At 63.8% G+C, this 56,484-nt stretch carries 50 protein-coding genes, 3 tRNA genes and 1 other RNA gene (1 of these 54 only partly in view); 33 read left to right on the top strand and 21 right to left on the bottom strand.

Annotated elements, in window-relative coordinates; all coding sequences use genetic code 11:
- Nucleotides 1-1,012 carry the 3' portion of a GTP 3',8-cyclase MoaA gene (gene moaA / locus EPN31_RS00560; protein WP_291768071.1) on the top strand. Its footprint begins 71 nt before the window's first position, so 1,012 of the gene's 1,083 nt are visible here — the last part of the coding sequence; its start codon lies off the left edge, out of view; it ends in the stop codon at nucleotides 1,010-1,012.
- A gap of 42 nt (nucleotides 1,013-1,054) precedes the next feature.
- Here moaA and glp read toward each other — a convergent pair whose 3' ends face one another.
- The 4 genes from glp to moaC are packed head-to-tail and all read right to left on the bottom strand — an operon-like array spanning nucleotide 1,055 to nucleotide 3,503.
- Nucleotides 1,055-2,260, bottom strand: a complete 1,206-nt coding sequence (glp, locus tag EPN31_RS00555) for a gephyrin-like molybdotransferase Glp (RefSeq protein ID WP_291768070.1) — start codon at nucleotides 2,258-2,260, stop codon at nucleotides 1,055-1,057.
- A gap of 9 nt (nucleotides 2,261-2,269) precedes the next feature.
- Nucleotides 2,270-2,767 (bottom strand): molybdenum cofactor biosynthesis protein MoaE, encoded by a 498-nt coding sequence (locus EPN31_RS00550; RefSeq protein WP_291768069.1) that lies wholly within the window; start codon nucleotides 2,765-2,767, stop codon nucleotides 2,270-2,272.
- Between the two features lie 6 nt (nucleotides 2,768-2,773).
- Nucleotides 2,774-3,031 carry a molybdopterin converting factor subunit 1 gene (gene moaD, locus EPN31_RS00545; RefSeq protein ID WP_291768068.1) on the bottom strand — a complete coding sequence of 86 codons (258 nt, stop codon included), beginning with the start codon at nucleotides 3,029-3,031 and terminating at the stop codon, nucleotides 2,774-2,776.
- Nucleotides 3,006-3,503, bottom strand: coding sequence for a cyclic pyranopterin monophosphate synthase MoaC (gene moaC, locus EPN31_RS00540; RefSeq protein WP_291768067.1), 498 nt, complete (start codon nucleotides 3,501-3,503; stop codon nucleotides 3,006-3,008). The genes moaD and moaC overlap by 26 nt, the downstream gene beginning before the upstream one ends.
- Nucleotides 3,504-3,576: 73 nt before the next feature.
- Between moaC and EPN31_RS00535 the strand changes: the two genes are divergently transcribed.
- Nucleotides 3,577-4,884 carry an MFS transporter gene (locus tag EPN31_RS00535; protein WP_291768066.1) on the top strand — a complete coding sequence of 436 codons (1,308 nt, stop codon included), beginning with the start codon at nucleotides 3,577-3,579 and terminating at the stop codon, nucleotides 4,882-4,884.
- Here the strand turns inward: EPN31_RS00535 and EPN31_RS00530 are convergent.
- Nucleotides 4,867-5,808, bottom strand: coding sequence for an EamA/RhaT family transporter (locus tag EPN31_RS00530; protein WP_291768065.1), 942 nt, complete (start codon nucleotides 5,806-5,808; stop codon nucleotides 4,867-4,869). The two genes, EPN31_RS00535 and EPN31_RS00530, sit on opposite strands and share 18 nt — an antisense overlap.
- A 169-nt stretch (nucleotides 5,809-5,977) precedes the next feature.
- Between EPN31_RS00530 and EPN31_RS00525 the strand changes: the two genes are divergently transcribed.
- From EPN31_RS00525 to EPN31_RS00510, 4 genes are all read left to right on the top strand, one after another.
- Nucleotides 5,978-6,053: transfer RNA gene (locus tag EPN31_RS00525), tRNA-Ala, on the top strand.
- 22 nt (nucleotides 6,054-6,075) lie between these two features.
- Nucleotides 6,076-6,151, top strand: a tRNA-Glu gene (locus EPN31_RS00520).
- A gap of 19 nt (nucleotides 6,152-6,170) precedes the next feature.
- Nucleotides 6,171-6,247, top strand: a tRNA-Asp gene (locus EPN31_RS00515).
- Nucleotides 6,248-6,469: 222 nt separating this feature from the next.
- Nucleotides 6,470-9,355 carry an EAL domain-containing protein gene (locus EPN31_RS00510; RefSeq protein ID WP_291768064.1) on the top strand — a complete coding sequence of 962 codons (2,886 nt, stop codon included), beginning with the start codon at nucleotides 6,470-6,472 and terminating at the stop codon, nucleotides 9,353-9,355.
- Here EPN31_RS00510 and lnt read toward each other — a convergent pair.
- From lnt to queA, 10 genes are all read right to left on the bottom strand, one after another.
- Entirely contained in the window at nucleotides 9,343-10,974 is a 1,632-nt protein-coding gene (lnt, locus tag EPN31_RS00505) for an apolipoprotein N-acyltransferase (protein WP_291768063.1), read from the bottom strand. The two genes, EPN31_RS00510 and lnt, sit on opposite strands and share 13 nt — an antisense overlap.
- Nucleotides 10,964-11,857, bottom strand: a complete 894-nt coding sequence (locus EPN31_RS00500) for an HlyC/CorC family transporter (RefSeq protein WP_291768062.1) — start codon at nucleotides 11,855-11,857, stop codon at nucleotides 10,964-10,966. The genes lnt and EPN31_RS00500 overlap by 11 nt, the downstream gene beginning before the upstream one ends.
- Nucleotides 11,858-11,922: 65 nt before the next feature.
- Nucleotides 11,923-12,408: an rRNA maturation RNase YbeY gene (ybeY, locus tag EPN31_RS00495; RefSeq protein WP_291768061.1), complete on the bottom strand. Its 486-nt coding sequence runs from the start codon at nucleotides 12,406-12,408 to the stop codon at nucleotides 11,923-11,925.
- Nucleotides 12,398-13,423 (bottom strand): PhoH family protein, encoded by a 1,026-nt coding sequence (locus EPN31_RS00490; RefSeq protein ID WP_291768060.1) that lies wholly within the window; start codon nucleotides 13,421-13,423, stop codon nucleotides 12,398-12,400. The genes ybeY and EPN31_RS00490 overlap by 11 nt, the downstream gene beginning before the upstream one ends.
- Nucleotides 13,420-14,889, bottom strand: a complete 1,470-nt coding sequence (gene miaB, locus EPN31_RS00485; protein WP_291768059.1) for a tRNA (N6-isopentenyl adenosine(37)-C2)-methylthiotransferase MiaB — start codon at nucleotides 14,887-14,889, stop codon at nucleotides 13,420-13,422. Before miaB ends, EPN31_RS00490 begins: the two co-directional genes overlap by 4 nt.
- A 721-nt stretch (nucleotides 14,890-15,610) precedes the next feature.
- Nucleotides 15,611-16,546: a protein translocase subunit SecF gene (secF, locus tag EPN31_RS00480; protein ID WP_291768058.1), complete on the bottom strand. Its 936-nt coding sequence runs from the start codon at nucleotides 16,544-16,546 to the stop codon at nucleotides 15,611-15,613.
- 12 nt (nucleotides 16,547-16,558) lie between these two features.
- Nucleotides 16,559-18,436 carry a protein translocase subunit SecD gene (gene secD, locus EPN31_RS00475; protein WP_291768057.1) on the bottom strand — a complete coding sequence of 626 codons (1,878 nt, stop codon included), beginning with the start codon at nucleotides 18,434-18,436 and terminating at the stop codon, nucleotides 16,559-16,561.
- A gap of 55 nt (nucleotides 18,437-18,491) precedes the next feature.
- A complete protein-coding gene (yajC, locus tag EPN31_RS00470; protein ID WP_291768056.1) occupies nucleotides 18,492-18,836 on the bottom strand; it encodes a preprotein translocase subunit YajC in 345 nt (114 codons plus the stop codon).
- A gap of 78 nt (nucleotides 18,837-18,914) precedes the next feature.
- Entirely contained in the window at nucleotides 18,915-20,051 is a 1,137-nt protein-coding gene (gene tgt, locus EPN31_RS00465; RefSeq protein ID WP_291768055.1) for a tRNA guanosine(34) transglycosylase Tgt, read from the bottom strand.
- Entirely contained in the window at nucleotides 20,048-21,094 is a 1,047-nt protein-coding gene (queA, locus tag EPN31_RS00460) for a tRNA preQ1(34) S-adenosylmethionine ribosyltransferase-isomerase QueA (RefSeq protein ID WP_291768140.1), read from the bottom strand. Before queA ends, tgt begins: the two co-directional genes overlap by 4 nt.
- 217 nt (nucleotides 21,095-21,311) lie before the next feature.
- Here queA and dacB point away from each other — a divergent pair, with 217 nt between their 5' ends.
- From dacB to EPN31_RS00435, 5 genes are all read left to right on the top strand, one after another.
- Nucleotides 21,312-22,736 (top strand): D-alanyl-D-alanine carboxypeptidase/D-alanyl-D-alanine-endopeptidase, encoded by a 1,425-nt coding sequence (gene dacB / locus EPN31_RS00455; protein ID WP_291768138.1) that lies wholly within the window; start codon nucleotides 21,312-21,314, stop codon nucleotides 22,734-22,736.
- A 134-nt stretch (nucleotides 22,737-22,870) separates the two neighbouring features.
- Nucleotides 22,871-23,509, top strand: coding sequence for a uracil phosphoribosyltransferase (upp, locus tag EPN31_RS00450; protein WP_291768054.1), 639 nt, complete (start codon nucleotides 22,871-22,873; stop codon nucleotides 23,507-23,509).
- Between the two features lie 110 nt (nucleotides 23,510-23,619).
- Complete coding sequence (locus tag EPN31_RS00445; RefSeq protein ID WP_291768053.1) at nucleotides 23,620-23,943, top strand: YqjD family protein; 324 nt, start codon at nucleotides 23,620-23,622, stop codon at nucleotides 23,941-23,943.
- 5 nt (nucleotides 23,944-23,948) lie between these two features.
- The gene (locus tag EPN31_RS00440) at nucleotides 23,949-24,401 is read left to right on the top strand and encodes a phage holin family protein (RefSeq protein WP_291768052.1); all 453 of its coding nucleotides are present in this window, start codon (nucleotides 23,949-23,951) and stop codon (nucleotides 24,399-24,401) included.
- Entirely contained in the window at nucleotides 24,398-24,763 is a 366-nt protein-coding gene (locus EPN31_RS00435; RefSeq protein WP_291768051.1) for a hypothetical protein, read from the top strand. Before EPN31_RS00440 ends, EPN31_RS00435 begins: the two co-directional genes overlap by 4 nt.
- A 35-nt stretch (nucleotides 24,764-24,798) precedes the next feature.
- Here EPN31_RS00435 and ubiD read toward each other — a convergent pair whose 3' ends face one another.
- Nucleotides 24,799-26,343: a 4-hydroxy-3-polyprenylbenzoate decarboxylase gene (gene ubiD, locus EPN31_RS00430; protein WP_291768050.1), complete on the bottom strand. Its 1,545-nt coding sequence runs from the start codon at nucleotides 26,341-26,343 to the stop codon at nucleotides 24,799-24,801.
- Nucleotides 26,344-26,423: 80 nt separating this feature from the next.
- Here ubiD and EPN31_RS00425 point away from each other — a divergent pair, with 80 nt between their 5' ends.
- Nucleotides 26,424-27,344, top strand: a complete 921-nt coding sequence (locus tag EPN31_RS00425; RefSeq protein WP_291768049.1) for a lytic transglycosylase domain-containing protein — start codon at nucleotides 26,424-26,426, stop codon at nucleotides 27,342-27,344.
- Between the two features lie 15 nt (nucleotides 27,345-27,359).
- On the opposite strand, the gene EPN31_RS00420 is transcribed toward EPN31_RS00425, so the two are convergent.
- The gene (locus tag EPN31_RS00420) at nucleotides 27,360-28,556 is read right to left on the bottom strand and encodes a pyridoxal phosphate-dependent aminotransferase (RefSeq protein WP_291768048.1); all 1,197 of its coding nucleotides are present in this window, start codon (nucleotides 28,554-28,556) and stop codon (nucleotides 27,360-27,362) included.
- 60 nt (nucleotides 28,557-28,616) lie between these two features.
- Between EPN31_RS00420 and EPN31_RS00415 the strand changes: the two genes are divergently transcribed.
- The 4 genes from EPN31_RS00415 (at nucleotide 28,617) to EPN31_RS00400 (ending at nucleotide 33,552) form a co-directional block, all read left to right on the top strand.
- The gene (locus EPN31_RS00415) at nucleotides 28,617-29,525 is read left to right on the top strand and encodes a hypothetical protein (RefSeq protein ID WP_291768047.1); all 909 of its coding nucleotides are present in this window, start codon (nucleotides 28,617-28,619) and stop codon (nucleotides 29,523-29,525) included.
- Nucleotides 29,526-29,613: 88 nt separating this feature from the next.
- Nucleotides 29,614-31,908: an NADP-dependent malic enzyme gene (locus EPN31_RS00410; RefSeq protein WP_291768046.1), complete on the top strand. Its 2,295-nt coding sequence runs from the start codon at nucleotides 29,614-29,616 to the stop codon at nucleotides 31,906-31,908.
- Complete coding sequence (locus EPN31_RS00405; RefSeq protein WP_291768045.1) at nucleotides 31,883-33,094, top strand: patatin-like phospholipase family protein; 1,212 nt, start codon at nucleotides 31,883-31,885, stop codon at nucleotides 33,092-33,094. Before EPN31_RS00410 ends, EPN31_RS00405 begins: the two co-directional genes overlap by 26 nt.
- A complete protein-coding gene (locus tag EPN31_RS00400) occupies nucleotides 33,091-33,552 on the top strand; it encodes a barstar family protein (RefSeq protein WP_291768044.1) in 462 nt (153 codons plus the stop codon). Before EPN31_RS00405 ends, EPN31_RS00400 begins: the two co-directional genes overlap by 4 nt.
- 4 nt (nucleotides 33,553-33,556) lie before the next feature.
- Here EPN31_RS00400 and EPN31_RS00395 read toward each other — a convergent pair whose 3' ends face one another.
- The gene (locus EPN31_RS00395) at nucleotides 33,557-34,279 is read right to left on the bottom strand and encodes a 16S rRNA (uracil(1498)-N(3))-methyltransferase (RefSeq protein WP_291768043.1); all 723 of its coding nucleotides are present in this window, start codon (nucleotides 34,277-34,279) and stop codon (nucleotides 33,557-33,559) included.
- Between the two features lie 94 nt (nucleotides 34,280-34,373).
- Between EPN31_RS00395 and tkt the strand changes: the two genes are divergently transcribed.
- Genes tkt through EPN31_RS00380 form a run of 3 tightly spaced genes read left to right on the top strand, consistent with a single transcriptional unit; the run spans nucleotide 34,374 to nucleotide 38,640 of the window.
- Nucleotides 34,374-36,419 (top strand): transketolase, encoded by a 2,046-nt coding sequence (gene tkt, locus EPN31_RS00390; protein ID WP_291768042.1) that lies wholly within the window; start codon nucleotides 34,374-34,376, stop codon nucleotides 36,417-36,419.
- A gap of 14 nt (nucleotides 36,420-36,433) precedes the next feature.
- Nucleotides 36,434-37,444 (top strand): type I glyceraldehyde-3-phosphate dehydrogenase, encoded by a 1,011-nt coding sequence (gene gap / locus EPN31_RS00385; protein WP_291768041.1) that lies wholly within the window; start codon nucleotides 36,434-36,436, stop codon nucleotides 37,442-37,444.
- Nucleotides 37,445-37,452: 8 nt separating this feature from the next.
- Nucleotides 37,453-38,640: a phosphoglycerate kinase gene (locus EPN31_RS00380; protein WP_291768040.1), complete on the top strand. Its 1,188-nt coding sequence runs from the start codon at nucleotides 37,453-37,455 to the stop codon at nucleotides 38,638-38,640.
- Between the two features lie 48 nt (nucleotides 38,641-38,688).
- On the opposite strand, the gene EPN31_RS00375 is transcribed toward EPN31_RS00380, so the two are convergent.
- Entirely contained in the window at nucleotides 38,689-40,236 is a 1,548-nt protein-coding gene (locus EPN31_RS00375; RefSeq protein WP_291768039.1) for an MDR family MFS transporter, read from the bottom strand.
- Between the two features lie 117 nt (nucleotides 40,237-40,353).
- On the opposite strand from EPN31_RS00375, the gene ffs reads away from it, so the two are divergent.
- From ffs to EPN31_RS00340, 7 genes are all read left to right on the top strand, one after another.
- Nucleotides 40,354-40,451: signal recognition particle sRNA small type (gene ffs / locus EPN31_RS00370), an RNA gene on the top strand.
- Between the two features lie 27 nt (nucleotides 40,452-40,478).
- Nucleotides 40,479-42,284, top strand: a complete 1,806-nt coding sequence (dnaX, locus tag EPN31_RS00365; RefSeq protein ID WP_291768038.1) for a DNA polymerase III subunit gamma/tau — start codon at nucleotides 40,479-40,481, stop codon at nucleotides 42,282-42,284.
- Between the two features lie 73 nt (nucleotides 42,285-42,357).
- Nucleotides 42,358-42,684 (top strand): YbaB/EbfC family nucleoid-associated protein, encoded by a 327-nt coding sequence (locus tag EPN31_RS00360; RefSeq protein WP_291768037.1) that lies wholly within the window; start codon nucleotides 42,358-42,360, stop codon nucleotides 42,682-42,684.
- 5 nt (nucleotides 42,685-42,689) lie between these two features.
- A complete protein-coding gene (recR, locus tag EPN31_RS00355; RefSeq protein WP_291768036.1) occupies nucleotides 42,690-43,298 on the top strand; it encodes a recombination mediator RecR in 609 nt (202 codons plus the stop codon).
- 46 nt (nucleotides 43,299-43,344) lie between these two features.
- The gene (locus EPN31_RS00350) at nucleotides 43,345-44,391 is read left to right on the top strand and encodes an ABC transporter substrate-binding protein (RefSeq protein WP_291768035.1); all 1,047 of its coding nucleotides are present in this window, start codon (nucleotides 43,345-43,347) and stop codon (nucleotides 44,389-44,391) included.
- Entirely contained in the window at nucleotides 44,384-45,193 is an 810-nt protein-coding gene (locus tag EPN31_RS00345) for an ABC transporter ATP-binding protein (RefSeq protein ID WP_291768034.1), read from the top strand. The genes EPN31_RS00350 and EPN31_RS00345 overlap by 8 nt, the downstream gene beginning before the upstream one ends.
- Nucleotides 45,190-45,978 (top strand): ABC transporter permease, encoded by a 789-nt coding sequence (locus tag EPN31_RS00340; protein WP_291768033.1) that lies wholly within the window; start codon nucleotides 45,190-45,192, stop codon nucleotides 45,976-45,978. Before EPN31_RS00345 ends, EPN31_RS00340 begins: the two co-directional genes overlap by 4 nt.
- Nucleotides 45,979-45,985: 7 nt before the next feature.
- On the opposite strand, the gene tal is transcribed toward EPN31_RS00340, so the two are convergent.
- On the bottom strand, nucleotides 45,986-46,939 hold the full coding sequence (gene tal, locus EPN31_RS00335) for a transaldolase (protein ID WP_291768032.1): 954 nt from the start codon (nucleotides 46,937-46,939) through the stop codon (nucleotides 45,986-45,988).
- A 231-nt stretch (nucleotides 46,940-47,170) separates the two neighbouring features.
- Here tal and carA point away from each other — a divergent pair, with 231 nt between their 5' ends.
- The 5 genes from carA (at nucleotide 47,171) to greA (ending at nucleotide 54,604) form a co-directional block, all read left to right on the top strand.
- Nucleotides 47,171-48,337, top strand: a complete 1,167-nt coding sequence (gene carA / locus EPN31_RS00330; RefSeq protein WP_367188283.1) for a glutamine-hydrolyzing carbamoyl-phosphate synthase small subunit — start codon at nucleotides 47,171-47,173, stop codon at nucleotides 48,335-48,337.
- A 16-nt stretch (nucleotides 48,338-48,353) separates the two neighbouring features.
- Nucleotides 48,354-51,596, top strand: a complete 3,243-nt coding sequence (gene carB / locus EPN31_RS00325) for a carbamoyl-phosphate synthase large subunit (RefSeq protein ID WP_291768030.1) — start codon at nucleotides 48,354-48,356, stop codon at nucleotides 51,594-51,596.
- A gap of 48 nt (nucleotides 51,597-51,644) precedes the next feature.
- Nucleotides 51,645-52,448 (top strand): SDR family oxidoreductase, encoded by an 804-nt coding sequence (locus tag EPN31_RS00320; protein ID WP_291768029.1) that lies wholly within the window; start codon nucleotides 51,645-51,647, stop codon nucleotides 52,446-52,448.
- Between the two features lie 65 nt (nucleotides 52,449-52,513).
- Nucleotides 52,514-53,848, top strand: a complete 1,335-nt coding sequence (locus EPN31_RS00315) for a solute carrier family 23 protein (RefSeq protein ID WP_291768028.1) — start codon at nucleotides 52,514-52,516, stop codon at nucleotides 53,846-53,848.
- 279 nt (nucleotides 53,849-54,127) lie between these two features.
- The gene (gene greA, locus EPN31_RS00310) at nucleotides 54,128-54,604 is read left to right on the top strand and encodes a transcription elongation factor GreA (RefSeq protein WP_291768027.1); all 477 of its coding nucleotides are present in this window, start codon (nucleotides 54,128-54,130) and stop codon (nucleotides 54,602-54,604) included.
- Here the strand turns inward: greA and EPN31_RS00305 are convergent.
- Nucleotides 54,591-55,202 (bottom strand): YhbY family RNA-binding protein, encoded by a 612-nt coding sequence (locus EPN31_RS00305; RefSeq protein WP_291768026.1) that lies wholly within the window; start codon nucleotides 55,200-55,202, stop codon nucleotides 54,591-54,593. The genes greA and EPN31_RS00305 overlap by 14 nt on opposite strands.
- A 17-nt stretch (nucleotides 55,203-55,219) precedes the next feature.
- Here EPN31_RS00305 and EPN31_RS00300 point away from each other — a divergent pair, with 17 nt between their 5' ends.
- The gene (locus tag EPN31_RS00300; protein WP_291768025.1) at nucleotides 55,220-55,918 is read left to right on the top strand and encodes an RlmE family RNA methyltransferase; all 699 of its coding nucleotides are present in this window, start codon (nucleotides 55,220-55,222) and stop codon (nucleotides 55,916-55,918) included.
- A 76-nt stretch (nucleotides 55,919-55,994) separates the two neighbouring features.
- A partial coding sequence (locus tag EPN31_RS00295; protein ID WP_291768024.1) for an ATP-dependent metallopeptidase FtsH/Yme1/Tma family protein occupies nucleotides 55,995-56,484 on the top strand: 490 nt, incomplete at its 3' end.

Below are 56,484 nucleotides of genomic sequence, written 5' to 3'. Positions count from 1 at the left end.
CGTCCAGGACGCCTACGGGCGCCCGCTGCGGGATCTGCGGATTTCCGTCACTGATCGCTGTAATTTCCGCTGCCGCTATTGCATGCCGCGCGAGGTCTATGGCGCCGATCATGTGTTCCTGCCACGCAGCGCGCTGCTCACCTTCGAGGAAATCACCCGCGTGGCGCGTATTGCGTTGACACTGGGTGTGCGCAAGATCCGCCTGACCGGGGGGGAACCCCTGATGCGCAAGCAGCTCGATGTCCTGGTCGGAATGCTGGCCGAGCTGCGAACGCCCGATGGGGCCGCGCCCGAACTGACGCTGACCACCAACGGCGCGTTGCTGGCACGTCAGGCGGCGGCATTGGCGCGGGCTGGTCTGAATCGTGTGACGGTGAGCCTGGATGCCATGGATGATGCCGTCTTCCAGCGCATGAGCGACGGCGGTGTCCCCGTGGCCGACATTCTGGCGGCCATGGATGCGGCCGTACAGGCCGGGCTTCAGCCCGTGAAGGTCAACATGGTCGTGCGGCGCGGCATGAACGACGATCAGATCCTGCCCATGGCGCGGCATTTTCGTCACAGCGACAAGGTATTGCGCTTCATCGAATACATGGACGTGGGCCACAGCAATGGCTGGCGCATGGACGAGGTCGTGACGGGGGCGGAAATCATCCGGCTGATCAGTGCGGAGTTTCCATTGGTGCCCGTGCAGGCGCAGTATCGCGGCGAGGTCGCCAGCCGCTGGTGTTACGCCGATGGGGCCGGCGAGATCGGCCTGATCACCAGCGTTTCCCAACCGTTTTGTGGCGACTGTACCCGTTTGCGCCTGTCGCCGGAAGGCAAGCTCTTCACTTGCCTGTTCGCTGACCATGGGCACGATCTGCGCGAACTGATCCGCACGGGGGCGGACGATGCAGTGCTGGCCGCCCATCTGTCGGGGGTGTGGCTGACCCGGAAAGACCGCTATTCCGAGCAGCGGGGCCAGGCGCACCGCGATAACAAGATCGAGATGAGCTACATCGGCGGCTGACGCCCTGTTTTGATCGTTCCAATCCGGCGCTGTGAGCGTGCGCTAACCCAGCCAGTCGGCCAGTGCATACCAGGCAATTTCTGCCCCTGGCCGCGTCTGGAACCCCGCCGGAATGCGTGCCAGCGCGTCTGCCCAGCTCAGGCTGCTGATGGCGCCGGAGCTCTGTTGGTGATAGGGGGTGAGCCGCGTCACTGCCGCCGACAAATCGGCCCGCACCCGCAGGAATTCTTCGCGGTCGCCGCCCTTGACGTGGTCATCGGTCAGGACGCCGCGCCGCACAGGGGGAAACAGCGTCTGCCGCCCCTGCAGGCCTCGGATCAACGGGCTCACCAGCAGCGCGAACACCACGAATGACGACACCGGGTTTCCTGGCAGACAGACGAGTGGCCGGCCGTGCAGCTCGGCCAGCGCGACTGGCTTGCCCGGCTTCATGCGCACGCGCCATAGGTCCAGCGTGCCGCCCAGTGCCTCGATTGCGGGCTTCACCAGGTCCTTTTCCCCGACGGATGCGCCCCCCACGCTGAGCACCAGGTTGCATTGGGAGGCCAGCTCGGTCAGTGCCTGCTCGATGGCATCGGCCTCGTCCCGGGCATGGCGGACGACGGGTTTTGCGGTGCCCAGCCCGAGGCAGAGGCTGGCCAGCATGGGTGCGTTGGAGTCATAGATGGCGGCTGGGCGCAGGGGTTGCCCGGGCATCATGAGTTCGTCCCCCGTGGTCAGGATTCCCACTGAGAGGCGCGGGAAGACTGGCGCTTCGGCGAATCCCTGGGCCGCCAGAACAGCGATCTGGGGCGCTCCCAGCACGGTGCCTTTTTGCAGTACGGTCTGGCCGCGCGCCATGTCTTCGCCCCTGACGCGGACGTATTGTCCGGCCTTCGGGACCCGCCCGAGGGTGACCTGGTTGTCGGTCTCCTGACAATCTTCCTGCATGAGCACTGCGTCGGCGCCTTGGGGCATGACGCTGCCCGTGAACAGGCGGATGGCCTGGTTCTGGCGCAAGGGCTTGGGGGTCTGGCCCGCAAAGCAGCGCTGCTGGATGGGTAGCGTCGTACCGGCGGCCGTCACCTCGGCGGTACGTACTGCATAGCCGTCCATCGCGCTGTTGTCAGCGGGCGGCAGGTCCAGCCGTGCCTCGATGTCTGTGGCGAGCACCCGGCCGTTCAGCGCTTCGAGGCGGATGGTCTCCTGTGACTGGGGCGAAGTGGCGCGTGCGGCCAGATGCGCTTGTGCGGTGTCGAAATCGATCATGGGGTGAAATCAGCGGGTTTGAGAGATATCTGGCGCGTGCGCCTGTGCCTGTGGTGAATCCCACTCGGCTGCCTTCGTGGCGTCGGCTGCTTGTTGCTGTACCCAGAATGTCCGTCCGCTGGACAGCGTTTCCCGCTTCCAGAACGGCGCGCGTGTCTTCAGCGCATCGATCAGGAATTCGCAGGCGCGGAAGGCCTGGGTACGATGGGCGCTGGCCACGCCCACGAACACGATCGGATCGCCCAGCGGCAATTCGCCGACTCGGTGGACGACCAGCGTGTCCAGAATGTCCCAGCGTTGCTTTGCCTGTGTGCACAGCGACTGGATTTCGCGCTCGCACATGCCTGGGTAGTGTTCCAGGTACAGGCTGTGCGATCCGGCATCCGGGCTGAAGTCGCGTACGGTACCGATGAAGTGCACGTAGGCGCCGGCCCGGCCAGCACAGCCCGCCTGGAGCTGGGCCGTCAACTGGGCGATATCGAAGCGATCGGTCTGGATGATGACCATATGGGGTCAGCCCCCCGTGACCGGTTCGAACAGCGCGACCTCGTCCCCCGGCCGGATGAGGCTGGCGCGGGTGGCGTATTCCTGGTTGATGGCGATCTTGAGTCTGTCGATGGGTTCCAGTGCCGGGTGACGCTGCGCGAGCTCGGCCAGCCAGGCACCGGCGCGGATGGGGTCCGTCAGTGCCTGGGTTTCCTGACGCATGCCGGCTTGTTCGGCGATGCGTGCAAAGTACAGGACCTCAATGGTCCCGTTGCCATTCGCCACTTTTTCCTCCGGATTTGTATACGAGCCGGACCTGATCGATCAGGATGCCTTTGTCGGCGGCCTTGCACATGTCGTAGACGGTGAGTGCCGCGACCGTGCAGGCCATCATGGCTTCCATTTCCACGCCGGTCTGGTGATGCGTGTGGCAGGTGCTGCGGATGGTGAGCACATGGTGCGATTCGTCGGCTGTAAAATCCACGCCCACAAACGAAAGCGGCAAGCTGTGGCACAGCGGAATCAGCTCTGCGCAGCGCTTGGCCGCCAGGATCCCGGCCACGCGGGCGGTGTTCAGGACCTCGCCCTTGGCGTTGGCCTGGGCCGACAGCAGCTTCCAGGCGTGTGCGCTCAGGTGGACTTCGCCTTCCGCGATGGCCGTGCGTTCGGTGGCGGCCTTGTGGCCCACATCCACCATGCGCACTCGTCCCTCTGCGTCCAGGTGAGTCAGGACTGGTGAAATATCGGTTTCGCTCATCGTTCTATGATATACAAAAATGGCGCTTTGCCGCAGTGCGACCCACGCGCTTTCGCCCCTTCCGAGACCTGACATGGCCAAGACGATCGGCGCATTCTTTTCCCTGTATCTGGCGACGCTGATTCTGTTGCTGAGTTCCGGGCTCTTCAATACCTACCTGGGGTTGCGGCTGACCGGACTGTCGGTGTCCGAGGTCTGGGTGGGTGCCATGATTGCGTCTTATTACCTGGGGCTGGTGCTGGGTGCGCGTTACGCGCACCGGCTGATCATCCGGGTCGGGCACATCCGGACCTACGCGGCCTGTGCAGCTGCGGTGACGGTGACCGTCCTGGTCATGATCCTGATGAATGACCTATGGGTCTGGCTGGGGCTGCGATTCATCGCCGGCATGGCGATGGTGAGCTTGTTCGTTGCGATCGAAAGCTGGCTCAACGAACAGACGGAAAACGCCTCGCGCGGCACCGTATTTGCGTTCTACATGGTGGCCACCGGCCTGGGCACCGTGCTGGGGCAGTTGGTGCTGGGGCTCTTTCCTCGTCTTGATGATGGGCCGCTGGTCTTCGTCGCCATCTGTAGCGTACTCAGCCTGATGCCCATCGCGCTCACCCGACGCGTGCACCCGGCCCTGCAGGTTCCTGCGCCGCTGGCCTGGCGCTACTACTTGTCGCGAGTGCCGCTGTCGCTGACGGTTCTGTTTATCGCTGGCATGCTGAACGGCGCCTTCTATGGTCTGGCGCCGGTGTATGGCCTGCAGCAGGGCATGGACAATCAGCAAGTCGGTGTCTTCATTGCAGTCTCCATCGCAGCCGGTCTGGTGTGCCAGTGGCCCCTGGGCTGGCTGGCCGACCGCGTCAGTCGCGTGCGTCTGATCCGCTTTGGTGCGATGTTGCTGTGCCTGTTGGGGATCCCGCTGTGGGGCTGGCTGCATTTTCCGTATCCTATCCTGATCCTGTTTGCGGCAGTTCAGGGAATCGTGCAGTTCACGCTCTACCCCATGGGGGCCGCCTTTGCGAACGATAACGTCGCGCGGGAACGGCGGGTGGGCCTGAGCTCGCTGCTATACATGGTTTACGGCGTAGGGGCCTGCATTGGGCCGTTGCTGGCTGGTGTGCTGATGCGTGGGTGGGGCAGCAGCCTGTATTTCGTCTTCATTTCGGGGTGTTCCGCCGTGCTGGTGGTGTTCATTCGCAAGCAGCGCGTCACTGGCGGGCACCTGAGCGAAGACGCCCCCACGCAGTTCGTACCCATGGCGGACACGCTGCAGAATTCGCATGTGATGGCCGTGCTGGACCCCCGTGTGGACATCGAGCGGGACATCTCCCACGACCCTGTGGGGGCGGATGCCCTGACCCCCGAAGCCGCCTCAGCGGGGAAACAGTGACACGATGGCTGCCAGGGCGAGCGCGATGCCGGCTGCCTGAATCCAGGTAATGCGTTCGCGGAAAGCTCCAGCGCCGACCAGCGTCCCGATGGAAATCACGCCGATGTTCATGGCGGCGAACACCAGCGTAGGGTTGTCGGGAAAGGTCTGGTGAGCGCGGATGTAGAAGTAGATATTGCCGAAATTCAGCGCGCCCAGCAGCAGTCCCGAGGCCAGGCTGCGACCGTTCCAGGCAGTACGCCTGAAGGCGGTCAGCCACAGGAATATCAATAGGGTCGCCAGGACGAAACTGAGCAGGAGGCTGCTGGTGAAGCCCGCGCCCAAGCGTGCCATCTGCTTGAACAGAATGTCGATCGCTCCGTATCCCACCCAGACGCCCAGCAGCGTGATCCAGGCGAAGCGGGCTGGCCTCGCGGCCGCGCGTGGTGTTGCGAAGGCCAGGGGTGATCCCGGTGTGCCTGCCGTTGCCAGAGCACTGCTCCGGGGCTTGGCGATCAGACACCCCAGTGCGCACAGCGCCAGTGCGATCCCCAGCGCCTTGCGCCCGGACAGCGCCTCGTGGAACACCAGGAAGGCAGCCAGGATGGGTAGAACAAGGGACAATCGCTGGGCTGTGTCGCTGAGCACGATCCCGGTCTGTCGTACCGCCGCCGCCATCACGAGGAATACGGCCGGCAGCAACACACCCAGCAGCCCCAGGATCACCCATGCGGGGGTCGTGATCGACCGCACTGCAGCCAGGGGTGGGTGGAAGAGCCAGAGACACAGGACGGAGGCCGTGACGTAATTCACGGCGATGGCCTGTTCGACCTGGATCCGGTAGCGGCGGGCCAGCTTCAGGAAGATCGAGACGGTGACACTGAAGGCAATGCTGATGATGAGCGTGTGCATGGACGGCCTGGACTGATTCGGATCAGCCGGCATGGTAGGCCCGCAAGATTCCTTCCGGCAAGCCGATCTTGCGGCAACGGACCGGACATTTCTACTTTGTGCAGAGGGCATTCTCACGTTGCGCCAACAGCCTGGGAGCGAACTTGCGTGTGAAAAAGAATTCATGCATAATTTCGCTTCTTCAGTGATGGAGAAGCTGTCTGGGGGTATAGCTCAGCTGGGAGAGCGCTTGCATGGCATGCAAGAGGTCAGCGGTTCGATCCCGCTTACCTCCACCAAATTTCCATCATTGAATGTCCGGTCCCCTTCGTCTAGAGGCCTAGGACATCACCCTTTCACGGTGAGTACAGGGGTTCGAATCCCCTAGGGGACGCCAGGGAGACCTGGACCGCTGCGGAGCGGTAGTTCAGTTGGTTAGAATACCGGCCTGTCACGCCGGGGGTCGCGGGTTCGAGCCCCGTCCGCTCCGCCAAATTCCGATTCAAAACGCCTTGCCGATCATCTGATGGCAGGGTTTTTTGTTTTTGGGCCAGTTCCACGTACCCCCGCCGATTTTCAAAAGCCCGATCTCCGACCCTGAAATCCGGCTTTTGTAAGTGTGGGTTCGCCGGGTGATCCGCTAATATAAGCTCCGGCGCGTCGTGCTGCGTGCAAAGGCACGGGGGTCGCCGTTGTTTCCACTGACAGGCGCAGCATGAACTCACAATCTTTGCGGGCATCCTGGTCTGCACTGCGTGATGCGTTCGGGCTGGGGGTCATGTCTGCCGTGTTCTTCCTGGCGATGCTGGTCTTCGTATTGGGCAACGCGGTGGTCGTGTATTCTCTGATGTCGGGGTACGAGGCCTCCATTCGGCAGATCTCGACGCTCGACGACGTCCGCACGCTGAGCCAGCGACTGGCCGTTCAGGCCATGCGACTGGCCGACGGGTCCTACATCCAGACAGCCACGCTCAGCCAGGACATCGACATCGTGGAGAACGCCCTGCAGGCCCTGGATCAGGGCGGCGTGGTGGCGGGCCAAGAGGTCCCGCCGATCTCGCAGCCACAGGCGCGGGATTTCCTGCCTCAGATCCGGCGCAACTGGAAGATCATGCGGGGCCGCCTCCAGGCAGTGATCCTGGGCTCCTATACACAGGAGAGCAGCGCGAATGACCCGATGGATGCGCCCCAGGTCCTCCAGCGCCAATGGATGGCGGATGATGCGAAAAACCTGCTTAATATCCTGAACGCATGTTCAGACGTGCTGGTCCCCCAGTTGCTGGACACCAAGGAGCGCGCGGTCAGCCTCGGGCTGGGGCTTGCGGTGGCCGATCTGGCCTTGCTGCTGTTTCTATTCCTGTGGCTGCAGCGCTATCTGGTGCACCCATTGCGTGAGCTGTGCGAGGCCAGCGCCGGCTGGGTTCAGGGGAACTATGACGCCCGTGTGCGCGTCATGGGTGCCGGTGAACTCGGCCTGGTGGCGCGTGCCTTCAATGCGGGCTCTGAACAGTTGCGCAGCCTGTCGGACAAGATCCGCGAGGATCAGGCGGGCCTGGAGCGCTCCGGCATCATTTTCCGAGGGCTGGCGCTGAATTCGTTGGTGGGGATCTTCCTGGTCGAAGGAGAGCACTTCAGTTTCGTCAGCCAGAAAATGGCTGAAATCTTTGGCTATGAGGTCACGGAGATGGCGGGGTCCATGCCGCTCCTGAGCATTATCGTGCCTCGGGAGCGTTATCTGGTTGCCGAGGCGATCAAGGCCAGCCAGTCGCGCCAGGACGGGACCCTGCGCTTCGAGCACCATGGGCGGCGCAAGGACGGCACCGTGGTCGATATCGAAGTGTTCGGCACAGCCATCGCGGTCGATGGCAAGGTGTCCATCATCGGTCTGGTCCAGGACGTGACTGAGCGCAAGCAGGCGGAAGCCTCGGCCCAACTGGCGGCGATTGCTTACGAAAACAGCAGTGAGGCCATTGCAATCACGGACGCGAGCGGCGTCATCATCGACGTCAATCCGGCCTATTCACGCATGAGCGGGTACTGGTCGGATGAAGTGGCCGGCGAGATGCTCCCGCTGTTGCGGTCGGGGCGGCACAACCGCGAGTTCTATGACGAGATGTGGCACGCCATCAACACCAAGGGGCGCTGGGAAGGCGAATACTGGGGGCAGCGGAAATCGGGCGAGGAATATGCCGAGCGCGTGGTCATGGACACTGCCTGGAATCATGATGGGTCCATCAATTGCCGGGTGGCCATGCTCAGCGACGTGACGCAGAAGAAGCAGGTCGAGGCGCAGATCTGGAACCAGGCGCATCACGATCCGCTGACGGGCCTTCCCAACCGGCAGTATTTCAACGAGCGCCTGCAGACGTCCGTCGAGGCTTCCGATAGCACACATCAGCCGCTGGCGCTGCTGTTTCTGGACCTGGATCTGTTCAAGGAGATCAACGACTCCATGGGGCACGCGGTGGGCGATCAGTTACTGGTCGAAGTCGCCCAGCGTCTGCGTGCCAGCGCGACCGGAGACGCCTGTTTCGTGGCGCGGCTGGGTGGCGACGAGTTCGTCGTCCTCGTGCGCGATGCGCCTGACCGTGTGCAGATCGATGCGCTGTGCGAAGATATCCTGGCGCGTATCACCCAACCATATTTGCTCGGTGGCAAGACCCTGCACATCTCGGCCAGCCTGGGAGTGGCGCTGTACCCGCGCGATGCCGATAGTGCCGAGATGCTGTTGCGCCACGTGGATATGGCCATGTATGTGGCCAAGGAGTCGGGCCGCAATGGGTATCGTTATTTTGACGTGAGCATGCGCGAGCGGGTGCGCATGCAGCGCGACCTGCTGTATGCGCTGCCGCAGGCCATCGCTGCGGGCCAGTTCTTCCTGCTCTATCAGCCCATCTATTCCTTCCACACCCGTCACATCGTCCGCGCCGAGATCCTGCTGCGCTGGCGCCACCCCGAATTCGGCATCATCAGTCCGCTTGATTTCATTCCCTATGCCGAGGAGCGTCACCTGATCCGGCCGCTCAGTGACTGGGTGTTCGCGCAAGCCGCCCGCCAGCTCGCCGAATGGCGTGCGCTGTCGCCGGAGCTTCGACTGACCATGAATGTGTCTCCCGGACAGTTGTCCGAGGACAAGATCGATCTTCAGGTCATGCTGGACCTCCTGCATTCGCACGGTTTGCCCCCCGATTGTCTGTCGCTGGAATGCAGTGAACACCTGTTCCTGAATATGGATGCGGAAGTTCGTGCGCGCCTGCAGCGCATGAGTGCCGCAGGCATACGTTTCAGCGTCGGTGCGGTGTCACTGGGGATGTCCGCGCTCCTGGCGATGCCGCAGCAACCTTTCGAGACGCTCAAGCTCGAGCGTGAGGCGACCGAACAGTTGCTGGCCGGCGGCCACGCGCCCGTGGTTTTCGAATCCATCATCGAATTGGCCCATCGACTGGGGCTGTCGGTCGTCGCAGAGGGGGTCACCGTGCGCGAGCAGTACGAGTTCCTGCTGGGTGCTGGGTGCGATGCGGGCCAGGGTTACTGGTTCGATGAGCCGCTGGACCAGGACGTTTTCGAACAGCGCCTGCGTGATTCGGTTCAGCGCCCCTGAGGACGATGGCTGGTCCGCCATCCAATCCCGATGGCCAGCCACAAGGCCAGCCAGATCAATATGGGGGCGTTGCGCCAGCGCACATAGGGGGTCAGTCCCTGGGTTCCCAGGACCTCGACGTCCAGTACTCCCGGTGTTCCGGCGTCCAGCATGCCGCGCACCTGACCGTACGGGTCCAGGGCGGCCGTCATGCCGGTGTTGGTGGCCGCCACCAGCGGGCGTGCCGTTTCCAGCGCACGCATGCGGGCCATCCACAGATGCTGGCGCAGTGCCCAGGAGTCGCCGAACCAGGCCAGATTGCTGATGTTCACCAGGATGCTGGCGCCTGCAGTCCCGTCCGGGCCTGGAGCCACATGTGCCGCAATCTGCTCGCCGAAGGTGTCCTCATAGCAGATGTCCACCGCGAGGGCCTGTCCGGCCAGTCGAAGCGGCGGTTGGACCAGCGAGCCTCGGTTGAAGTCGCCCAACGGAATCTGCATTGCATGGACGAACCAGCGGAATCCGGGTGGGATGAATTCGCCGAATGGAACCAGATGGTGCTTGTCGTAGTGCCAGGGTGCGGGTGTGCCCGGGAATGAAGCGTTGCCAGGGGGCAGGGCGATGGCGCCGTTCGTGTACCGGTCGCCCACGGACGATCGACTATGCAGCGGGATGCCCATGAGCAGTGTGGCTTGCTGGTGTTGCGCCACTGCCTGCCAGCGTGACCATATCTCGGGCGGGATTTCGTCCTGGAAGATCGGCATCACGGTTTCAGGGAAGACGATCAGCGCTGGATGGTCCGCCTTGTCCTTCGCTGGCAGGTCAGCCAGGCGCAGCGTACGGGTGATGGCCGCTTCGAATTGCCGTGGATCGAATTTTTCCGACTGGGGCGTGGCAGGTTGCACCAGACGCACCATCAGCGGTGACCCCAGCGGGCTGGACCACTGGATATGCTGGCCGGCGATGCCGGCCAGACCGCAGACCAGCGCCAGTGCGACGACTGCGGCCGCGCTGCGGTCGTAGGGGGCGCTGTCCTTGGCCCGTGCCATGAGCGCCACAGCGGCGGCCGAGAATGCCGCCAGCCAGCTCAGACCGTAGACGCCGACCACCGGGGCCCAGGCAGCGAACATGCCTTCGGCGTGCGCATAGCCGGCGTCCAGCCAGGTGAAGCCGGTGAACAGAGTGCCGCGCAGCCATTCGAACAGTGTCCAGGACGAGGCCCAGACCAGCGCATTCAGGATCTGCCGGCGGGCGTACTGGTGTGGGGACCGCCAGGCGGCGCACAGCCAGGCGCTGAGGGCACAGGCTGCAGCGGAATAGAGGGCGATGGCGGCCGCAAACAGCAGCAGGGCTGCCACGGCAAGCGGAAGGGCCAGTCCGCCGAACGTGTGCATGCTGATCGTGAGCCAGTAGACGCCGACGGTAAACTGGGCCAGACCGAACAGCCAGCCATCCAGTGCGGCTGCCCGGACGCGTTCCGCACCCCAGGTGCAAGCAGCCAGGACCGCCAGGGAGCCGATCTGAACGAACGGCAGGCTCCATTCGGGCAAAGGCCCGGGCGCAAAGCACAGCGCCTGGATGCCACCGGCCAGCAGGATGACCAGCCAGTGACGCCAGCCCCTCCGGTGGTCAGGCGGCATCGTCTTGTGCAGGAGGGGTGGTGGGCGATGGGGATTCCAGCCGCTGGACGTGCAACCAGCGTGCCCGCTTGCCGTCGGCGCCCACGACGGTGAAGGCCAGTCCCTGGGATTCCAGGCGTTCGCCGCGGCGCGGGATGTGGCCGATTTCCGCCGCCAGCCAACCGTTCAGCGTGTCACAGTCCTGGTCCGGAAGGTGCACCCCGAAGGTCTCGTTGAAGTCGTCGATCTCGGTGGTGCCCATGGCACGCCAGCTGTTCTCGCCGGTGCGGAAGATCGTCTTTTCGTCCGTGTCGTCGAATTCATCCTCGATGTCGCCGACGATCTGCTCCAGCACGTCTTCCATGGTCACCAGGCCGCTGATGCCGCCGTGCTCGTCCACGACGATGGCGAGGTGGTTGCGGCTCATGCGGAAGTCGTGCAGCAGTTCGTTCAGTCGTTTCGTCTCGGGGATGAAGACGGCCGGCCGGATCAGGGTGCGGATGTTCAGCGCATGGTCCGACAGGGCGAGCAGCAGGTCTTTGGTAAGCAGCACCCCGACGATGTTGTCCCGATCGCCTTCGTAGACGGGAAACCGGGAGTGTCCGGTGTCGGTGATCTCTGGCATCAGGTCGGCCAGCGGTCGCGAGATGTCCAGCATGTCCATGCGCGAACGCGAGACCATGATGTCGGCGACGGTCTTGTCGGCGACGGTCAATGCCCCGGAGATCATCGCGTACGATTCTCCGTCCAGGATGGAGTGATCGTGTGCGGCCTCGAGTACTGCCCTGATTTCTGCGCGGCCGGTGGGTGGGTTGGGCCGCAGGAGGGACTTCAGTCTGGAGAACAGGGATTTGGGCGCCGGCGGTTCAGGTCGGGGCTCAGTGTCGGAATGGGGGTCTGGCATTGTCCGATGGACGAGTGTCTGGATTTCTTAGCATAACCGATAACGCCGGAGAATCTGTGGCGGCGTCAGGTCTGGGACCCCACCCGGTAAGGGTCGGGGATGTGTTGTGCGGCGAGAATGCGGGTCTCCAGCGCTTCCATGCGCTCGGCTTCGTCAGGCACGATGTGGTCCCACCCCAGGGCGTGCAGCACGCCGTGGGTGACCAGGTGGGCTGCGTGGTGCGGCAGTGGTTTGTGCTGCTCGGCGGCCTCGCGTACCAGCACGGGGAGGCACAGCACGATGTCGCCGCTGATCAGGCCGTCCGGGGTTTCGCCATATTCGAATGTCAAGACGTTGGTCGCGTAATCGCGCTGCCGGTAGCTTGCGTTCAGCGCGCGGCCCTCGTCGGCGTCCACGATGCGCAACGTCAGTGCCACAGGCTGGCCGGCGCGGGGATCGGGTGTCACCAGGGCCTGCTCCAGCGCCTGCCCAACCCAGCGGCGCAGGCGCCAGCGGGGGAGGTCGGGCGCGGCGACGGCGTACTGAACGGATAGCGAAAAGTCAGGATACATGGTCGCCGGCCTTTTCATAGGCATCCACGATGCGGGCTACCAGTGGATGGCGCACCACGTCGCGGCTGGTGAATCGCGTCTGGGCGATTCCGGGTACCCCGTCCAGTACATCCAGCGCATGCAGCAGCCCGCTTTGTTGGCTCTTGGGCAGATCCACCTGAGATGGGTCGCCGTTGATCACCGCCTTGCTGCCAAAGCCGATTCGGGTCAGGAACATCTTCATCTGCTCGGGCGTCGTGTTTTGCGCCTCGTCCAGGATGATGAACGCCTGGTTGAGCGTGCGGCCGCGCATGTAGGCCAGCGGTGCGATCTCGATGGTCTGCTTCTCGAAGAGGTGCTGCGTGCGCTCGAACCCCATCAGGTCGTACAGGGCGTCATACAGCGGCCGCAGGTAGGGGTCCACCTTCTGGACCAGGTCACCGGGTAGGAAACCCAGGCGTTCGCCCGCTTCCACTGCCGGACGAGTGAGCACCAGACGGGAGACCGTTTCGCGCTCCAGTGCGTCGATGGCGCAGGCGACGGCCAGCCACGTCTTGCCCGTGCCGGCCGGCCCGACGCCAAAGGTGACGTCGTGTTTCAGGATGGCGTTCAGGTAGTCGCGCTGGCGGGGCGTACGGGGCCGCAGATCAGGCTTGCGGGTGTGCAGGTGCAGGCTCGCGTCGTCCACTGGCGGTGGATCGGGCAGATCGGATCTGGCACGAACGGCTGCGTCCGGCTGAGCCCCCAGTTCGACCAGGCCAAGCTGCAGGGTTTCCAGTGACAAGGGTGTGTTGGCGGCCCGATCATGGAACCAGCGCAGCGCGTCGGCTGTGCGGCGGGCCTGCGGCCCCCGAATGCTGACGTGGCTGCCTCGACGGCTGATTCCCGTGCCGTAGGCCTGGCCGATCTGTCGCAGGTTTTCGTCCAGAGGACCGCACAGGTTGGCCAGCTGCGTGTTGCTGCCGGCAAGCTGCAATGTGACGGGCCGGGTATGTGCGGCTGCCGTGCGCGGTTTTTCCCGAGAATCGCCGTTCATGCTGGAATCTGCACGGAGTCGCGCGTCAGTACCTCGCCGCGCAGCGTGTTGGTGAGCGCCGCAGTGATACGCACGTCCACCATTTGTCCGATCAGACGCGGTTCACCTGCAAAGTTCACGATGCGGTTGTTTTCGGTGCGGCCTTTCATATCGTGTGGATCCTTTTTCGACGGGCCTTCCACCAGCAGCCGCTGCACGCTGCCCACCATGGCTTGGCTGATCGCGCCGGCCTGGTCATTGATCAGCGATTGCAGCCGGTGCAGCCGGTCCAGCTTGACTTCCTGGGGCGTGTAGTCCACCAGCAGAGCGGCCGGCGTACCCGGACGCGGCGAATAAACGAAGGAAAATGACTGGTCGAAACCCACGTCGCGCACCAGATCCATCGTCTTCTGGAAGTCGGGCTCGGTCTCGACAGGGAAGCCCACGATGAAGTCCGACGAAAACGTCATGTCCGGCCGAGTGGCGCGCAGCCGGCGAATGATGGATTTATATTCCAGCACCGTGTACCCGCGCTTCATGGCACCCAGCACGCGGTCGCTGCCAGCCTGGACTGGCAGATGCAGGAAGGGCACTAGCTTGGGCAGCCGGCCGTGGGCCTCGATCAGGCGCGCCGTCATTTCCTTGGGGTGCGAAGTGGTGTAGCGGATGCGCTCGATACCCGGGATGTCGTGCACGTAATCCAGCAGCATGGCGAAGTCGGCAACTTCGCCTGAATCCCCGGTGGCTCCCCGGTAGGCATTGACGTTCTGTCCCAGCAGAGTGACCTCGCGCACGCCCTGGTCAGCCAGATCGGCGACTTCGGTCAGTACGTCGTCGAAGGGCCGGGAGACCTCCGGGCCGCGGGTGTAGGGCACCACGCAGAAGCTGCAGTATTTGCTGCAGCCTTCCATGATGGAGACAAAGGCCGTGGGTCCGTTGACGTGGGCCGGCGGCAGCGCGTCGAACTTTTCGATGGCCGGGAACGAGACGTCGATCTGCGACTGACCCGTCTGTCGGCGGCGGTCGATGAGCTCCGGCAGCCGGTGCAGGGTCTGCGGGCCGAACACCACGTCCACGTAAGGGGCGCGTCGCACGATGGCTTCGCCTTCCTGGCTGGCTACGCAGCCACCGACGCCGATCAGCAGGTCGGGGTTGCTGTCCTTCAGGTGCTGCACACGCCCGAGATCCGAGAACACCTTTTCCTGAGCCTTTTCGCGCACGGAACAGGTGTTGAAGAGGATGATGTCGGCGTCCTCCGGCGTCTGGGTGAGTTCTACGCCTTCGGTGGCCTGCAGGATATCGGCCATCTTTTCCGAGTCGTACTCGTTCATCTGGCAGCCGAAGGTGCGGATGAAGAGTTTCTTGTGCTCACCGGGTTCAGTGGGCTGCAGGGCTTTGGCGATAGCCGCGATTTCGGATTCCGGAGTAAGCGCGGCGACGGGTGCGTGGTGGATGACGCCGGGGCGGTGCGCGGTGGTTTCTTGCATGGGGAGTGCCGGTGACGGGTTTATATCCCGGGGGCGGTGTGGGCTTTATGGGAACTGGTTATTGTACTGGGTTCGTTGGGAGGACTCTATCTTCGGTTGAGGGGCCGGGGTTTGAGTTCTTGAGACGCGGGATGGTGGATGGGTTGCCGGTTCTCCCTACTCGGCGGTCCTCCCTGCGGTCGGACTTTCCGGTCCTTCCTCGTCCGCGCGGGCGTCGCCATCCGAGCAGGGTCGGATGGCGACGAATTCCCCGCACTCCCTTCGGAAGCCACCGGCGCCTCCACGGTCGACCCGGCACCCCATCCACCACCCCACTGCGTCCCTCGAGATTTCCAAGATGCGGTGGCAAGGGTAAAGGATGTTCTGTGGCGCTAACAGCTAAGCATAAGTTCGCACCCAACACCGGGGAACAAGGCATAGACAGATGCAGGGGCGGGGGCGGGATCTTTCCGACTCGATACCACAGTGATTTTGCTGACCCACCCTACAAGAAGAGGGCCGGGGTACAAATGGGGATGCAACCGTGGAGGCGCCGGTGGCTTCCGAAGGGAAGCCGGGGAATTCGTTCACATCCGACCCTGCTCGGATGTGAACGCCCGGCTGTACGAGGAAGGACCGGGAAGTCTGACCGAAGGGAAGACCGCCGGGTAGGGCGCATCCCCATTTGTACCCCGGCCCGATCTCACATAAGAAAGAGCTGTGCTCCAGTGAATGAAGCCGATCAGCCGAGCTCGACTTCCGGCCCGTCCTTCTTCACGTGCTTCACCAGATCTTCCCGTTTGATCCCCATCCACATCGACAGCGCGGCCGCCACGAACACCGACGAGTAGATCCCGAACCAGATCCCGATCGTCAGCGCCAGCGAAAAGTTGTGCAGCGTCGGCCCGCCGAAGAAGAACATCGACAGCACCATCATCTGGGTCGAACCGTGGGTGATGATCGTCCGCGAAATGTTCTGCGTGATGGCCGCGTCGATGATGTCGCGCACTGGCGCCTTGCGCTGCTTGCGGAAGTTTTCACGGATCCGGTCCATCACCACCACGGATTCATTCACCGAGTAGCCCAGCACGGCCAGTACCCCCGCCAGCACCGACAGCGAGAACTCCCACTGGAAGAAGGAGAAGAATCCCAGGATGATCACCACGTCGTGCAGGTTCGCGATGGCGCATGATGCGGCGAGCTTCCATTCGAATCGCACGGCCAGATAGAGCAGAATGCCGATCACGCAGAACGCAAGCGCCTTCAGGGCGTTGTGCAGCAGTTCCTGTCCGACCTGCGGGCCCACGAACTCCACCCGCTGCAGCTTCACCTGGGGATGCGCCTTCTGCAGTTCCTTCAGGACGGTCTGGCTTTGAGCGGCCGTGTCTTGGCCGGCTCGTACCGGCAGACGGATCATCACGTCCTTGGATGTGCCGAAGTTCTGGACCTGGAAGTCCTTGTAGCCCAGCGCGTCCACGGCGGAGCGGATGTCGTCGACTGGCGCCGCCTGCTCGTAGTGCATTTCCATCACCGTGCCGCCGGTGAATTCGATTGACAGTTGAAAGCCGCGTGTGGCGATGAAGAATACGGCCAGCAGGAACGTGATCAGACTGATGATGTTCAGCACCAGCGCCGGGCGCATGAACGGGATGGTCTTGTGGATGCGGAAGAATTCCATGATGCGTCCTGCTCAATTCTGCTGCTTGTTGGGGTGCCACACCGTACCGATGGAGATCGCCTTGAGCTTGCGCTTGCGCCCGTAGTACAGGTTAGCCAGGGCACGCACGCCCACGACCGAGGTGAACATCGAGGTCAGCAGGCCGATCACGTGGACGACGGCGAAGCCCCGCACCGGCCCGGTCCCAAAGGCGAGCAGGGCGACCCCGACGATCAAGCTGGTCAGGTTGGAATCGAAAATCGTCACCCAGGCACGTTCAAATCCCAAGTGGATGGCCTGTTGCGGCGAGTAGCCTTCCCGCAGCTCTTCACGGATGCGTTCATTGATCAGCACGTTGGCGTCGATCGCCATGCCCAAGGTCAGCGCCATGGCCGCGATGCCAGGCAGGGTCAGCGTGGCCTGCAGCATGGAGAGGATGGCAACCACCAGCAGCACGTTGAACGACAGGCCCAGCGTGGAGAACACCCCGAACAGGTGATAGTAGAGAATGATGAAGACAGCGATGGCCATGAAGCCATACAGCGTCGACTCAAACCCCTGTCTGATATTGGCGGCTCCCAGGCTGGGGCCGATGGTCCGTTCCTCGATGATGTGCATCGGAGCGGCGAGCGCCCCGGCGCGCAGCAGCAGCGAAACGTCGGCGGCTTCCTGGGCCGTCATGCTGCCTGAAATTTGCACATGGCCGCCGGGGATTTCGGAGCGGATCACCGGAGCGGTCACGACCTGGCCCTTGCCGTTTTCAATCAGCACGATGGCCATGCGCTTGCCAATGTTGTCGCGTGTGACGTCGCGAAAGATCCGCGCGCCCTTGGAGTCCAACGTCAGGTTGACGGTGGGTTCCTGCGTCTGCTGATCGCGTCCTGGCTGGGCATCCTGCAGGTTTTCGCCCGTCAGAATGACTTGGCGGCGCAGCAGCAGGGGCTGGCCGTTGGTGTCTTTGTATTGGACCAGGCCGAACGGGACCTTGCCCTGAGCCAGGGAGGCCATGGCGGCGGGCGAGTCGTCCACCATATGAATTTCCAGCGTCGCCGTGCGGCCCAGGATTTCCTTGGCCTTTGCGATGTCCTGCACGCCGGGCAGCTCGACCACGATGCGGTCCGCTCCTTGTTGCTGGATCACCGGCTCGGCCACCCCCAGTTCATTGATGCGGTTGTGCAGGGTCTGGATGTTCTGTTTCAGTGCGTTGCCTTCGACCTGTGTGATGGCCGAATCGCTGAGTTTGCCGTCCAGCAGCCACTGATCGCCCGCCCGGCCCGGCGTAAAGACCAGCTCGGGGATGGCACGGCGCAGTGCGTCGGTCGCCGCGCCGCGGGCCTCTTCGGTGGCGAATGTTGCGCGCACCGACATCTGGCTGCGCTCCACGTCGTCGAACTTGACCTTCGCGTCGCGCAAGGCGGTGCGTGCTTCGCCCGCCATGGAGTCATACCGGCCCGTCAGGGCTCCGTTCATATCGACCTGAAGCAGGAAGTGCACCCCGCCGCGCAGGTCCAGCCCCAGATACATGGGATTGGCGCCCAGCGCAGTCAGCCAATTGGGAGAGGCCGACATGAGGTTGAGCGCGACCGTGTAGTCAGGGTTCTTCGGATCGGCGTTCAGCGCCTTTTCCAGCTCGTCTTTCGCCTTGAGCTGCGTGTCCGTGGAGTCGAAGCGGAACCGCACGGTGCCGACCGGGCCGTTCATTTCCATCGAACTGGCGGTAGATGGAATATGGGCCTGATTGAGGATCTGCTCGGCGCGTACCAGCGTGTCCTGATCGACCTTCACGGTCGCCTTGGCGCCCGCGACCTGGACGGCGGGAGATTCGCCAAACAGATTGGGCAGCGCGTACAGCGCGCCAATCAGCAGGGCAGCCAGGACGATGAGGTATTTCCAGATGGGATAGCGGTTCATGGTCGACCAGGGACGGACAAGTGAGAGCGCGGCGCCTGGGGGCGCCCGCGCCGGATCAGAGCGACTTGATGGTGCCCTTGGGAAGTACGGAGGTCACCGCGCTGCGCTGCACGATGGTTTCGATGGGCTTGTCGCCCGCCTGCGCGATCTCCAGGGTGACGTAGTTGTCGCTCACCTTGCTGATCTTGCCGAGGATTCCGCCCGACAGGATGACCTCGTCGCCTTTGGACAGGGTCTCCACCATCTTCTTGTGGTCCTTCTGCCGCTTCATCTGTGGGCGGATCATCAGGAAGTACAGGATGACGAACATGAGGATGATGGGCAGCATGCTCATCAGCGCATTGGGTTCGCCACCAGCCGCCTGGGCTGGCATCAGGGTTAGGGTGTCGAGCACGGACATGAAGGCTCCTGAAGAAAATCGATCATGAAATGGTGGGAAGTTAACTTTTAATTGTAGCGAGATATTGGCGAATGCGCGTCAACTGATGCCGCTGGCGCGATCCACCTGAAATTGTGCGCGCCAGGTCTCGAACCGGTCGTTCTCGATGGCCGTGCGCATCTCTGTCATCAGGTTCAGGTAGAAGTGCAGGTTGTGCAGCGTATTCAGGCGCGCGCCGGTGATCTCGCCGACCCGTTGCAGGTGGTGCAGGTAGGCGCGCGAGAAATGCCGGCAGGTATGGCAGGCGCAGGAGGGATCCAGCGGACGGGTGTCGTTCCGGTAACGGGCATTGCGGATCTTGATGTCGCCGTGCCGGGTGAACAGCCAGCCGTTGCGGGCATTGCGCGTTGGCATGACGCAGTCGAACATATCCACGCCCGTGCGCACGCCTTCGACCAGATCCTCGGGCGTGCCCACTCCCATCAGGTAGCGTGGGGCCTGCGCTGGCATGCGTGGCGTGACGTGGGCCAGCATGCGCATCATGTCTTCCTTCGGTTCGCCCACGGACAGGCCGCCGATGGCGTAGCCCTCGAAGCCGATGTCCGTCAGGCCGGCGAGGGATTCGTCGCGCAAGTCTTCATACATGCCCCCCTGGATGATGCCGAACAGCGCGTTGGGGTTCTGCCGCTCCTGGAACGCGGTGCGGGAACGGCGCGCCCACCGCAGTGACATGCGCATGGAGGTGGCCGCCTCCTCATGCGTGGCCGGGCGTCCGCTGATCTGATAGGGGGTGCATTCGTCCAGCACCATGGCGATGTCGGAGTTCAGGCTGTGCTGGATGCGCATGGACTCCTCGGGTGAGAGAAACAGGCGCGAACCGTCTATGGGTGAGGCGAATTTCACGCCTTCCTCGGTGATCTTGCGCATGCCGTTCAGGCTGAACACCTGGAATCCGCCCGAGTCGGTCAAAATCGGGCGCGGCCATTGCATGAAGCCGTGCAGTCCGCCGTGTGCGTCCAGCACCTCTGTACCAGGGCGCAGCCACAGGTGGAAGGTGTTGCCCAGCACGATTTGCGCGCCGATGGATTCGAGTTCGTCGGGCAGCATGGCTTTCACACTGCCGTAGGTCCCCACCGGCATGAAGATCGGAGTCTGGATCGTGCCGTGGTTCAGCGTCAGGCAGCCACGTCGCGCGGCCCCGTCGGTGTGCAGCAGTTCGAAGTGCAGTCCGGTCATGAAGTTGGGCTCGAGGCGGCCTTGGCGGCCTCGATGAACATGGCGTCGCCGTAGCTGAAGAAGCGGTAGCGGGATTGAACGGCGTGCGCGTAGGCGCGGCGGATGGGCTCCATCCCGGCCAGGGCCGAGACCAGCATGAGCAGCGTGGATTGGGGCAAGTGGAAATTGGTGATCAGGGCGTCCACGTTCTGGAACGTGTAGCCTGGGGTGATGAACAAGCGTGTGTCGCCCTCACAGGTGTGCACACCATCGCCCTCGTGGGCGGCCGCTTCCAGCGAGCGCACGCTGGTGGTGCCTACGGCGATGACGCGGCCTCCCCGGGCTCGGGTTTCGTGTATCTGGGCAAACACCGATTCCGGTACGACGTAGCGCTCCGAGTGCATGACGTGTTCGCTGATGTTGGTCACACGTACGGGCTGGAAGGTCCCCGCCCCCACGTGCAGGGTGACGAAGGCCTCGCCGATGTCCTGGGTCTTCAGGCGGTCCAGCATGGCTTGGTCGAAGTGCAGTCCCGCAGTGGGCGCAGCGACCGCACCCGGCTTCTCGGCATAGACGGTCTGGTAGCGCGACTCGTCTTCGGCGGCGGGAGCATGGGTGATGTAGGGCGGCAGCGGAACGTCGCCATACTGCTCCAGCAGGTTCAGCAGCGGCGACGGGAACGACAGTTCGAACAGTTCACCCTGACGGCCCAGCACCTCGGCCTGGATGGCACCATCCGCCAGCAGCAGGCGCGTGCCGGCGTGCGGTGATTTGCTGGAGCGCAGGTGGACCAGCGCCCGGGTCGGAGCCAGGATGCGTTCGACGAGGACTTCGACTTGGCCGCCGGTTTCCTTGCGGCCGCGCAGACGCGCCTTGATGACGCGGGTATTGTTGAACACCAGCAGGTCGCCGGCGCGCAGCAGGCCGGGCAGGTCCGTGAAATGGAGGTCGTGCAGCCCGCCGGCGGCGTCCAGATGCAGCAGGCGGCTGGCGTCGCGGCGCTCGGCCGGGTGCTGGGCAATGAGTTCAGGCGGCAGTTCGTAGTCGAACTGCGAGATATCCATGGGTTGGGGCACGGGAGATTCGATGGCCCGAGTGGGCCGGATGACGGTTTGAGCGGGCTATTTTAGCGCGGCGATTGCCGAGCACTTCTGAGGAAGTGCCGCTTTGGATTATGCTGGTGTTTTTTTGTCGGGCGGCAGTATGGAAGGTGCAGGATGGTGGCGGGCGATCCGCCGACGGGATTTCAACGAAGGGCGGCGCTTGCGGCCTGGCCGATCGATGCTGCTGTGGCGTTGCGCGCACTGGGCGGCCGGGGCCTTGCTGGGCATGGCTTCACTGGCGGTGGCTGCGCAGGCGCTGCCACCGGAATTGCAGAAGGCCTGGAAGGCGACGAAGCTGCCGGATTCTTCGCTGTCCCTCGAAATCCGTGAAGCTGGCGGACCGGTCATTGCCCGCGTCAATGCCGAGGTACCACGCAACCCGGCCTCCGTCATGAAGACCGTCACCACCTGGTCGGCGCTCTCGGCGCTGGGGCCGGACTACGCTTGGCGGACCCGGCTCGCGAGCGATTCCGGCGCCCGGGTCGACGCCCAGGGTACGTTGCAGGGGCCGCTCTATGTGGTGGGTGGTGGCGACCCTTACTTCAGGCCGGACGATCTTTGGGACTTGTTGCGCCAACTGCGCTTGCGCGGCGTCAAGAATCTGTCAGAAGTGGTGGTGGATCGCAGCCGGTTCGGCGATGTGACCATCGATCCGGGCGAATTCGATGGTGCTGCCGATAGTCCCTACAATGCCAGTCCGGACGCCTTGATGGTAGGTTTTGGCGCGAGCCGTATCCTGTTCTATCCCGACGTGCAGACGCGCCAGTGGATTCCCATCGTGGACCCCCCCACCCGCAATGTGCGTATCGAAGGCCAGTTGCAGTGGCTGGATGGGCGTTGCACCAGCTCTCCGGCGGTGATGGCCAATATCCAGGTGCAGAATCATCAGGCGGTCGTCCATATAGGCGGCAAGGTCGCAGGCGCCTGCGGGGAATTCAGCTACTACCGGTTGATTGGCTCTCAGGCCGATCACTTCGAAGGCCTGTTCCGCCTGCTCTGGCAGGAACTGGGTGGCACCATTGCGCGCGGCTTCGTGTCGGGCAAGGCGCCTTCCAGCGCAAAGACCCTGGTCTGGCACGATTCGCCCTGGCTGTCCGACGTGATCCGCCAGATCAACAAGAACAGCAATAACGTCATGGCCCGCATGACCTTCCTGACGCTGGGGGCGGAGCTGAAAGGGACAGGGGCGACCTTGTCCAGCAGTGCTCAGGCCGTCCTCGAGGTCATGAAGAATCAGGGGGTGGATACCACTGGCTGGGTGCTGGTGAATGGATCCGGGCTTTCGCGCCAAGGACGTGTGACCGCACACGGCCTGGCCCAGATGTATGACAATATCTGGCGCTCGCCGCTCATGCCGGAATTCGTTTCGTCCCTGGCCATTTCGGGCGTGGACGGCACGGTACGCAAACGTTTGCGCGCTGGTGACACGCGCGGTCAGGCACACCTGAAGACAGGGACGCTGCGCAATTCCCGCGCGCTGGCGGGGTTCGTGCGGGGGACCAGCGGCAAACGCTACATTCTGGTCAGCCTGGTCAATGATCCCAGCTCTTGGGCAGTGCGCAATTTCGATGATGCGATCGTGCGCTGGCTGGCTTCCAAATAGCGTTGGCTGGCTGCTGCGGCACTGCTGATCGAGACCGCCGCAGCGGCCGCGCCAGCCCCGGTTGTTTTCCTGGGCGCGTCAGGCCTGGCCCGGGCGTTACACTGTCGGCCATCCTTGATCGAGATCCCGCTGCCATGCCCATCCACGAAATTCGCCACCCGCTCATCCGCCACAAGCTGGGTCTGATGAGACGCGCCGACCTGAGTACCAAGAACTTTCGTGAAATGGCCCAGGAAGTGGGCGCGCTGCTGACTTACGAGGCAACCCAGGATCTTCCGCTGGAGCCTGTCCGCATTACCGGCTGGGCGGGCGAGCTGGATGTGGAAAAGCTCGCCGGCAAGAAGGTGACGGTGGTACCGATCCTGCGGGCCGGAATCGGGATGCTGGATGGTGTGCTCAGCCTGATCCCGGGCGCCAAGGTCAGCGCCGTCGGCATTTCGCGCAACGAACAAACCCTGCAGGCGCAACCGTACCTGGAAAAGCTGGTCGGCCAGCTCGATCAGCGGCTCGCCCTTATCATCGACCCCATGCTGGCGACGGGCGGGTCCATGATCGCTGCGATCAACATGCTCAAGCAAGCGGGCAGCCACAACGTGCGGGCGCTGGTGCTGGTGGCCGCGCCCGAGGGGATCGCGGCGGTCGAGCGGGCGCACCCGGATGTGCACATTTATACCGCTGCGATCGACGATCATCTGAATGAGAATGGCTACATCATCCCTGGCCTGGGTGACGCGGGCGACCGGATCTTCGGGACGCGCCAGAAGGCGGACTGACGCCCGGGCGGGCTACTTCAGTTATTTTTTGATGCACGATTCATACCGCCTTCAAATTCGTACCGCGTTCAGTTAGCATGGAGTTCATGACTCATCGACGGGAGAACCCCATGGCCACTCGTAAGAACATTTCCACCCAGTCCGCTGGAGACGCCCTGATCGAAGATCTCAAGAGCAGCCTGGACGAGGCCGAGAAGTTCCTGCGCGAGGCGGCGGAGACGACGGGCGACAAGGCCGCCGACCTCCGGGCCCGGGCGCTGCAGGCGCTGGACCAAGGGCGCGAGGCCTTGGCCGACACGCAAGCAAATCTGATCGAGCAGGGGCGCAAGGTTGCGCATGATACGGATGAGTATGTGCAGTCCAATCCCTGGAAGGCCGTCGGGATCGCCGGGGTAGCCGGCCTGCTCCTGGGCGCGCTGATTTCGCGGCGCTGATAGGCATGGCGGCGTTCGGCCGGTCGTTGGCGGACCTGGCGTCGCAGGCGGCCACCCTGGTGGCCACGCGGCTCGAGCTGTTCGGCCTCGAGGCACAGCAGGCGCGTGACCGCTTGCTGTGGCGTCTGGCCGTACTGCTCATGGCTGTCTTTCTGCTGATGCTGGCTCTGCTGGTGGCAACGCTGGCGTTTGCCCTCTCCGTATGGCCTGCGGAATACCGCACGCTCGCGCTAAGCCTCCTGGCGCTCGGTTATGGTGTGCTCGGAGGGCTGCTCCTGCTTTGGCTGTGGGCGCGATTCCAGCGCGATTCCGAACCCTTTGAGGTCACGATCGATGTGCTGAAGGCGGATGCCCAGGCCTTGGGTGCCCGGGCGGCAACGGCTGCGTCGGATCGTCCGCAAACCGGGTCGTCGGGCGGATCGCAGGATCAGGCGCAGACTGGTGGAGACTCTCCATGACGGACCGGGCGGTTTCGCATGTTTCGTCGCCCCAGGAGCGCCGCGTGCGCATCGAACTGCTGCGCCTGCGCGCCAGCTACCAGCGCCTGGAACTTCAGCGCAGCGCCTGCCGGCTGGTGGCGGAATTGCAGCCGCGTGCACTGGCGGCGCAGGCTCGCGATGGCCTGGGGGCGTTGGGTCTGGGGTGGCTGGGGCACAGTCTCGAAGCCGTGCGGCGGTTTCCCCTTCTGCTGTCCCTGGCGTCCACCCTGTTTTCGGGGACGCGTCGGCGGCCTGTGCTGCTGAAGGCGGCCCTGATGGGTGGGCTGATCTGGCTGGGCCGGCATCGATCCAGAAAGCCCGATCAGGACGATCAGCCCTGATCGGGGTGTCGGCGTCTGGTGGTTCCGGCGGGTCGCTATAGACCTAGTTCTCCCCACATGGCGTCCACCCGGGCCTTGACGGCAGCATCCATCTGAATGGGCCGTCCCCATTCGCGTTGGGTTTCACCCGGCCACTTGTTGGTGGCGTCCAGCCCCATCTTGCCGCCCAGCCCCGAGACTGGCGATGCAAAATCCAGGTAGTCGATGGGCGTGTTTTCGACCAGAACTGTGTCCCGCACGGGGTCCATGCGAGTGGTCATTGCCCAGACCACTTCCGTCCATCGACGGATGTCGATGTCGTCGTCCACCACGATGATGAATTTGGTGTACATGAATTGGCGCAGCACACTCCACAGGCCGAACAGGATGCGCTTGGCGTGCCCCGGGTATTGCTTGCGCATCGAGACCACCGCCAGCCGGTAGCTGCAGCCCTCCGGGGGCAGGTAGAAGTCCGTGATCTCAGGAAATTGCCGGCGCAGCAGCGGCACGAAGACTTCGTTGAGAGCCACACCCAAGATGGCGGGTTCGTCTGGAGGCTTGCCAGTGTACGTGCTGTGGTAGATCGGATCGCGCCGGTGGGTGATGCGTTGCACCGTAAAGACGGGGAACCAGTCCTGCTCGTTGTAATACCCTGTGTGGTCCCCGTAGGGGCCCTCCAGCGCCATCTCGTAACCGGTGTCGGGCGGCTCTGGCGCACCTTGCGGCACGGTGGGTACGCGCGCAGCCGGGTGTCCGGCCGGCAGGATGTGACCCTCCAGGACGAACTCGGCCGTGGCCGGGACCAGCAGATCGCTGCCCAGCGTCTGCGTCAGTTCTGTGCGCGAGCCGCGCAACAGTCCGGCAAACTGGTATTCGGAGAGGCTGTCCGGAATTGGCGTGACGGCGGCGAGCGTGGTCGCGGGGTCCGCTCCCAGCGCCACGGCGATGGGAAACGGCTCGCCGGGGTGGGCGAGCGCATGATCACGGAAATCCAGCGCGCCGCCTCGGTGCGAGAGCCAGCGCATGATGAGCTTGTTGCGGCCGATGAGCTGTTGCCGGTAGATGCCCAGGTTCTGGCGCCGCGCGTGAGGCCCGCGTGTGGTCACCAGTCCCCAGGTCAGCAATGGACCCACGTCGTCCGGCCAGCAGCTCTGAAGCGGCAGCGCAGACAGATCCACGTCGTCGGCTTCGAGCACGACTTCCTGGCAGGGCGCTGAGCGGATCGTGCGAGGGTTCATGTCCCAAAGAGCCGACTTCAGGAAGGCGACCTTGGAGATCGCATCGCGCATGCCGTGGGGTGGCGCGGGTTCGCGCAGGGACGCGAGCAGCTCACCGGTCTCGCGCAGGGCGCTGACATCGGCTGCGCCCATGCCCCAGGCCACGCGGTCGGGAGTCCCGAACAGGTTCGTGAGGACGGGCGTGCTGCTCGCCGCGCCGCTGTGGATCGGATGCTCGAACAGCAGGGCGGGTCCACCTGACCGCAGGACCCGGTCGCTGATTTCCGTCATTTCCAGCAGGGTGGACACGGGGTGTGCGATGCGTTTGAGGTCGCCCCGGCTTTCGAGCTGCTGGATGAAGTCTCTGAGGTCGCGGTATTTCACAGGGAATCGTCAATCGGGTTACAGTGGCGTCGTGCCAAAGATTACCACCGACCTTCACCGATCGGCTGCCGGGGCCGTCCATGTCTGATCCTTCCGTGCAAGAACGGGTGCTGCTGGGTTTGCGGGCCGGGATTGCGCCCGTCGGCGAGTTCGTCCACGTCAGCGCCATCTATGTGGGGCTGGCCGTTCTGACCACGTTGGGCCTGAGTCTGGTCCTGCCGTCGATGCGCCAGCAATCCCAGCAGTTGCACGAGGTTGTCCTGACCATGTTCCAGGCCAATGACGGGAGCTACGGAGGACAGGACGATACCGATTCGCCTGACTGGACGGTACCCGCTGTGTCTCCCCCCGTGGCTGCGGTGCCCGGTGCCGGTGCCTCTTCTGGCCCGACTGCCTCCGCGGGCACCAGCCCGCCGGATCAGAAAGCCGCCACCGGCCCGGCCGTGGCGCCCGAGCCCGACGAGAAAATAGCCCAGGAAGGTCAGCTCACCTTTGCTCAGGCACTGCTTGCCAGCATGCAGGACAAGCCCGTCAAGGGTATGACCAGATCCCAGGATCACGGCTTGCGCAGCTATCTCGCCCGCAAATACCGCATCGCGCCCAGCGTGGCGGGGGCGCTGATCCGGACGGCATTTGCCGTAGGGGCCGATGAGCACGTGGATCCTCAGTTGTTGCTGGCGGTGGTTGCGATCGAATCGCGCTATAACCCGTTCGTAGAAAGTTCTGTCGGGGCCCAGGGGTTGATGCAGATCATGGGCAGCGTGCATCGCGACAAGCTCAAGACCAGAGGCGGTCGCGCGGCCGTGTTCAACCCGGTCGTGAACATTCGGGTGGGTGCGCAGATTCTGTCGGACTGCATCCGCCGCCGAGGTTCCGTGCAGGGGGGGCTGGCCTGCTATGTCGGAGCGACGGGTGTGGGCGATGGCGGTTATGGGTCCCGGGTGCTGGCCGAGCGCCGGCGAATGGCCCTGGCCTCGGGGGTTCCGCCTGGCCAGGGCTGATACTTTGTCCGGCTATCAGGCCGGGTCGGTGGTGGCGGCGTCGTGATGCCGCAGTTCTCCCAGGAACCCCGCCATACGGTGAACCGCTTCCTTCAGGCGATCCAGCCCCGTGGCATAGGAAAACCGGACGGTATGCCGCGCAAAGGCTTCGCCGAAATCCAGCCCCGGGACAGCGGCCACATGTGCCTCGTTCAGCAGCCGGCGGCAGAAGGCCGCCCCGTCCAGCCCGAAGTTCTGAACATCGGCAAAGATGTAGAACGCGCCGTCGGGTGCGGCGGGAACGCTCAGGCCCAGATCGGCGAAGGCGGGCAGCAGGTAGTCGCGACGCTCTTTGAAGGACAGCCGCCGCTGCTCGTAGATCCGCATGACTTCGGGCTCGAAGCAGCTCAGGGCAGCGTGCTGCGCCAGCGCCGGAGCGCAGATCACCAGGCTTGCCGCCAGCCGTTCGATGGCCGGCATCATGGCGGCGGGAGCGATCAGCCATCCCAGTCGCCAGCCGGTCATATGGAAGTATTTGGAAAAACTGTTGATGACCAGCAGGTCGTCATCCAGAGTGAGTGCGCTTTGCGGGGTGTCGTCATAGTAGAGGCCCAGGTAGATCTCGTCCATGATCACATAGCCGCCACGTTCGCGCACGGCCGCGATCAGCGCCCTCAGCGCTTCGCGCGGCATGGAGGTGCCGGTGGGGTTGCTGGGCGAAGCGATCAGAACCCCCCGCGTGTGCGGCCCCCAGCAGGCGGCGATGTCGCTGGCCTGAAGCTGGAAGCGGTGTTCGGCCGTGGTTGGCACAAGGCGCGTGGTTCCGCCCGCCGCCATAATGAAGTTTCGGTTGGCAGGGTACGAAGGGTCCGGCATCAGAACCTCATCGCCCGGGTTGACCAGCGAGAGCGCGGCCAGCATCAGCGCGCCGGATGCTCCCGCCGTGATCAGGACGCGCGCCGGATCCACGGCCGCGCCGAATTTCGTCTGGTAGTAATGCGCGATGGCCTCGCGCAGCGCCGGAATGCCGGCCGGTGCGGTATAGCCGCTCAGGCCGGCTTCGGCCGCGCGGTTCATCGTTTCCAGCACGCGGGCTGGCGCCGTGAAGTCTGGCTCGCCGATGCCCAGGCTGATGATGTCGTGCCCCTGGGCGGCCAGTGCCTGGGCCTGCTTGAGGACCTCTACAGCGTAGAATGGCACCGTACGTTCAGTTCTGTCAGCCAGTCGGGGCATGGATGAATCTCGGCTTGGTTCAAAGCCCGATTGTAGCCCGTCACTTCAGGAGCCAGTGCCATGCAGTCCCCGTCCCGCCGCGCCTTTCTGACCGGACGCCGTACGCAGGGCTCCCCGTGGGAGACGTTCCTCGATCGACTGCATCGGGTGGCACAGGGGCGGGTCTACGACTTCTCCACGCCGGTGGGCAGCGCGCGGCTGATTCCGCAGCACATGCAGGATGTCTATCACGCCCGGGCCCTGTGCCTGGAATTTGGCGTTTGCCTCGCACTGGATGGGATTCCCCACGCCTCCCGCCTGGAAGATCAGCCAGTGCTGTGGGTGGAGCCGGGTCACGAGATGGAGCGCCACGAACGCTTGAGCCCGGGCGACTCCCGCTGGTTCGTGCAGCCGGGGTGCATGATTGGCGAGCTGGAGCAGGCGGGCCTGGCGCAGTTCCGGGATGAGCCGCCGCATCTGACAGTCGCGGCCTGGCTGGCGGATCGCAGCAGTTGCGATTGGGATTGCCGCAATACCGCCGCCAGCGGGCTTGTGCACGCGTTGGTTCTTCTGGCCGATGGCACGCAGGCGAATCTGGGGGCTTTCGGCGCGGACAACCGCAAGCCGCTCGACAACCTGCGTGTGCAACGCATGGTATCCCGGCTTTTCGAGCTCAGTGGCGGCGAGGCGGCCGCCGGCCTGCGGCAGGGCGCCTGGTGGAACGGCCGCTACCGGCTCGACGCCTTGCAGGTGGATGGCGGGCAATCGCTGAACCTGGCTCATCTTCTGCTGGGCCATGGTGGTGAATTGGGCTGGGTCGAGTGGCTGGTTTTCGACGAGCGTCTCGGCCAGCCGCTGCAGCGCGACTATGCGGACCGTTACGGTCAGCGCCCCGGCAGTGCTCTGGCGGACGTCCCCGTCGACCGGGATGTAAAGCTGCTGTTCGATCCAGACTGCCTGTTCCCCGCCCATGCGCAGCAGTTCTCATAGCATTCGATTGGTGCGTGTCATCGTCCGCTGCAAGCGGCTAGAATGGCTGGCATAGTCACTTTCATTTACGGATCAAGGCAACTTCATCATGGACGAATCGTTGCGTGCGGCGGCTCTGGAATATCACGAACATGGCCGCCCCGGGAAAATCTCTGTCACCCCGACCAAGCAGTTGTCCAACCAGCGCGATCTTGCGCTGGCATACACACCGGGCGTTGCCGCTGCTTGCGAAGAGATCGTCGCCGATCCGCACAATGCTTTCCGTTTCACCGGGCGTGGCAATCTGGTGGGGGTGATCACCAATGGCACGGCCGTTCTGGGCCTGGGCGCGATCGGGCCGCTGGCTGCCAAGCCAGTCATGGAGGGCAAGGCCGTCCTGTTCAAGAAGTTTTCCGGTCTGGACGTCTTCGACATCGAGATCAACGAGCGCGATCCGGACAAACTGGTGGACATCATCGCCGGCCTGGAGCCGACCTTTGGCGGCATCAACCTTGAAGACATCAAGGCGCCCGAGTGCTTCGAGGTCGAGCGCAAGCTGCGGGAACGCATGAAGATCCCCGTGTTTCACGATGACCAGCACGGGACTGCGATCTGCGTCACGGCCGCATTCATCAACGGGCTGGAAGTGGTGGGCAAGGACATCTCCAAGGTCAAGGTAGTGGTCTCCGGGGCTGGGGCCGCCGCGATGGGCTGCCTGGACCTGATGATGGACGTGGGGCTGCCGGTGGAACACGTCTGGGTGTCCGACATTGAAGGCGTGGTCTACGAGGGCCGCACCACTCTGATGGACGAGAAAAAGGCCCGCTTCGCCAAAAAGACCGACGCGCGCACGCTGGGTGACATCATTGGCGACGCAGACGTGTTCCTGGGCTTGTCGGCCGGGGGCGTGCTCAAGCCGGCCATGGTCAAGAAAATGGCCGAACGGCCACTGATCCTGGCCCTGGCCAACCCCAACCCAGAGATCCTGCCGTCGGATGCGATCGAGGCCCGCCCCGACGCGGTGATCGCGACCGGGCGGTCGGACTTCCCCAATCAGGTCAACAACGTCCTGTGCTTTCCCTACATCTTCAGAGGTGCCTTGGACGTAGGGGCGACCACGATCACACGCGGCATGGAAAAGGCGGCAGCCCTGGCCATGTGCAAGCTGGCGCGCGAAGAACAGAACGACGTGGTGGCTGCTGCTTACGGTCTGTACGACGTCTCTTTCGGGCCCAAGTATTTCATTCCTAAGCCGTTCGACCCGCGCCTGATCGTGCGGATTTCGCCGGCCGTGGCGCAGGCGGCCATGGAAGACGGCGTGGCGACGCGCCCGATCGCCGATCTGAAGAGCTACGCGAGCCAACTCGAGCAGTTCGTGTACCATTCCGGCGCCTTCATGAAGCCCCTGTTCTCGGCGGCCCGCGCCATGGTGCTCGAGGGCGGGAAATCCCGCATCGTGTTTGCCGAAGGCGAAGACGAACGTGTGCTGCGCGCCGTGCAGATCGTGGTGGACGAAGGCCTGGCACGGCCCATCCTGATCGGCCGGCCAGCGGTGCTGGCGGCCCGCATCGAAAAATATGGCTTGCGCATCCACCTGGATCGGGATGTGGAGGTCACCAATCCGGAGCACGACGAGCGCTTTCATCAGTACTGGACGACCTATTGGGAACTCATGTGCCGCCGCGGCATCACCAAGGAAATGGCGCGGGTCGAGATGCGCCGCCGCCTGACGCTCATCGGTGCCATGATGGTGCGCCTGGGGGATGCCGACGGCATGATTTGTGGAACCGTGGGCTCGTACGGTAACCACCTGCGCTTCATCGACGAGGTGCTGGGACGCCAGACCGGAACCCATACCTATGCGGCCATGAACATCCTGCTGCTGGATGAGCGCACCATCGCGCTGGCTGATACGCACGTGAACGACAACCCTGACGCTGCCCAGATCGCGGAGATCACGCTCCTGGCCGCCGAAGAAATGCGCCGCCTGAACATCGTCCCCAAGGTCGCCCTGTTGTCGCGCTCAAACTTCGGCACCGGCAGTTCTTCTTCGGGTGAAAAGATGCGGGCTGCGCTGGCGCTGGTACGCGAGCGGGATCCGGAACTGGAAATCGATGGTGAAATGCACGGCGACTGTGCTCTGGATCCGTCGTTGCGCGAGCGCATCCTGCCGTCCACGACTCTGCATGGAGAAGCCAATCTGCTGATTTGCCCCAGCGTGGATGCCGGCAACATTGCCTACAACCTGCTGAAGACGGCGGCGGGCGGGAACGTCGCGGTGGGCCCGTTCCTGCTGGGGGCCAGCGCCCCGGTGCATATCCTGACCTCCAGTTCGACCGTGCGCCGTATCGTCAACATGGCCGCGCTGACCGTGGTCGATGCCAACAAGCCACGCCACCCCTGAAAGACCGGCTGTCGGGCTGGTCCTGACTGGCGGCGGTGCACGCGCCGCCTATCAGGCTGGCGTGTTGTCCGGCATCCTGGATGTTCTGGACCCTGACCGGAAACCGGGGTTCCGCAATCCGTTTGCCATCATCAGCGGCACCTCTGCAGGTGCCATCAACGCCGCGGCGCTCGCCTGCCGGGCGCATCAGACTCACCGCGCTGCGGACCATCTGTGCCGCCTGTGGGGGTCGTTGCGCACCCCCGATATCTACTATGCCGATGCGCCCCATCTGCTGGCTTCAGCACTGCAGTGGTTTGGTATGTTCGGCCTGGGGTGGATTCGGCCGCAACTGGCTCACCACGCGCCGCATTCGCTGCTGAACAATGAACCCCTGACCGGGCTGCTGGCGCGGGCGATGAATTTCTCGCGCTTGCGCACCAATCTGGACCGCGGGCATCTGGATGCCCTGGCCATTACGGCGACAGCCTATACGACCGGCGAGCATCTCACCTTCTATCAGGCGCGCCGGACCATCCAGCCCTGGACCCGGACCATGCGCCGTGCGGTGGCCTGCGACATTGGGGTGGACCACTTGATGGCATCCAGTGCCATCCCTTTCGTGTTCCCGGCGCGCGCCATTCTGACGGGTGGTCATACCCTCTGGTGCGGTGACGGGTCCATGCGCCAACTGGCGCCCATCAGTCCAGTCATTCATCTGGGGGCCGATCGGGTCTTCGTGGTGAGCACCAATTTCGACGAGGAACCCCACCTGGAAAGGTGCGAACTCAGTCCGCCTTACCCCAATTTGGCGCAGATTGCCGGACACACCTTGTCAAACATTTTCCTGGACGGCGTGTCCATCGATCTGGAGCGGATGGAGCGCATCAATGAGCTGCTTGCACGAATCCCGACAAATGGATTAAAAAGCGAGTCACTGCGACCCATCCATACCTTGATGATCGCGCCCAGCCGCTCGCTAGACGAGCTGGCGCTTGAGCACCTGGATGAACTGCCGCGTGCCGTGCGTACCCTGTTCCGTGTGCTGGGTGTTTCACCGCGAAAAGTCGAGGCAGGGGGGGGTGCGTTGGCGTCCTACCTGCTCTTCGAGGCAGGGTATACCCAGGAGCTGATTGCACTGGGCAGGGCAGACAGCATGAACCATGCTGAGAAGGTCATCGCTTTTTTCAAGGAGTGGTCCGCATGAGTTCGGCCCAGATCAAAAAAATGCTCACCCAGGGCGTCGTGGATGCCGAGGTGGTTCCCGAGCACGATGCCCTGGCCGCGGCGACCGAGGCTGGTCTGTCGGCGTTCGTCGTGGACTGTGATCGGGCTCGCAATCGTTCGGCGGTCCTGCGTGCGGTGGTCAAGGCGATCGACTATCCGGAATTCTTCGGCGGCAATCTGGACGCACTCTACGACTGCCTGTGCGACACGCTTCTGGACCAGAAGGTGGGGCTGTTCCTGTGGTTCCGCCATCTCCATTCGGGCGATCCTGCTCTGGCAGAAGACGCCGAAGCCATCGCGTTGGTCTGCAACGACGTGGTCGAGTTCGGCCGGAACAACGAGCGGCGCTTTGCCTACGCCGTCCAGCATGCGGGTGCCCATCCAGCCCCAGAGCCTGGCGTGGATCCCACCCCCTATTCGGGACGTGCGGAAGTCTGACCCTTCACCAGCCCAGCAACGCCGTGGCGGCGGCCACGATGGCCACGCCGGCCGTCTCGGTGCGCAGCACGCGGGGCCCGAACTGGACGGCCTGCAGCGCCTGCCGGCGCGCCTGGGCAAGCTCTTCGGCCGACCACCCGCCTTCGGGTCCAATCACGAAATTCACTTCGTCCTTCACGCCCCGCAGTGTCGAGGCGAAGGATTGAGCCCCGTCGGGATGGCAGAACAGAACGGGACCCGACAGTCCATTGAGACCGTGCGCGAGCGGCACGGGTGCGTGAACCCGCATCAGGCGATTGCGCCCACATTGTTCGCTGGCCGCTTGCACGATTGCGCACCAGTGTTCCAGGCGCTTTTCCAGCCGTGTGCCGGTCAGCCTGAGCACGCTGCGATCCGCCGCGATCGGATGCAGGTCGCTCACCCCCAGTTCCACGGCCTTTTCAACCACCCAGTCCATCTTGTCGCCCGAGGCGATGCCCTGGATCAGATGGATGCGGCCCTGCAGCTCGCATTCGATGGGTTCGTGCGCGCCGGTGCTGGCCTGCGGGGCGGTGCTGGATGTGCTGAGGGTGGCCGGGTACTGGCCGCCCCGGCCGTCGAACAGAATCACGGCATCGCCATGGGCCAGCCGCAGTGCACGCAAGGCGTGATGGGCTGTGGCAGCCGGCAGCTCGATGGTCGTGTGAGCCTGCAGGGGGGTGGGGCAGAAGAAGCGGGGAGCTGGCATGGGGGCTTGGATGGTAAAATCCGAGGCTTTGTCACCCTGTATTTTAGGGTGGGCGCATGGCGCGTGCCATGATGCCGTTCCGACCGAGATTCCTATGAGTGCTTTGCCCGCCCCAGATCCTTCCATGGCCAATGCAATTCGTGTGCTGGCCATGGATGCCGTGCAACAAGCCAAGTCCGGGCACCCCGGTGCGCCGATGGGGATGGCCGACATTGCCCATGTGCTCTGGACACGCCATCTGCGGCACAATCCGGCGGATCCTGCCTGGATCGATCGCGACCGGTTCGTGCTGTCCAACGGCCACGGCTCGATGCTGCTCTATGCGCTGCTGCACCTGACGGGCTACGACCTGCCCATGGCGGAACTCCGCCAGTTCCGCCAGTTGCATTCGCGTACGCCCGGGCACCCCGAGGTCGGCGTCACCCCAGGTGTGGAGACCACCACCGGCCCGCTGGGCCAGGGGCTGGCCAATGGCGTGGGGATGGCGCTCGCGCAGGCGCTGCTGGCGCAGGAATTCAATCGTCCTGGCCACACCGTCATCGATCACGACACCTATGTGTTCGTTGGTGACGGCTGCCTGATGGAAGGCATTTCCCACGAAGCGTGCTCGCTGGCTGGCACGCTGGGGCTGTCTCGCCTGATCGTGTTCTACGATGACAACGGCATTTCCATCGATGGCCACGTGGAAAACTGGTTTGCGGACGACACCCCGTCGCGTTTCGAGGCCTATGGCTGGTATGTGTTGCGCGACGTGGACGGGCACGACATGACCGCCATCGAGGCCGCGATCGTACAGGCGCGCGCGCATGCGGCATCCGGGCGGGGACCGACCCTGATCTGCTGCCGGACCGTCATCGGGCGCGGGGCACCCAACAAGGCCGGATCGGAAAAGGTCCACGGCTCGCCGCTGGGGGCTGAAGAGGTCGCAGCAACCCGCAAGGCGCTGGGCTGGACCCATCCGCCCTTCGAAATCCCGCAGGACGTCTACGATTATTGGGACGGTCGAGCGCGGGGCGCCAGGCAGCAGTCTGACTGGCAGTCGCGCTTCGATCGTTATGCGGCTCAGTATCCCGATCTCGCGGCAGAGCTGCGCCGCCGCATGGCAGGCAAGCTGCCGGTCGATTTCGTCGAGCGCGCGCGTGCCTTCGTGCAGTCTACACAGGACAAGGCGGAATCCATCGCCACACGCAAGGCGTCGCAGCAGGCCATCCAGGCTTTTGCCGCCATGCTCCCCGAATTGCTCGGAGGATCGGCCGACCTGACCGGTTCGAACTTCACTGACTGGCCGGGCGTGGAACCCCTTCGCCGCGGGGCCCAGCATCTGCAGCCGGGGCGGCACATCAATTTCGGCGTGCGGGAATTCGGCATGGCGGCGATCCTGAACGGCATTGCGCTGCATGGCGGGTATCTTCCCTTCGGTGGAACCTTCCTCACCTTCTCGGACTATTCCCGCAATGCGCTGCGCATGGCGTCGCTCATGCGCCAGCGCGTCATTCATGTCTTCACCCACGATTCCATCGGCCTGGGCGAGGACGGTCCCACGCACCAGCCGATCGAACACGCAGGCAGCCTGAGGCTCATTCCCAATCTGCATGTCTGGCGCCCCTGCGACACCACAGAAACCGCTGTGGCCTGGCAGATGGCCTTGTCGCGCCCCGCCAGCGTGGGCATGGACGTCCAGGGCGGCGGCCCCTCCGCGCTGTTGCTGTCGCGACAGAACCTGCCTTTCGTCGCGCGCGATGCGGCCACGACCGAGGCCATCTCCCGGGGCGGGTATGTCTTGCGCGATATGGTCGGCGCCCGCGCCGTCATCATCGCCACGGGTTCAGAAGTCGAACTCGCCCTTCAGGCCCAGGACCAGCTCGCCGCGCGCGGCGTAGCGACACGGGTAGCGTCCATGCCCTGCACCCAGATCTTCGATGTGCAAGATGCCGGTTGGCGGGCTGCCGTGCTGCCGCCCGACCTCCCGCGCGTGGCGGTCGAGGCGGGTGGAACCACCACTTGGTACAAGTACGTGGGCACCACTGGCGCCGTCGTGGGGATCGACACGTTTGGCGAGTCCGCACCGGCCGGCGTGCTGTTCAAATATTTCAATCTGACGGCGGCACATGTGGCCGCCGCCGTCGAGCAGCTTTTGTAAACAGGAGAACCATCATGACCATTCGCGTCGCAATCAACGGCTACGGCCGCATCGGTCGCAATGTACTGCGTGCTCACTACGAAGACGGCAAGAAGCACGACCTCCAGATCGTTGCCATCAATGACCTGGGCAACCCCGACACCAATGCCCACCTGACCCGCCACGACACGGCGCATGGTCCCTTTCCCGGGACGGTCGAAGTGGAAGGCGATTACCTGGTGGTCAACGGGGACCGTATCCGGGTGTTGGCCGAGCGTGATCCGGCCAAGCTGCCCTGGGGCAAGCTGAAGGTCGACGTGGTGCTGGAATGCACGGGTCTGTTCGCCACCAAGGAAAAGGCCTCGGCACACCTGCGCGGTGGTGCAAAGAAAGTCATCATTTCCGCGCCTGGCGGCAAGGACGTAGACGCCACGATCGTCTACGGCGTGAACCACAAGGTCCTGAAGTCTTCGGATACCGTGATATCGAACGCGTCCTGCACCACCAACTGCCTGGCACCGCTGGTTTATCCGCTGCACCACAAGCTGGGCATCGTGCATGGCCTGATGACGACGGTGCACTCGTACACCAATGACCAGGTACTCACGGACGTCTACCACAAAGACCTGCGTCGCGCCCGTTCGGCCACGCACAACATGATCCCGACCAAGACGGGCGCGGCCTCGGCGGTGGGCTTGGTATTGCCGGAACTCGATGGCAAGCTCGACGGATTCGCCATTCGCGTTCCGACGCTGAACGTCTCCATCGTAGACCTGACTTTCGTCGCCAAGCGCGACACGTCGGTCGAGGAAGTCAACGGCATCCTGGAAGAAGCCGCCAACGGTTCACTGAAGGGTATCCTGGCCTATACCACCGAGCCTCTCGTATCCAGCGATTTCAATCACAGCCCGCTCTCCAGCACGGTGGATGCTGGCCTGACGAAGGTCGAAGGTTCGCTGGTAAAGGTGGCGTCCTGGTATGACAACGAATGGGGTTTCTCCAATCGCATGCTTGACACCACGGTCGCGTTCATGGCCGCGAAGTAGCCGATTCAATGACTGTCCTGACACTGTCCGCGCTGGCAAAACAAGGCGCCCTGAAGGGCAAGCGCGTGTTCATCCGTTCGGATCTGAATGTGCCGCTGGCAGCCGGCCGCATCACCGAGGACACCCGCGTACGCGCCTCGGTGCCGGCGATCCGGTTGGCGCTGGACTCGGGTGCATCGGTGATGGTGACCTCGCACCTGGGGCGCCCCAAGGAAGGTGTGGTCGGGCCCGACGATACGCTGGCGCCGGTGGCGCGGCGCCTTGCTGAACTGCTGGGGCGGCCTGTGCGTCTGGTTGCCGACTGGGTGGGCGGGGTGGATCTGGCCCCGGGTGAAATCGTGCTGCTGGAAAACTGCCGCTGCAACCCTGGCGAAAAGAAGAACGACCCCGAGCTGGCCCGGCGCATGGCAGCGCTCTGTGACGTCTATGTGAACGATGCCTTCGGGACGGCCCACCGTGCCGAGGCCACCACTGTGGGCATGGCGCAGTTCGCGCCCGTGGCCTGTGCCGGTCCTCTGCTCGAGGCCGAGCTTCATGCGCTGGGGCGTGCGCTGCAGGCGCCGCGCCGTCCTATGGCGGCCATCGTCGGCGGATCCAAGGTCTCCACCAAGCTCTCCATCCTGCAATCACTGGCCGACAAGGTCGATCAACTGATCGTGGGCGGTGGCATTGCCAATACGTTCATGCTGGCGGCCGGCCTGCCCATCGGCAAATCCCTCGCCGAGCCGGATCAGGTCGACCAGGCACGCGCCGTGATGCGGTCCATGCAGGCGCGTGGCGTCCAGGTCCCCATCCCCGTGGATGTGGTCGTCGCGCAAACATTCGCGGCTGATGCGCCGGCGACGGTCAAGGCCGCGGCGGATGTTGGTCCCGAAGACCTGATCCTGGACATCGGTCCACAGACGGCAGAGCAACTGGCGGTGCGGTTGCGCGAAGCGGGCACCATCGTCTGGAACGGTCCGGTCGGAGTCTTTGAATTCGAGGCCTTTGCGCACGGTACTGAAGTCATTGCCCGCGCGATTGCAGATTCTGACGGGTTTTCGATTGCTGGCGGGGGTGACACGCTGGCGGCCATCGCCAAGTTCGGCATCACCGACCGGGTCGGGTACATTTCGACCGGCGGCGGCGCATTCCTGGAGTTCCTGGAAGGCAAGACGCTGCCCGCCGTGGCCGCCCTGGAGGCGCGGGCGGGCTGAACCTGCTTCGGGTGGCGGGGAGCGTGCCCGCGCGGCTGTTCCGCCCGATCAGCCCGAGACGACGCCGGGGCTTTCTTCGGTCCCGGGGTGACGCGGGACGATCCAGAACACCAGCAGCAGGGTTGCGATGGCTACGCCGGTCATGCCGACGTAGACTTGGTGCGTCGAAACGTCGAAGGCGCCCTGCAGGTATCGGTGCAGCTCAGCATCGGCCGCATGGTTTTGCAGCACGGTGACCACGTCGTTCACGTGGGGCAGCGTCTGCTGCAGGCCGTCGGGCGCCTGATGGAGCTGATCCAGCATGGCGGCGTTGAAGATGGCGCCGGCGATCGCTGCGCCCAGGCTCTGGCCCAGGTAGCGGGACCACATGTTGGCGCTGGTGACCACGCCGCGCTGGTTCCACGGCACGATGGACTGCACGCCCACCAGCAAGGGCGTGGAGAGCATCCCGAAGCCCGCTCCCAGCAGGATTTGGTCAAGCAACACCAGCCAGGTAGAGGGACCCGGAGGCAGCACGACGAAGCCCAGCGCACCGGTTGCCATCAGCACGGCGCCGAACAGCGCCGTGTCGCGGAAGCCGAATTTGAGGTACAGGTTCCCCGACCAGGTTGAGGCGGCCACCCAGCCGATGCTCAGGCTGGCCAGCACCAGCCCGGCGGAGATAGCCCCCAGGCCCAGGACCGATTGGGCGAAGACGGGCAGGTAGGTGTTGGGAGCCATCATCACCAGCCCCATCCCCAGCGTCCCAAGATTGGATCCCAGCAGTACGGGTCGGCTCCAGACCCAGCCGGGCATGATGGGTTCGGCCGCTGTCCGTTCACGGACGACCATGGCGGCGATCAGGAGTACCGCCAGACCGAAGGTGATCAGGCTGGGCAGCGAATCCCAGGCCCATGCGTTACCGCCTTGCAGCAGGCCGAACACCACCGCGGACCCCGCCAGCATCATCAGGCCAGCGCCCGTGAAATCGATGGCGTGGCGGTGTTCGGGTGCTTTTTCGTGCAGAAAACGCGCCAGCAGGATCAGCGCCACCAGGCCGATCGGCAGATTCACCAGGAAGACCCAGTGCCAGGTGGCGTATTGCGCAAAGGCACCGCCCAGCGTAGGCCCCACGATTGCGGCGATTCCCCAGACGCTGGACAGCCACCCCTGGATCCGAGCCCGCTCGCGCACCGAGTACAGGTCGCCGGCCAGCGTGTTCACAGTCGCCATGATGGTGCCGGCTCCCAGACCTTGCAGGCCGCGAAAGGCGATGAGCGCCACCATGTTCCAGGCCGTCGCGCAGGCCGCCGACCCCGCCAGGAACACCAGGGTGCCGTAGATCAGCACGGGTTTTCGGCCATACAGGTCGGCGAGCTTGCCATAGATGGGGATGGTGACAGTCTGGGCCAGCAGGTAGATGGAAAACAGCCAACTGAAGAGGTCAAATCCCCCCAGGTCCCCCACGATCTGGGGCACGGCGGTCGCTACGATGGTGATGTCCATGGCCGCCAGCGACATGGACATCATGAGGGCGGTCAGTATCCACCCGCGGTGGGCGAGGGGAGGAGAGGGTTCCGAGTCGAAGTCCGGGTGTTTGCGAACAGCCGTTTCCATGGTTTGAGGTGGGATTCCTTCGATGTGGCGTGAGCCCACGCCTGAATCGGCGCCGCTCACGCTTGTTGCACACACCATACTGCGTTGCAGTTTCCCGCGATAGGTTAGAATGCCAGTGGCGGGCCCCTTCGCATGGTTCGGCGGTGAACCTGGTCAGGTCGGGAACGAAGCAGCCATAGCCGTGCAGAACCAGTGCCGAAGTCAGGCTCGCCACTTCTTTCCCCCCCTTTGGGCGGCCATTCATGAGCTATCTCGTCCTGGCGCGCAAGTGGCGCCCCCGCTCCTTTGATACGCTGATCGGTCAGGATCACGTCGTGCGGGCATTGACCCATGCCCTGTCTTCCGGGCGACTGCACCATGCCTGGTTGTTTACCGGTACGCGTGGTGTGGGCAAGACCACCCTGTCACGCATCCTGGCCAAGTCCCTGAATTGCGCCGAAGGCGTGACGGCTACTCCGTGCGGCCATTGCCAGGCCTGCACCGAGATCGATGCGGGCCGCTATGTGGATTACATCGAGCTGGATGCCGCCTCCAACCGGGGGGTGGACGAGATGACCCAGCTCCTGGAGCAGGCGGTTTACGCGCCGTCGGTCGGCCGCTACAAGGTCTACATGATCGACGAAGTGCACATGCTCACGGGCCATGCCTTCAACGCCATGTTGAAGACGCTGGAAGAACCGCCGGAGCACGTCAAGTTCATTCTCGCGACAACGGACCCACAGAAGATCCCTGTGACCGTCCTGTCGCGCTGCCTGCAGTTCAATCTCAAGCAGATGACGGTGCCCGCGATCGTCGAGCATCTGCGGCATGTCCTGTCCGAGGAGTCCATTCCGGCGGAAACCCAGGGCCTGCGGCTGATCGCTCAGGCTGCCGCCGGATCGATGCGTGATGCGCTGTCGCTCACGGACCAGGCGATCTCCTATTCCGCCGGGGATCTGACTGCGGCGGCTGTGGGCGAAATGCTGGGCACGCTGGACCAGCATCATCTGGTACACCTGTTGCAGGCCCTGACGGCGGGAGATGCCGCGGCGGTCGTCGCGGTGGCTGATGATCTGGCGCTGCGTGGCCTGTCGTTTCAATCGGCGCTGGCCGATCTGGCTGTCATGCTGTCGCGTGTGGCCATCGCCCAGCGGCTGGGCCACGCGCAGCCCGACGATCCGCTGGCGCCCGACATCGAGGCGCTCGCCGGTGCGCTTGCTCCGGACGAAACCCAGCTTTTTTATACCGTTGCCGTCCATAGCCGCCGCGAACTCAGCCTGGCGCCCGACGAGTATGCCGGGTTCGTGATGGCTTGCCTGCGCATGCTGGCACTGCTGCCGGCGGATCGGGTGCCTCCCGTCATTGCGGAGCCGTCTCCGTCTGTGGCCGCAGAGGCGCCGGTGGCTTCGGTAGCTACCAGCGATGCGATGCCCGGGCTGGAAACCGAACCGGCGCGTGACGTCGGCGCGCCTGGCGGGCCCGACGTGAATGGTGCGCCGTCGGTATCGCTTGCGGTCCCGGACGCCGCCGAAGATGCGGGAGACTGGACGCAGGACGTGCCCGAACCCACAGAAGATTTCGACTCGTCGGTATCGCTGGCTGCGGACGATGTGGATCCGGTACTGTCGACCCTCCCACCTGTCTCGCAGCGCGCGGATATTGAAATACCGGATCCGGCGCGCATGACCGCCGCGGACTGGCCGGCCCTGGCGGCGAGCCTCCCCGTCGGCGGGGCGGCACGGGCGCTGGCCGTGAACAGTGAATGGCTGGCGGGCGACGAACGGCAGATTCGGCTTCGGGTGGCCATTCACAGCCTGGTGGAGAGCAGCAGCCAGGACCGGTTGCGGACCATGCTGTCTGAACACTTCGGACGGGTGTTGCGGCTGGATGTCGAATACGGCGATACCGGCGAAGACACCGCCTACGCCGTCGACCAGGCGGAGCGCGGCCGCCGTCAGCAGGCGGCCGAAGAGGCCGTGGCTCAGGATCCGCTGGTCCAGGCGCTGGTGCGGGAGTTTGCAGCCCGTGTCGTGCCTGGGTCCGTACAGCCGCCCGGGCACATGCTCTAGTCGGCCACGGGCCTGGTTGCTGCGGTATAGTCGCCTTTTTTCGTCGATCAATTCATCTCATCAGGATATCAACATGATGAAAGGACAAATTGCGGGCCTGATGCGTCAGGCCCAGCAGATGCAGGAAAACATGAAGAAGGCCCAGGAGTCCCTGGCGGACCTCGTGGTCGAGGGCGCTGCGGGCGGGGGGCTGGTCAAGGTCACCATGACCGGGAAATATGACGTCAAGCGTGTGGCCATCGATCCTTCGCTCTATGACGACGATCGCGACATGATCGAAGATCTGGTCGCAGCCGCCTTCAACGATGCGCAGCGCAAGGCGGAAGCCGCCGCCCAGGAAAAAATGTCGGCGGTGACTGCCGGCATGGCGCTGCCCGCCGGTATGAAGCTGCCGTTCTGATCCATATGGCAACCGGCCTGCCCGAGCCCGAGCCGCTGCTGACGCTGGTGGAAGCCTTGCGCTGTTTGCCGGGCGTCGGGGTGCGGTCCGCGCGGCGGATGGCCTATCATTTGCTGCAACGCGATCCGGAAGGCGCCCTGCGGCTGGGGGCTGCCCTCAACCAGGCTGTCACGGACCTGCGTCACTGCGAACGCTGCAATTCCTTTTCCCAGGAACCGATCTGTTCCACCTGCCGCAATCCGGACCGGGACGCATCCCTGCTGTGCGTGGTTGAAACACCGGCGGATCAGAACATGATCGAGGCCAGTCATGGCTATCGTGGTCTGTACTATGTGCTACAGGGCCGGCTTGCGCCGCTGGAGGGTGTGGGGCCGGATCAGGTGCATTTCGGCCAGCTCATGGAACGCGCCAGCGATGGCCAGGTGCGCGAGGTCATCCTGGCCACCAATTTCACCGCCGAAGGCGAGACCACGGCGTATTATCTGGCGGATATGCTGCGGGCCCGTGGCCTCAACGTGACGCGGCTCGCCCGTGGGGTGCCTAGCGGCAGCGAGCTGGAATATGTGGATGCGGGCACCATCGCCTGGGCCCTGATGGAGCGGCGGTCCACCTAGCGTTATTATGCAGCGTTCGACCAACGAATTCTGCGGAGACAGCACCATGTCCATTTCCCGTCGTGAACTCCTGAAAACTGCCGGTGCTGCCGGTTTGACTGGGGTGCTCCCCATGGTGGCACGCGCCCAGGCCGTCAAGCCGGAAAAACCGTCGTTGACGATCGCCGTGGGCGGGCAGGCGCTGATCTACTATCTGCCGCTGTCCGTGGCGCACCTGAAGGGTTACTTCAAGGAAGAAGGCCTGAACGTCACGATCGCTGACTTTGCGGGTGGCTCCAAGGCCTTGCAGGCCGTCGTGGGCGGCAGCGCCGACGTGGTGTCCGGCGCCTTCGAGCACACGATCAATCTGCAGGCCAAGGGCCAGTTTTATCGTTGTTTCGCCCTGCAGGGGCGGGCGCCCATGATCGTGCTGGGCGTTTCCAAGAAGACCATGCCCAAATACCAGTCGCCGGCCGACCTGAAGGGCAAGAAGATCGGCGTTACGGCGCCGGGTTCTTCGACCAACATGATGGTCAGCTTCTTCCTGGCCCAGCACGGCCTCAAGCCAAATGACGCGTCGTATGTGGGCGTGGGAGCGGGAGCGGGGGCCGTCACCGCCATCCGCTCGGGACAGGTCGATGCCATGTCCAATCTGGACCCCGTGATCAGTACGTTGGTGAAGGACGATGTGCTTCATATCGTTGCCGATACGCGTACGCTCAAGGATTCCCGCGCCATTTTTGGTGGCAACATGCCGGCCGGCTGCCTGTATACCTCGCAGTCCTTCATCGATGCCAACCCGGTGACGACGCAGGCGCTGGCCAATGCAATCGTGCGGGCCGACAAATGGATCCAGGCCGTGACTCCGGACGAGATTGCCAAGCTGGTCCCCGAGTCGTACCTGTTGGGCGACCCGGAACTCTACAAGCTCGCTCTGAAGGGCAACCACGAGGCCTTGTCGCCCGACGGCATGGTGCCCGAAGACGGTCCGCAGACTGCGCTGAATGCCTTGGCGGGATACGTGCCGCATTTCGATCGGACCAGGATCGACATTTCGCGGATCTGGACCAACCAGTTCGCCATCAAGGCCGGCCAGAAATATCCCCATGCCTGATGCAGCTCTGCTGCTGGACCGTGTGACCTGCGCCTTTGCCTCACCTGATGGTGGGGCGTACACGGCCATGCGGGATGCCACCGTCTCGGTGTCGGCTGGCGAGTTCGTGTCGGTGGTGGGCCCCACCGGGTGCGGCAAATCCACACTCCTCAATATGGCTGCGGGCCTGCTCCGGCCGACGTCGGGGTCTGTGCGGGTCTTCGGCCAACCGCTGCACGGCATCAATGCCCGCGCCGGCTACATGTTCCAGGGTGAGGCCCTGATGCCCTGGCGCAATGCCCTGGCCAATATCACGGCTGGTCTGGAGTTTGCTGGTGTGCCGGCAGCCGACGCCGCCGATCGCGGGCGCGAGTGGCTGCGTCGGGTGGGCCTGGGCGGGTTCGAGAACCGCTACCCGCATCAGATGTCGGGCGGCATGCGCAAGCGCGCGATGCTGGCGCAGACGCTCATCCGGGATCCGGACATCATCCTGATGGACGAACCGTTTTCGGCTCTGGACGTCCAGACGCGGCAACTGATGGAGAACGAAGTCCTGGACCTCTGGATGGCGCGCCGCAAGGCGGTGCTGTTCATCACGCACGACCTGGACGAAGCCATTGCCATGAGTGATCGCGTCGTGGTGTTGTCGGCTGGGCCTGATACACACCCCATCGGGGAATTCCGCATCGACATTCCACGCCCGCGTGACGTGGCGGAGATCCGCACACAACCCCGCTTCGTCGAACTGCATCAGGCCATCTGGGATGTGTTGCGCGACGAAGTTCTCAAAGGCTATGAGCGACAGCTGGGGGCCTCGTCATGACGGGCGGTCTCTCCAAGCCGGTGCTGCGTCTGCTGCAGGTCACGTTGCTCGTCGCCATCCTGGTAGTGTGGTGGTGGGCGTCGCTGAACCGCAATATTGCGTTCTTCTTTGGTCAGCCGATCGAGGTGGCCAAAGTCATCTGGGCGTGGTTCGTGACGGATGGCGGCGTCTACCGCCATCTCTGGATCACCCTGTCGGAAACTGTCCTGGCCTTCGTGATCGGGACCGTGGGCGGGCTGGCCTTCGGTCTGTGGTTGGGGTTGTCGCGCAGCGCCAGCGCGTTGCTGGAACCTTACGTCACGGCGGCGAATTCCATGCCGCGCGTGATCCTGGCACCCATTTTTGGCATGTGGTTCGGACTGGGCATCTGGTCCAAGGTCGCGCTGGCCGTCACCCTGGTGTTCTTCATTGTGTTCTTCAATGTCTACAGAGGGGTACGCGAAGTCAGCCCCACGCTCCTGGACAATGCGCGGATGCTGGGTGCCACCCAGCGTCAGTTGCTGCGCCACGTCTATATTCCGTCCGCCACGAGCTGGGTGTTCTCCAGCCTGCATACTTCAGTGGGCCTGGCCTTCGTGGGCGCGGTCGTGGGAGAGTATCTGGGGTCGGCGGCCGGCGTGGGGTATCTGATCCTGCAGGCCGAAGGCACGCTGGACGTGAACACGGTCTTTGCCGGGATTGTCGTGCTGACGATCTTTGCGCTGCTGCTGGATGGTCTGGTGTCTCTGGCCGAGCGCCGGCTGCTGGTCTGGCAGCCAGGTCCAGGATTGGCCGACAAGACCTGATCGGGAGTCAGTCGACCTGTGCCATCAGCACATCCAGCTTGTGCGCGTCGGCCGTGAAGATCCGGATGCCTTCAGCCAGCTTTTCCGTGGCCATGGCATCCAGGTTCAATTGTGTGCGGAAGGTGACCTCGTTGCTGGCCACCCATTCGGGGGCATGTTCCTTTGCGGCAGCCACTGTCAGGGCCGCGGGCAGCGGCTCGCTGGAGGACGCCAGTTCACCCAGCAGCGCAGGGCTGATGGTCAGCAGATCACAGCCAGCCAGCGCGCGGATCTGACCGATGTTGCGAAAGCTCGCACCCATGATCTGAGTCGGGATGTCATACGCCTTGAAGTACTGGTAGATGAGGCTGACGGACTGTACACCCGGGTCGGCCGAGCCGGCGTGCGCCGCCTCGTTCCAGTCGGCGCCGGCGGCCTTTTTGTGCCAGTCGTAGATGCGGCCCACGAAGGGTGAGACCAGGCGCACGCGTGCCTGGGCACAGGCGATGGCCTGTGTGAGCGAAAACAGCAGCGTCATGTTGCACTGGATGCCTTCGGTCTGCAGTGCGCGGGCGGCCTGGATGCCCTCCCAGGTCGAGGCGAGCTTGATCAGGACGCGCTCCCGGTCGACGCCCCGGGCTTCATAGAGAGCGATGATCTGGCGTGCCCGTTCGATGCTGGCCTGGACGTCGAACGACAGGCGTGCATCGACTTCCGTCGAAACACGGCCTGGCACGATGTCCAGAATCCGGCAGCCGAAGGCAACCAGCAGCTGGTCCACCTGCTCCGTCAGTGCGGCCGACGAGTGGTCCCGTCGGATCTGCTTCAGCAATGGGCGGTAGGCGTCCTGCTGCACGGCCTTCAGGATCAGCGACGGGTTGGTCGTCGCGTCCGTCGGCCGGTAAGTCTGCATGGATTCGAAGTCGCCCGTATCGGCCACTACGGTGGTCAGACTCTTGAGGGCGTCCAGTTGAGTGCTCATGGCGTCGGGCAGGGCAGAAGGTTTCAGAGGTCCTACTGTAGACCATTTCGCCACGGTGTTTCGCCAGGTGCGGGTCCTCTGGTGCGAACCAGGATCAGTGATCGCGATTCGACGTGCGCCTGGCGGCTGCGGTGACAGGTCTTCGTGCCGGTGCGCCGCCCCGGGCCAAGGCCTCGTGGGCTGTATAATGGGAAGGTTTAATTGTTGAATTTATAACCGGGGTCTACTTTGCTGCCGTCCATCTTTCCAGTGGGTCCTTATGGCCACGTCCCAGCAATTCTCGCCTTGGCTGACGGTACGGTATTCAGGGGGATTTCCATTGGTGCAGAGGGCACCAGCGTCGCCGAGATCGTGTTCAACACGGCGATGACCGGATATCAGGAGATCCTGACCGATCCCAGCTATAACGGCCAGATCGTCACGCTGACCTATCCACATATCGGCAATACCGGCATCAACGCCGAAGACGTCGAATCGAGCCGCATCCAGGTCGCAGGACTGGTCGTTCGCGACTGTCCCGCCCTGGTATCGAACTTCCGCTCCAGCCAGTCGCTGCCCGACTACCTGAAATCCCAGGGCATTGTGGCGATCACCGATGTCGATACCCGCAAGCTGACTCGGATCTTGCGCGAGCGCGGGGCCCAGGGCGCCTGCATCCTGGTGGGTGGAGACACTGCGCGCGCGGTCGAATTCGCGCGCGGCTACAGCGGGATGGACGGCCAGGACCTGGCCCAGAAGGTTTCCACCAACAAGGCCGAATCCTGGACCCAGGGGACTTGGCAGCTCGGCAGCGGTTTCCGTCGTCCGGACCAGTCACGATTCCACGTAGTGGCCTACGATTATGGGATCAAGTTCAACATTCTGCGCCTGCTGGCGGATCGCGGCTGCCACGTCACGCTGGTTCCGGCCACGATGCCGGTGGCCGATATTCTGGCCAAGAACCCGGATGGCGTCTTCCTGTCGAATGGCCCCGGCGACCCGGCGGCCTGCGACTACGCCATCGATACCTGCCGCGCGGTGCTGGATCGCGGCATCCCGCTGTTCGGCATCTGCCTGGGCCAGCAGATCCTGGGCCTGACGCTTGGCGGACGCACGGTCAAGATGAAGGCCGGGCACCATGGCGCCAACCACCCGGTCCAGGACGTCACGACGGGGCGCGTGTTCATCACCAGTCAGAATCACGGCTTCACGGTGGATGCGGACAGCCTGCCCGCCAATGCGAAGGTGACGCATCGGTCCCTGTTCGACGGTACGCTCCAGGGCTTTGAGCTCACCGATCGACCGGTGTTCTGCTTCCAGGGCCACCCTGAGGCCAGCCCGGGGCCGCATGACATCCTGGTGCTCTTCGACAAATTCATCGACCTGATGACGCAATATCAGGCGCGGCCGTCCAAATAAAAAACACAGCTTCCTCATGCCCAAGCGTTCAGACATCAAAAGCATTCTCATCATTGGCGCAGGCCCGATCGTCATCGGTCAGGCTTGCGAATTCGATTATTCCGGCGCCCAGGCCTGCAAAGCCCTGAAGAGCGACGGCTTCCGCGTCATTCTGGTCAACAGCAACCCGGCCACCATCATGACGGACCCGGAAACGGCGGACGTCACCTATATCGAACCCATTACATGGCAGGCCCTCGAAAAGATCATTGAAATCGAGCGGCCCGACGCCGTGCTCCCCACCATGGGCGGGCAGACGGCACTGAATACGGCCCTGGACCTGGATCGTCACGGGGTGCTGGAAAAATACAATGTCGAACTGATCGGCGCCAATGCCAAGGCCATCGAAAAGGCCGAGGATCGCCTGCAGTTCAAGGATGCCATGACGTCCATCGGGCTCGAGTCGGCCAAATCCGGTATCGCCCATACGCTGGATGAGGCCTGGGCGATGCAGAAGGAAATCGCCGCCTATAACGGAGGCTCGGGTTTCCCTGTCGTCATCCGCCCCAGCTTCACGCTGGGCGGCACCGGCGGCGGCATTGCCTACAACCCCGAGGAGTTCGAATTCATCTGCAAGCGTGGCCTGGACCTCTCGCCCACCCACGAATTGCTGATCGAAGAATCCATGCTGGGCTGGAAAGAGTTCGAAATGGAGGTCGTGCGCGATCGTGCAGACAACTGCATCATCGTGTGCGCCATCGAGAACCTGGACCCCATGGGCGTTCATACGGGCGATTCGATCACGGTGGCGCCGGCGCAGACGCTGACCGACAAGGAATACCAGATCATGCGCGACGCCTCGCTGGCGATTCTGCGCGAAGTCGGGGTGGAAACGGGTGGGTCGAACGTGCAGTTCGCCGTCAATCCCAAGAACGGCCGCATGATCGTGATCGAGATGAATCCTCGTGTCTCGCGTTCGTCGGCGCTCGCATCCAAGGCGACCGGATTTCCGATCGCCAAGGTAGCGGCCCGTCTGGCAGTGGGCTACACGCTGGACGAACTGCGCAACGAAATCACTGGCGGTGCTACGCCGGCCTCGTTCGAACCGACGCTGGATTACGTGATCGTCAAGGTGCCGCGTTTTACGTTCGAGAAATTCCCGCAGGCTGATGCCCGCCTGACGACGCAAATGAAGTCCGTGGGCGAGGTCATGGCGATTGGCCGCTGCTTCCAGGAAGCCTTCCAGAAGGCCCTGCGCGGCCTGGAAGTGGGGGTGGATGGCCTGAACCAGAAGACGACCGATCGTGAACGCCTGCAGATCGAGTTGGGCGAGCCGGGTCCGGAGCGCATCTGGTATGTAGGTGATGCGTTTGCCCAGGGATTCAGTCTCGAAGAGGTCCACAATCTCACCAGCATCGATCCCTGGTTCTTGGCGCAGATCAAAGAAATCGTCGATATTGAACTCGGCCTGGAGCAGCGTACGCTGACTGAGCTCGACGAAGAGACCATGCGCGGCCTGAAGCGGCGTGGGTTTTCGGATCGCCGTCTGGCGTTTCTGCTCGACACGACGGAAGCCGAGGTGCGCAAGCTACGTCACCAGATGAACGTGCGCCCCGTCTACAAGCGGGTCGATACCTGCGCGGCCGAGTTCGCCACCACGACGGCGTACATGTATTCGACCTACGAGGACGAAGACGAATCCAATCCCAGCGATCGCAAGAAGATCATCGTGCTGGGTGGTGGCCCCAACCGCATCGGCCAGGGCATCGAATTCGACTACTGCTGCGTGCACGCGGCCTTCGCGCTGCGGGACGACGGGTTCGAGACCATCATGGTCAACTGCAACCCCGAAACCGTGTCCACCGACTACGATACCTCTGATCGTCTGTATTTCGAGCCGCTGACGCTCGAAGACGTGCTGGAGATCGTCCACAAGGAAAACCCGGTCGGCGTGATCGTCCAGTTCGGCGGCCAGACCCCACTGAAGCTTGCGCGGGCGCTGGAAGCCAACGGCGTGCCCATCATCGGCACCAGCCCGGATTCCATCGATGTGGCCGAGGACCGTGAACGGTTCCAGAAGCTGCTCAACAAGCTTGGCCTGCGCCAGCCGTCGAACCGCACGGCGCGCACTGAAAGCGAAGCCCTGGCGCTGGCAAGCGAGATCGGCTACCCGCTGGTTGTGCGCCCCAGCTATGTGCTCGGTGGCCGCGCCATGGAAATCGTGCACGAGCCGCAGGATCTGGAGCGCTACATGCGCGAGGCGGTAAAGGTCAGCAACGACTCGCCGGTGCTGCTGGATCGTTTTCTGAACCATGCCACCGAGATCGACGTGGACTGTCTGGCCGACAGCGACCAGGTGCTGATCGGCGGTGTGATGGAGCACATCGAACAGGCGGGCGTGCATTCTGGCGATTCGGCCTGCAGCCTGCCGCCGTATTCGCTGTCGCCGGTGGTGGTGGACGAGATCAAGCGCCAGACCACGCTCATGGCCAGGGCGCTGAATGTCAAGGGCCTGATGAACGTGCAGTTCGCGGTCCAGGACGGCGACGTGTACGTACTGGAAGTCAATCCGCGTGCTTCGCGTACCGTACCTTATGTGTCCAAGGCAACCGGCAAGCAGCTTGCCAAGATCGCGGCGCGCATCATGGCGGGTGAATCGCTGGCGACCCAGGGGGTGACGTCCATTCCCAGTCCGGCCCATTATTGTGTCAAGGAAGCCGTTTTCCCGTTCGTGAAGTTCCCGGGCGTGGATACCATCCTGGGACCCGAGATGAAGTCCACCGGCGAGGTCATGGGGGTGGGCGAATCCTTTGGCGAGGCGTTCGTCAAATCCCAGATCGCGGCTGGGGTGAGCCTACCCGAGTCGGGCCAGGTTTTCATCAGCGTGCGCGATCAGGACAAGCCGCGCGCGGTCGAAGTTGCGCGCGGCCTGATCGGCATGGGCTTCAGGCTGGTGGCCACGCGCGGGACGGCGGCTGTCATCGAAGCGGCCGGCTTGTCGGTTGCCGTGGTGAACAAGGTCACCGAGGGTCGTCCGAACATCGTGGACATGATCAAGAACGGCGAGATCGCGCTGGTCATCAACACGGTCGAGGAACGACGCAACGCCATCGCCGATTCGCGTGCCATCCGCACGCAGTCACTGGCCAATCGGGTGGCCTTCTACACCACGATTGCCGGTGCCAGCGCGGCGGTCGAGGGCATGCAGTATTTGCGTCATGGTAGCGGCCTCACGGTCTACTCACTGCAGGCCATGCACGCTGCCACGCAGGCGGCCTGAGCCATCATGGCGGACGCGGCCACCCCGTCCGCTGGATCTCACGGCTCCATGTCAGGGCCGTTTCGGAATCCTGCTTCTCCAGCCAGGGGGGGCAGGATTTTCATTACCGGCGCCACTAGCGGCATCGGTGAGGCCTTCGCGCGGTACTACGCCGCTCGGGGTGCAACGCTAGGGTTGGCGGGGCGCCGCGCCGAGATCCTCCAGTCGCTGTGCGCTCGGCTCCCCGGAGCCGGACACCGATCCTACGTCCTGGACGTCCGGGACGCGGATGCCTTGCGGGCAGCCGCCCAGGACTTCCTGCGGGAGGGGCCGGTCGACATCGTCATCGCCAGTGCCGGCATCAGCGTCGGTACGCTGACCACCGAGCCCGATGACCATGCCGCCTTCCAGGCCGTGTTCGATACCAATGTGGTCGGTACCGCAGCCACCTTCGCCCCCTTTCTGGCGGCCATGCAGGCTCGCGGGCACGGGGTGCTGGTCGGTATCGCCAGCGTCGCGGGCGTACGTGGGTTGCCTGGTGCGGGTGCCTATTGCGCCTCCAAGGCCGCCGTACGCCTGTATTGTGAAAGCCTGCGGGTGGAACTGCGGGGCACCGGGGTTCGGGTCGTCACGTTGGCGCCTGGTTTCATCGCGACACCCATGACCGCTGACAATCCCTACCGTATGCCGTTTCTCATGCCCGTGGATCGCTTCGTCGAGCGCGCTGCGCGTGCGATCGCCGCCGGCGACCGCTACCGCGTGATCCCCTGGCCCATGGCCTGGGTGGCGGGGTTGCTGCAGTGCGTGCCGCGCCCCCTGTTCGACGCCGTGGCGGCACGGCGCAAGCGCAAGCCCCGTCAATTCTCGCCGTAAACTGTCGCGAAACTTTTCAACACCATTTCTCAAACCCTTTCTGAACGGCCTTGAGCCGCCCCCCGATGAACTCATCCTACTTCCCTCGCTGGCGGCTGGTCTCCGGCACGACAGAAGATGCTGTCGTGCAACCTGATGAAACCATGCCATGGCCGCAAACCGTGGCCATGGGCGCGCAGCACGTGGTCGCAATGTTCGGTTCCACCATCCTCGCCCCGTTGATCATGGGGTTCGATCCCAATATGGCCATCCTGATGTCCGGGGTCGGCACGCTAATCTTTTTCCTGTTCGTTGGCGGCCGGGTGCCCAGCTACCTGGGTTCGAGCTTCGCCTTCATTGGTGGTGTGGTGGCCGTCAGTGGCTATTCCGGCACGGGTCCGAACCTGAACATCGGCGTCGCGCTCGGCGCCATCATCATCTGCGGGCTCATCTACACCGGCATCGGGGTGCTGACCGCGCTGGTGAACGCCTGGCAAGGTGATGCTGCGGACTGGATCGACCGCTGGATGCCGCCCGTGGTGACTGGCGCCGTCGTTGCCGTCATCGGCCTGAATCTCGCTCCTCTGGCCGCCAAGGGTGCCATGGGCGGGTCCCTGTTCGAATCCGGCATGGCCTTGCTCACCATTCTGTCGGTTGGCGTGGTGGCCGTGTACACCCGCGGACTGGTTCAGCGGCTGCTCATCCTGGTCGGGCTCTTTGCCGCTTGCGTCATTTATGCAGTTCTGGCCAATGGGCTTGGGCTGGGCAAGCCCATCGACTTCTCCGCCATTGCCGCTGCATCCTGGCTGGGCTTGCCCAACATCACCCATCCAGTGTTCGAGTCGCACGCCATCAGCATCATTGCGCCGGTGGCCATCATCCTGGTGGCGGAAAACCTGGGCCACATCAAAGCGGTCAGCGCCATGACCGGCCAGAACCTGGATCGCTACCTCGGCCGCGCCTTCATGGGCGATGGCATTGCCACCATGATTTCCGGATCCTTTGGGGGCACGGGGGTGACCACCTATGCCGAAAATATCGGCGTGATGACCGCTACCCGGATCTATTCGACGCTGGTGTTCGTGGTGGCAGCGCTGGTGGCCCTGATCCTGGGTTTTTCCCCCAAATTCGGTGCGGTCATTCACGCCATCCCGGGCCCTGTGCTGGGCGGCATGTCGGTCGTCGTCTTCGGACTGATTGCGATTGCCGGTGCCCGCATCTGGGTAGTCAACCAGGTGGACTTCAGCGACAACCGCAACCTCATCGTCGCCGCCGTCACGCTGGTCCTGGGGGCCGGCAACTTCTCCCTGGCTCTGGGCGATCTGCGGCTGGATGGCATCGGTACCGCCACGTTCGGGGCGATTCTGCTGCATGCGTTGTTGCGGGGTCGGAAGAATAAGGCTGTTGCCGCGCGGCCCTGAGCGACTTACCGCCGGGAATCCTCTCAGGCTTGCTTTTCCTGGGGGGATCGCCCACAATAGCCTCAGCGACCCCGGTGATTGCCGGGGTTTTTTACGGGCGGGCCAGCAGGCCCCCCGGCACCGCGTGAGGTGCTGACTTCGTGCGTGCAGGCTGGCGATTGAAGCTGGCCTCGTGTCGGGCAGCCCGAGCTTGGGCGGCGCTCATCGCCGCGATCTTTCTTTTTCTGTGTTCGTCAGGCGCCCTGCGCATGGGGCGTCTTTTACTTTTGGGTTGGATTTATGTCTGCGATCCCTTTGACAGCTCGCGGGGCAGAGCGTTTACAAGCTGAGTTGCAACGTCTCAAGACGGTGGAACGCCCCCAGGTCATCAATGCCATCGCCGAGGCGCGTTCGCACGGTGACCTCTCCGAAAACGCGGAATACGATGCGGCGCGTGAGCGCCAGGGCTTCGTCGAGGGCCGCATCCAGGAACTCGAGGGCTCTCTGTCCAACGCCCAGATCATCGATCCGGCGGATCTGGACCTGGAAGGTCAGGCCGTGTTCGGGGCCACCGTCGAGATCGAAGATCTGGAATCCGGAGAACGCCTGGCCTATCAGATCGTCGGCGATTTGGAAGCGGACATTCGGGCCAACATGATTTCCATATCCAGTCCCATGGCGCGGGCGCTCATCGGGCGCAGCGAAGGTGACGTGGTCGAAGTCCGCGCACCCGCTGGCGTGCGGGAATACGAGGTGCGTTCCGTCAGCTACGAGTAGTGCGGCCTCGCCGCGCACCAGCCCGCAGCGTCAACGCGCTGCCGTTGCCGCTACGCCTGGGGATGCCGTGGGCGATTGCGGGGCGAGCTGCGTGGTTGGACGCACGGGCCGCTGTGTCGGCCGAACGGGGTTTCTGGCCTGGCCGGCCGTCTACCGGGCGGCGCCCGGGTTTCGCCGGTTCGATCTTGGGCCCGCGAGCGGCCGTGCGGCGCGCAGCGGGCTTGGCGTCGTGACCGTGTGCGGCCTGCTTCTTCGGCACATACGGTTCGGACTTGCGATGTGTGGCGCGTGTGGTGGGCAGTGCATCCGCTGCTTGCGCCGCCGCATCGGGACGGTAGATAATCAGCATCTTGCCGATATGGTGCACCGCAGCACAAGAAAGCGTGTCGCAGATGTGTGCCAGTATGGTCTCGCGGGCATCGCGTTCCGCGCCCGCTACATGGACCTTGATCAGCCCATGGGCGTTCAGGTTGCGGTCGATTTCTTCCAGCACTGGCGCGGTGAGGCCCCGGTCTCCGATCAGGACGACGGGGTGCAGGGAATGGGCTGCTGCGCGCAGTTCGCGGCGCTGTCCAGGGGTAAGTTCGAGTTTCGGCATACTGGAATTGTACGGGAATGGCCAAGAAAAAATTCTCTAAAGCCTGGGTGCAGCGGCACATTCAGGATCCTTACGTCAAAATGGCGCAACAGAAGGGCTACAGGGCCCGTGCGGCCTTCAAGCTGACCGAAATTCTGGAAACTGAGCGCTTGCTGCGGCACGGCGATGTGGTGGTGGACCTTGGGTCCACGCCTGGCAGCTGGTCCCAAGTCGTGCGCGAGCGGCTGCTGGGTGCCGGAGGTGTGATCGATGGCCGGGTGCTGGCGCTGGACATGCTGCCAATGGAACCGGTCGCCGGTGTGGAATTCATCCTGGGAGATTTCCGGGATGATGCCGTGCTGCGCCAGTTGCATGATCTGCTGCAGGACCAGGACGTGGACCTTGTGATTTCGGACATGGCCCCCAACTTGTCCGGTGTGGCCTCGGCGGATTCGGCGCGTATTGCGCATGTCTGCGAATTGGCGATGGATTTCGCCTGTGGGCATCTGAAACCCGAGGGAGCTCTGATCGTGAAGGCGTTTCACGGCAGTGGTTTTTCGCAGATCGTTCAGACTTTCAAGCAGCATTTCGTGCGGGTGGTGGAGCGCAAACCCAAGGCCTCGCGAGACGAATCCGCAGAGACCTATCTGGTGGCAAGAGGACTGAAATCGCCGCGTGGGCGCCCCGCCGGCTCGTCGGGTCTTCCTGCGGAAGCGGCGACGATTCGGGTAGAATGAAGGATTGACGGATGTGTCAGCTTGATGTAATTACGCATGTCGGGCTGGCCGGCAGTACACACCCAGGAGATTGGCGTTGAACAACTCGTTTTCCAAGATCGCGGTCTGGCTGGTGATCGCGCTCGTGCTTTTCACGGTGTTCAAACAGTTCGATGGACGCCCCGTGACGAGTGGTGATGCAGTCACGTATACGCAGTTCATGGAAGATGCGAAGGCCGGTCGCATCAACAAGGTCGACATTCAGGGTGACACTCTCTACGTGACACCAGAATCCGGCCGTTCCTACAGCCTGACCTCACCAGGCGACCTGTGGATGGTCCCTGAACTGGTAAAGGACGGCGTCCAGGTCTCCGGGAAGGCGCGTGAAGAACCTTCTTTCCTCACCAGCCTGTTCATTTCCTGGTTCCCGATGCTGTTGCTGATCGGGGTATGGGTCTTTTTCATGCGTCAGATGCAGGGCGGCGGCAAGGGCGGGGCGTTCAGCTTCGGCAAGTCGCGTGCCCGCATGATGGACGAAAACAACAACAACATCACCTTCGCTGATGTGGCGGGTTGCGACGAAGCTA

This window comes from Castellaniella sp. (assembly GCF_004321985.1).
GTDB lineage: Bacteria > Pseudomonadota > Gammaproteobacteria > Burkholderiales > Burkholderiaceae_B > Castellaniella.
Note: the sequence above shows the minus strand (reverse complement) of the source record. Positions and strands in the feature narration are given on the sequence as shown.

Coding starts and splice junctions, on each gene's coding strand:
- glp (WP_291768070.1), bottom strand. CDS start 2,260: ATGATCGATTTCGACACCGCACAAGCGCATCTGGCCGCACGCGCCACT.
- EPN31_RS00550 (WP_291768069.1), bottom strand. CDS start 2,767: ATGGTCATCATCCAGACCGATCGCTTCGATATCGCCCAGTTGACGGCC.
- moaC (WP_291768067.1), bottom strand. CDS start 3,503: ATGAGCGAAACCGATATTTCACCAGTCCTGACTCACCTGGACGCAGAG.
- EPN31_RS00535 (WP_291768066.1), top strand. CDS start 3,577: ATGGCCAAGACGATCGGCGCATTCTTTTCCCTGTATCTGGCGACGCTG.
- EPN31_RS00530 (WP_291768065.1), bottom strand. CDS start 5,808: ATGCCGGCTGATCCGAATCAGTCCAGGCCGTCCATGCACACGCTCATC.
- EPN31_RS00510 (WP_291768064.1), top strand. CDS start 6,470: ATGAACTCACAATCTTTGCGGGCATCCTGGTCTGCACTGCGTGATGCG.
- lnt (WP_291768063.1), bottom strand. CDS start 10,974: ATGCCGCCTGACCACCGGAGGGGCTGGCGTCACTGGCTGGTCATCCTG.
- EPN31_RS00500 (WP_291768062.1), bottom strand. CDS start 11,857: ATGCCAGACCCCCATTCCGACACTGAGCCCCGACCTGAACCGCCGGCG.
- ybeY (WP_291768061.1), bottom strand. CDS start 12,408: ATGTATCCTGACTTTTCGCTATCCGTTCAGTACGCCGTCGCCGCGCCC.
- EPN31_RS00490 (WP_291768060.1), bottom strand. CDS start 13,423: ATGAACGGCGATTCTCGGGAAAAACCGCGCACGGCAGCCGCACATACC.
- miaB (WP_291768059.1), bottom strand. CDS start 14,889: ATGCAAGAAACCACCGCGCACCGCCCCGGCGTCATCCACCACGCACCC.
- secF (WP_291768058.1), bottom strand. CDS start 16,546: ATGGAATTCTTCCGCATCCACAAGACCATCCCGTTCATGCGCCCGGCG.
- secD (WP_291768057.1), bottom strand. CDS start 18,436: ATGAACCGCTATCCCATCTGGAAATACCTCATCGTCCTGGCTGCCCTG.
- yajC (WP_291768056.1), bottom strand. CDS start 18,836: ATGTCCGTGCTCGACACCCTAACCCTGATGCCAGCCCAGGCGGCTGGT.
- tgt (WP_291768055.1), bottom strand. CDS start 20,051: ATGACCGGACTGCACTTCGAACTGCTGCACACCGACGGGGCCGCGCGA.
- queA (WP_291768140.1), bottom strand. CDS start 21,094: ATGGATATCTCGCAGTTCGACTACGAACTGCCGCCTGAACTCATTGCC.
- dacB (WP_291768138.1), top strand. CDS start 21,312: ATGCTGCTGTGGCGTTGCGCGCACTGGGCGGCCGGGGCCTTGCTGGGC.
- upp (WP_291768054.1), top strand. CDS start 22,871: ATGCCCATCCACGAAATTCGCCACCCGCTCATCCGCCACAAGCTGGGT.
- EPN31_RS00445 (WP_291768053.1), top strand. CDS start 23,620: ATGGCCACTCGTAAGAACATTTCCACCCAGTCCGCTGGAGACGCCCTG.
- EPN31_RS00440 (WP_291768052.1), top strand. CDS start 23,949: ATGGCGGCGTTCGGCCGGTCGTTGGCGGACCTGGCGTCGCAGGCGGCC.
- EPN31_RS00435 (WP_291768051.1), top strand. CDS start 24,398: ATGACGGACCGGGCGGTTTCGCATGTTTCGTCGCCCCAGGAGCGCCGC.
- EPN31_RS00425 (WP_291768049.1), top strand. CDS start 26,424: ATGTCTGATCCTTCCGTGCAAGAACGGGTGCTGCTGGGTTTGCGGGCC.
- EPN31_RS00420 (WP_291768048.1), bottom strand. CDS start 28,556: ATGCCCCGACTGGCTGACAGAACTGAACGTACGGTGCCATTCTACGCT.
- EPN31_RS00415 (WP_291768047.1), top strand. CDS start 28,617: ATGCAGTCCCCGTCCCGCCGCGCCTTTCTGACCGGACGCCGTACGCAG.
- EPN31_RS00410 (WP_291768046.1), top strand. CDS start 29,614: ATGGACGAATCGTTGCGTGCGGCGGCTCTGGAATATCACGAACATGGC.
- EPN31_RS00405 (WP_291768045.1), top strand. CDS start 31,883: ATGCCAACAAGCCACGCCACCCCTGAAAGACCGGCTGTCGGGCTGGTC.
- EPN31_RS00400 (WP_291768044.1), top strand. CDS start 33,091: ATGAGTTCGGCCCAGATCAAAAAAATGCTCACCCAGGGCGTCGTGGAT.
- EPN31_RS00395 (WP_291768043.1), bottom strand. CDS start 34,279: ATGCCAGCTCCCCGCTTCTTCTGCCCCACCCCCCTGCAGGCTCACACG.
- tkt (WP_291768042.1), top strand. CDS start 34,374: ATGAGTGCTTTGCCCGCCCCAGATCCTTCCATGGCCAATGCAATTCGT.
- gap (WP_291768041.1), top strand. CDS start 36,434: ATGACCATTCGCGTCGCAATCAACGGCTACGGCCGCATCGGTCGCAAT.
- EPN31_RS00380 (WP_291768040.1), top strand. CDS start 37,453: ATGACTGTCCTGACACTGTCCGCGCTGGCAAAACAAGGCGCCCTGAAG.
- EPN31_RS00375 (WP_291768039.1), bottom strand. CDS start 40,236: ATGGAAACGGCTGTTCGCAAACACCCGGACTTCGACTCGGAACCCTCT.
- dnaX (WP_291768038.1), top strand. CDS start 40,479: ATGAGCTATCTCGTCCTGGCGCGCAAGTGGCGCCCCCGCTCCTTTGAT.
- EPN31_RS00360 (WP_291768037.1), top strand. CDS start 42,358: ATGATGAAAGGACAAATTGCGGGCCTGATGCGTCAGGCCCAGCAGATG.
- recR (WP_291768036.1), top strand. CDS start 42,690: ATGGCAACCGGCCTGCCCGAGCCCGAGCCGCTGCTGACGCTGGTGGAA.
- EPN31_RS00350 (WP_291768035.1), top strand. CDS start 43,345: ATGTCCATTTCCCGTCGTGAACTCCTGAAAACTGCCGGTGCTGCCGGT.
- EPN31_RS00345 (WP_291768034.1), top strand. CDS start 44,384: ATGCCTGATGCAGCTCTGCTGCTGGACCGTGTGACCTGCGCCTTTGCC.
- EPN31_RS00340 (WP_291768033.1), top strand. CDS start 45,190: ATGACGGGCGGTCTCTCCAAGCCGGTGCTGCGTCTGCTGCAGGTCACG.
- tal (WP_291768032.1), bottom strand. CDS start 46,939: ATGAGCACTCAACTGGACGCCCTCAAGAGTCTGACCACCGTAGTGGCC.
- carB (WP_291768030.1), top strand. CDS start 48,354: ATGCCCAAGCGTTCAGACATCAAAAGCATTCTCATCATTGGCGCAGGC.
- EPN31_RS00320 (WP_291768029.1), top strand. CDS start 51,645: ATGTCAGGGCCGTTTCGGAATCCTGCTTCTCCAGCCAGGGGGGGCAGG.
- EPN31_RS00315 (WP_291768028.1), top strand. CDS start 52,514: ATGAACTCATCCTACTTCCCTCGCTGGCGGCTGGTCTCCGGCACGACA.
- greA (WP_291768027.1), top strand. CDS start 54,128: ATGTCTGCGATCCCTTTGACAGCTCGCGGGGCAGAGCGTTTACAAGCT.
- EPN31_RS00305 (WP_291768026.1), bottom strand. CDS start 55,202: ATGCCGAAACTCGAACTTACCCCTGGACAGCGCCGCGAACTGCGCGCA.
- EPN31_RS00300 (WP_291768025.1), top strand. CDS start 55,220: ATGGCCAAGAAAAAATTCTCTAAAGCCTGGGTGCAGCGGCACATTCAG.